The sequence below is a fragment of the Streptomyces sp. NPDC058665 genome (assembly GCF_042714995.1).
Taxonomy (GTDB): domain Bacteria; phylum Actinomycetota; class Actinomycetes; order Streptomycetales; family Streptomycetaceae; genus Streptomyces.
Genome location: NZ_JBHXRX010000003.1, coordinates 1 through 57671, shown reverse-complemented (window position 1 = coordinate 57671; position 57671 = coordinate 1). Strand labels below are relative to the sequence as shown.

The following is a 57671-nucleotide window of genomic DNA, read 5'->3' as shown; positions in this document are numbered from 1 at the left end:
ACCTCGCGCAGTACCAAGCGGTGGTCTGGCTCTCCACCACAGGCGACGTGCTCAACTCCGCGCAGCAGGCGGCCTTCGAGTCGTACGTCGCGAGCGGCGGCGGTTACGTCGGCGTGCACGCCGCTGCCGACACCGAGTACGACTGGCCCTGGTACGGCGGGCTCGTCGGCGCGTACTTCGCCTCCCACCCCGCCACCCAGCGGGCCACCGTCAAGGTCGAGGACCGCGCGTCCGTCTCCACCTCGCATCTGCCGCAGCGCTGGACCCGTACCGACGAGTGGTACAACTACCGCGCCAACCCGCGCTCGGCGGTGAAGGTGCTCGCCAGCCTGGACGAGACCTCGTACTCCGGCGGCACCATGGGCGACCATCCGATCACCTGGTGCCAGGACTACCGGGGCGGCCGTTCCTGGTACACCGGCCTCGGCCACACCGAGGAGTCGTACGCGGACCCCGCCTTCACCACCATGCTCCTCGGCGGCATCCAGACCGCCGCCCGCGCCAAGGCCGCCGACTGCCGCCCGGAGACCGGCTACACGCCGCTGTTCGACGGCAGCCAGGCGAGCCTCGACAAGTGGCGGCAGGCGGGCGCCGGCAGTTTCAGCCTCGCCGACGGCACGCTCTCATCGGTCGGCGGCATGGGCCTGCTCTGGTATCCGGTGACCCCGTTCGCCAACTACTCGCTCAAGGCCGACTGGATGATGCCGGGCGACGACAACGGCGGTGTCTTCATCGGCTTCCCCGACCCGCAGGGCGACCCCTGGAAGCCGGTCGACCTCGGCCACGAGATCCAGATCGACGCCTCCGACGGTGACCCGACCCGTACCACCGGGAGCGTCTACAGCTTCCAGGCTCCCGACACGGCGGCGCGGGCGGCGGCGCTCAACCCGCCCGGGACCTGGAACAGTTACGAGGTCGCGGTCCACGGCCGGCACGTCGAGATCTGGCTCAACGGTGTGAAGATCAACGACTACACCAGCAACCGTGACATCGCGCTGGGCCACATCGGCCTCCAGAACGACGGCGCGGGCCTGGACATCAACTACCGCGACGTCCGCATCAAGCAGGACGGCGCGCCGGCCACCGATCTCGCGCGGGGCAAACCCGTCACGGTCACCAGCGTCGAGCCCGGCAGCACCCACGTGGGCGCCAACGCGGTGGACGGTGACTCCGCCACCCGCTGGGGCAGCGCCTACTCCGACCCGCAGTCGATCACCGTCGACCTCGGCGGCGTCCACACACTCCAGCGGGTCCGGCTCAACTGGGAGACCGCCCACGCCTCCGCGTACACGGTCCAGACGTCGACGGACAACGTCACCTGGCGCACCGTCAGCACGGTCACGGCGGGCGACGGCGGTCTCGACGACATCGCCGTGAGCGGCACCGGACGGTACGTACGGGTCCACGGGACCACACGAGCGACGCAGTACGGCTACTCCCTCTGGGACCTGGCCGTGTACGGCACCACTCGGTAAGCGGTCACCACACGATCGACCCCGCCCGGACGACCTGGGGCGTGACAGCACGTCTGTCGCGCCCCGGGCCGTCGGGGCGCCCCCACACCCGCGAACGGCCCCTGGAGGTTCCGTGTTGTCGCGCGCTGTCGCCCACCTCACCGCCCTGTTAACCCTGACCGCACTTCTGCTCGCGCCCAGTGCCGTGGCGGCCGACCCGGAGGCCGGGCAGAGACCCGCCGCCGCAGGGGCCGAAGCGAGGGACCGGAAAGCCGCCGCCCCGCCGCCCACCAGCGGCTTCGAGAAGGTCAAGCTCGACGGCGGTCTCGGCATGGGCGAGCCGATCGAGCTCGCCGTACTGCCCGACGGCAAGGTCCTCTACATCAACCGCGGCACCAGCGCCGCCGGTGGCCAGGTCCGGCTCTACAACCCGGCCACCAGGTCCACGACGGTCGCGCTGACCATCCCGCTGGACGCGCGCTTCGAGGACGGGCTGATCGGCATCACCCTGCACCCGAAGTTCGCCACCACCGGCTGGGTGATGCTGTTCTACTCGCCCAAGAGCACCCCGCTGGTGAACCGGATATCCCGCTTCACCTTCAACCAGAGCACCAACACGATCGCCCCGGCCAGCGAAGACATGATCATCGAGTGGCCGACCGAGCGCGAGATGTGCTGCCACTCGGCCGGCTCCATGTCCTGGGACACGGCGGGCAACCTCTACTTCGCCGTCGGCGACAACACCAACTCCGGTGGCGACGCGCAGGGCATGGCCCCGATCGACGAACGCCCGTCCCGGCACGCCCAGTTCGACGCCCAGCGCACCTCGGGCAACGCGAACGATCTGCGCGGCAAGATCAACCGTATCCATCCGGAGGACAACGGCACGTACACCGTCCCCGACGGCAACCTCTTCACCAAGGGCACTGCGGGCACCCGCCCCGAGGTCTATGTGATGGGCGTACGAAACCCCTACCGCGTCTGGGTCGACAGACGCGCGAACAACACCCTGTACTGGGGCGAGGTCGGCCCCGACGCCGGAGCGACCATTCCCGCGCGCGGCCCGGCGGCGTACGACGAGTTCAACCGGGCCACCGGCCCCGGCAACTACGGCTGGCCCTACTGCGGCGGTCCCAACACGGCGTACAACGACTGGGACTTCGCGGCCAACCAGCCGCGCGGCTGGTTCCCCTGCGGCGGCGGCACCGGCCCCGTCAACAACTCCCCGCGCAACACCGGCATCCAGCAACTGCCGCCCACCAAGCCGTCATTGGTGTGGGAGCAGCACGGCGGCAGCAAGGAGTGGCCACAGCTCGACAACCCCGGCGGCTGCGGTTCGCCCAACCACACCGAGGTCTACCACTACGACGCGAATCTCAACTCCGACGTCAAGTGGCCGCAGTACTACGACAACAAGCTGCTGATCTCCGAGTACTGCCGTAACTGGATCAAGGAAGTGCAGTTCAGCGACGGTAACGCGTCCACCGGTACGCCGACGGCGATCGAACCGGTCCTGGACGGCATGAAGCTCGTCCACCCGATCGACATGGAGTTCGGCCCGGACGGCTCGCTGTATCTCCTCGAATACGGCAGCGGCTACTTCTCGGGCGCCGAGGACGCCGGCCTCTACAAGATCAACTACGTACAGGGCGGCCGGTCACCCCTCGCCAAGGCCTCCGTGAACAAGGACAACGGACTCGCGCCGCTGGCGGTGACCTTCTCCAGCGCGGGCAGCGGCGATCCCGACAACAACCCGCTCACCTACGCGTGGGACTTCACCGACAACGGCAGCACCGACTCCACCGCCGCCAACCCGTCCTTCACGTATCCCTCGAACGGCAGCTTCCAGGCGAGACTCACCGTCAGCGACGGCACCGGCCGCACCGGCACCGCGACGATCCCGGTCGTCGTCGGCAACGACCGCCCCACGCTGACGATTTCGCAGCCACCGGCGGGCGGCGCCTTCGAGTGGAACGAGAACGTCACCGTCACCGCGTCGGCGACCGACCCGCAGGACGGCCCGATCGACTGCTCGAAGGTGATCGTACGGATCGCCCTGGGCCACCAGGAGCACGCGCACGAGGTCGCCGAAGGCACCGGATGCTCCACGACCTTCAACACCGGGCCGATCCACTCCGGCCTCGACGCCACGCAGTTCTACGTGGTGCGGGCGAGCTACACGGACAAGGGCGCGGCCGGCACCGTGGCGCTGACCGGGGAGAAGGAGCTCAGCCTCTGGCCCAAGAAGTGGCAGGCGGAGCACTTCGCGCAGCTGTCCGGCCCCCAGGTCATCACGGCCGCAGGGGCCGAGGGCGGCAAACGCCTGGGTGATGTGCAGAACAACGAGTGGGTCAAGTACCACCCGGTGAGCCTCAAGGGCGTCACCGGCATCAGGGCCCGGGTCTCCTCCGACAAGGCGGGGAACGTGGCGACCTTCCGGTACGACTCCGTCACCGGACCGGTGGTCGGGCGGGTGACCGTGCCCAACACCGGCGGCTGGGAGACGTACACCGAGGTCAACGTGCCTGTCACGAACGCCGTGGAGCAGCCGCGTGATCTCTTCGTGGTCTTCACCGGCGGCTCCGGCGCCATTCTCGACCTCGACAGCTACACCTTCACCGGGCCCGGCATCAGCCGTCCCGGCTCCATGACCGCCCGTGGGAGTGATGCACAGTGACCACCGCGAGATCCGACCGACCGGTGAGACCGGCCGCGACGCACCCACGCGGCAGAACACCCGGGAGAACACGCGCCGCGCGTCTGCTGGGCGCGCTCCTCGTCCTCGTCTGCATGGTGAGCGGCCTCTCGGGCGTCTCACCGGCCGTCGCCGCACCCACCGACGCCGCCTTCAACTCCTCGACCGGCGCGCTGAACGTGGACTACGCGAAGTACATGTCCAAGCACGACATCGTCTACAACAGGCCGACCACCGAGCCCAAGCACGGCCTGACGGTCGGCAACGGCCGTACCGGCGCGATGGCCTGGCAGAACAACGGCTTCAACATGCAGGTGTCCGGAGTGGACACCTCGCAGCAGACCGCCTTCGGTGCCGGGCTGATCAATCTGTCCACCACCCCTGCCATGGACAGCGGTTACTCCACCTTCCAGCAGCGCCTCTCCCTCTATGACGGCACCCTCACCACCACGTACGACAACAACCGCACCGTCACGGTGATGGGCAGGCCCAACTCCGAGGTCATGGGCATCCATGTGGAGGACACCCGCTCCGGAGTCTCCGCGGTCAACCTCGATCTGAGCCTCTGGGACGTCGCCGGGCTCGGCAACAGCGGCGACGTGCCGAACATCGAGACCTGGCGCACGGTGTCCACGTACGCGGACTCCACCGGCGCCGGACTCAGCCGGGGCCAGGCGGACCCGCAGAACTTCGGCTACACCCTCGGCGCGACCGTGGAGGGCGCCGCGTACACCGCGCGCGTCGTCGACGGCCGCAAGGTGCGGCTCTCGATCACCCCGGACTCCAGCTACACCATCTGGTTCACCGCGAGCACCCGTCTCAACGCGCCGAGCCACAACTCGGTCGCCGAGGCCAAGCGCGCGCTCGCCGAGGTCAAGGCCGCCGGATACACCGCCACCAACAACAGCTACCTCAACTGGTGGCACGCGTTCTGGCAGAAGTCGTTCGTCCAGTACTCCAACGGGTCCCGCGAAGCGGACTACATGGAGAACGTCTACTACCTCTCCACCTACATGATCGCGGCGGCCGGATACGGAAACTATCCCGCCCACTTCATCAACGGCGTCTTCAGGGCCACCGGTGACGCCACGAAATGGAGCAACGCGTACTGGTACTGGAATCAACGGGACATCTACAACTCGTTCCTGGCCTCCAACCACACCGATCTCATGGCCGGGTTCAACAAGCTCTACAGCCGCAATTTCGACGCGCTGAAGGCGTACACCAGAACCCGGTACAACGTGGACGGCATCTGGGTGCCGGAGACGATGGGCTGGGACGGCAACGCGCGCGGTACGGTCAACAGCGACTTCACCAACCAGATCTGGTCGACCGGCACCGAGGCCGCGTACAACATGTACCTCCAGTACACGTACACGAACGACACCAACTACCTGCGGAACACGGCCTATCCGTTCATGCGCGAGGTCGCCAAGTTCTACCAGGCGAAGCTGTCGTTCAACAGCTCGACCGGCAAATACTACGTGGCCACGTCCCACGCGCACGAGACGTACTGGAACGTGCCGAACGCGATCACCGACCTGGCCGCCGTGCGTACCCTGTTCCCGCTCGCCATCAAGGCGAGCAACCAGCTGGGCCTGGACGCCGGCTTGCGTCCGCAGTGGCAGAACATCCTGGACAACCTGATCGCGTATCCCTCCGACACGAACGCGAACACCTATCTGCCGCACACGCCCCCGATCGCGCAGACGCGTAACAACGAGAACGTCGCGGCCGAACTGATCTGGCCCTACGACCTCACCGGGATCGGCTATCCCGACCAGCAGAAGGCGATCAACACCTGGAACGTCAGGCCTTTCCCGTACGGAAACGTATGGGCCAACGACGCGATCCAGGCCGCCCGGCTCGGGCTGGGAAATCAGACGCTCCAGGGTCTCAAGACCATGCTCCAGAAGTATCAGAACTACCCGAACGGCATGACCAGCAACACCAACGGCGTCTTCGAGTATCTCGGCGTACATCTGGCCGCGACGAACGAGTCGCTGCTCCAGTCGTACAACGACAAGATCCGGGTCTTTCCCGCCGTCCCCACCGATTCCACCTTCGTCGGCAAGTTCAGGCTGCTGGCCAAGGGCGGATTCATGGTGAGTTCGGAAAGGGAGGCCGGTGAGGTCAAGTACATAGGGCTGAAGAGCCAGTTCGGCAATGCCGCCCGCGTCGTCAATCCGTGGGGCACCCAGGAGGTCAGGGTCCGCAGGACCTCCGACAACGCCGTCGTGACGACATCCAGCAGCGCCGAGATCACCTTCAACACCGGGACGAACGAGGTGTATGTCGTCGAGCGGACCGCCAAGCCGCTCAACTCGTACAGCCAGACGCAGCTCACGGGCACCGCGAACCAGGGCATGAAGTCCCTGGCGGGCACCAGCTCCACGCTGGGGTCGAACGCCACGTCCGACCCGATGGTGAACAACACCGCGCTGACGTACGACAACAACTGGCATCTCACCAACAGCCGCGGCTACGGCGACTTCAACGACGACACCCACCACAGCACCACGGTGGACGCCGTCGCGTCATACACGTTCACCGGCACCGGGATCCAGTATCTGTCCGAACGCAACGGGGACATGGGGACGGTCGACGTCTATCTCGACAACGTCTTCCAGGCGACGGTGAATCTGAGAGCCGAAGGGGCGAGACAGGTCCAGCAGGTCGTGTGGCAGAAACAGGGGCTCACCCGTGGCTCGCACACGATCAGGATCGTGAACCGCAGTACATCGGTGGGGATGGTGGACGCGCTCCGCATCACCGCCTGACCGGCCCCGGCCCCTGTGGCCGGCCATGACCGTGGCCCCGCGCGGAGGACGCCGTGCGGGGCCACACCGTGATCTACTCGCGGCCTGCCGCCCTCCTCCGGTACCGGCGCGGCAGGGCGGGCAGCCACGGCGCGGCGCCGAGGAGCAGCAGGACCGTCAGAAGCGGGAGACGCCACCAGGGCGAGAGGTGCGCGGGCGGCGGTTCTCCCGGCTCGGCCACCCACGGCCGCGCCGTCTTGGACCACGCCACGAACGCGTCGCCGATCGGGAGCAGCCCGAAGGCGTACCGCTTGGTCCACGGCGTGCTGACCGGCATCCCCAGCAACTCCCCGTAGTTCGCGATCCCTTCGGCCAGCGACGCGTCGCCCGCCACCTGGGCCGCGCCGAGCGTGACGACCGTCGCCGACAGACTCACACCGAGCGGCAGCGGCCCGGAGTCGACATCCGCGGGGCCGTCCATGCCTTCGGGATACTCGCGCGTCGTGGGTCCGAGACCGAGCGGGGTGACGACATAACGGTCCCGGAAGAGCGTGTACTGCTCACGGGCGAAGGCCGGGTCTATCTCGACCAGGAACCGCTGGATGATGCTCTGCGAGCTGCCTCTGGCCACCTCCACAGGAGCTCCGGTGCCGGGGGAGACACGGTGCGGCAGCAGTCCTGTACGGGGGTCGAGGCGCTGCCGCACTCCGTCGAGCCACCGCTCCACGGTGCCGGCGAACCGGGCGGGCAGCAGCGTGTCGTGCAGCCGCAGCGAGGCCACGGCGACGGTCGAGTCGACCGGCCACGCCTGCCCCGGATACGCCGTCAGGTACGGCGACTCGGCGCCGTCGAACGCCGCCCCGAGGGAGGCCGAATCCGCCGCGAACCGCCGCACCCGCGCGGCGTCGCGCTCGCCGTCCGGCCGCAGCATGAGCGTGCCGCCGCGCAGCCAGTTGGTCCAGCCCCGGTAGAACACGCCGTACGACGGGGTCAGTTCGGCACTGAACGCGGCACGCCCGGCATCCGAGTCCAGTCGCCCCAGCGCCCACTCCGCCTCCCGCACCGCCTCGTCGCGCACCTCACCGGCGGGCTCCCGCATCCCCAACTCGACCCAGCTCAGGCCGTACAGCGCGTGCAGGAAGAAGTACCCCTCCGGAAACTGCTGTTGGGCCTCGTCCCCGGCGCCCTCGTTCAGTGCCCCGCGTATGAAGGCCAGTTGACCGCGTACCCCGGCGGGCTCACCGTCCACCCCACCGGTGGCTGGCACCATCAGCCGCACAGCCCCGACCAGCGCGCACCCACTGACGAGCACGGCGACGACGACGCGTATCCAACGGAGCACCTGTCGCGTGGCGACCGATCTCTGGCCTGACATCCGATGATCGTAAGCGCCGCGTGTGGGCGCCCTTTCCTGTTCACCTCGCCGATGTGTGCCGTTCCCGGTGGTGAAGGTTCGGCGGGCTGGGCTGGGAGAGATGAGAAGTCGTGTGGTGGGGTGGGCGGGGCGGCTGGTCGTTGCGGGGATCGGAATGGTGATCGCGGGGTGTCAGATGGGATCGGGAACCGACTCCGGGGCGAACGGGACGAACGGGGCCGACGGAGCGCGGACGGCGGGGGAGTGTGGTGCCGTTGATGTGTTCGTGTCCGGGGAGGGCGGCTACGACACGTTCCGGATCCCGGCCGTGGTGGCGGTGAAGGAGCCTGGTTCCGGGCGGCAGGTGCTGGTCGCGTTCGCCGAGGGGCGGCGGCTGGGGAAGGCCGACCACGGCGATGTGGACGTGGTGCGGCGGCGTTCGTACGACGGCGGATGCACCTGGTCCGAGCTGCGGCCGGTCGCGGACTCCGGGCAGGACACGCTGGGCAACCCCGTGCCCGTTGCTGTCGGCGACAGCGGGCGTCTGGTGCTGCTGACCACGCGCAACGGCGGCGACGCCACCGAGTCCGCCATCATGACGGGCCAGGCCGCCCCCGAGGACGGCCGCCGGGTGTACGTGCAGGTGAGCACGGACGCGGGCGCCGGCTGGTCCGCGCCGCGTGAGATCACCGGGCAGGTCAAGCGGGACGGCTGGCGCTGGTACGCCACCGGCCCCGGCCACGGCGTCGAGCTGACCGCCGGCCCCGGCGCGGGCCGTCTCGTCGTCGGCGCCAACCACTCCGTGGCCCCGGCGGACGGCAGTACGGACACGGGAGCCGAGCCCAGCCACTACGCCGGGCACTCCCTGCTCAGCGACGACGGCGGGGAGACCTGGCGGATCGGTTACGTCGACCCGGCGGACGAGGGCACCCTCCATGTGAACGAGACCGCTGTCGCCCAACTCCCCGACGGGACCGTCTACTTCAACGCCCGGGACCAGAAGGGCAGCGCCCCCGGCAACCGGGTCCACGCCTGGAGCCGCGACGGCGGAGCCACGCTCGACAGCCCCTTCGATGCGGCCGAAGGCATCACCGCGCCGCCCGTGCAGGGCAGCCTCCTCCAGGTCACCGGCCGGGCCGGGGCCCCGCTGCTGATGGCCTCACCCGCCGACCCCCGCGACCGGGCGTGGATGACGGTGCGTGCGAGCCACGACGGCGGCGCGACCTGGTCCACCGGATACCGGCTCTCCGACGCCAAGGCCGCCTACTCCGACCTCGTACAGCTGGACGGCGAACACGTCGGGATCCTGTACGAGACGGGGACGGCCACCGCGTACGAGGCCATCCGCTTCACCCCGCTCCCGCTCACCTCACTGACCTGACGAGGCGCGTGGGGCGTCAGCCGCGGCGGCGGACGTCGTCGAGATAGCGCAGCACCGCGGCCACCCGCCGGTCCATCTGGTCGGTGGGCGACAGGTCGAGCTTGGCGAAGATGCTGCGGATGTGTTTGTGGACGGCGCCGTCCGTGACGAAGAGCTTCCCGGCGATGGCCGAGTTGCCCAGCCCCTCGGCCATCAGGGCGAGAACGTCGCGTTCCCGGGGACTGAGCCGTTCCAGACGCGTGTCGTCGCGGCTGCGCGTGAAGAGCTGCGCGACGACGTCGGGGTCGATCGCGGTCCCGCCGTCCGCCACGCGGCGCAGCGCGTCCAGGAACTCCTCGACGCGGCCGACCCGCTCCTTCAGGAGATACCCGAGGCCGGTGACGCCGCCGCTGAGCAGATCCGTGGCGAAGCTCTGCTCGACGTACGCGGACAGGACGAGCACGGCCAGGTCGGGGCGGCGGCGCCGGGCCTCGACCGCGGCGACGATCCCCTCGTCGGTGTGTGTCGGCGGCATCCGTACGTCGAGGATCGCGACATCCGGCTTGTGCTCGTCGATGGCGTCGAGGATCCCGTCGGCGGTCCCGGCCGTGGCCACCACGTCCAGACCTTCCGCGCGCAGCAGCAGGGCGAGCCCTTCCCGCAGCAGCGGGTCGTCCTCGGCTATCACGATCCGCATGGGAGCTCCACCTCGATGGTCGTGGGGCCGCCGGGAGGGCTGGCCACGGTGAGAGTGCCGTCGTGCGCGGCGATACGGCGGCGGATGCCGATGAGGCCGGATCCGGCGTTCTCGTCAGCGCCGCCCCGGCCGTTGTCGCTGACGCTCAGGCGCAGCTTGCCGCCACCGCCGCGCACCGTGACGCCGGCCTGCTCGGCACCGCTGTGTTTGGCGATGTTGGTCAGCGCCTCAGCCACCACGAAGTAGGCGGTCGCCTCGACGGACGCCGCGCGCCGCTCGGGCGCCTCGACATCGATCCGGCAGGGGACCGGACAGGACGCGGCGAGCCCGGCGAGCGCGCCTTCGAGCCCGCGGTCGGTCAGTACGGGCGGCAGGATGCCGCGGGCGACCGAGCGCAGCTCGGCCAGCGCCTGCTCGGCGGAACTCTGGGCGCGTTCGAGGAGCTCGTCCGCGCCGGCCGGATCGCGGGCGACCATGCGCCGCGCGGCTCCGAGCAGCACGGTGACGGTGACGAGCCGGTTCTGGGTGCCGTCGTGCAACGAGCGTTCGATGCGCCGCAGTTCGGTGGCGTGTGCGTCCAGGGCGGCGGCCCGGGTGGCGGTGAGCTCCGCGATCCGCAGCGACAGGTCCGCGTCGGGTCCGGCGGACAGCAGCCGTCGGCCCGGCTGCGCCTGGAGCCTGGCCATCCCCGGTGTGAGCCCCATGATGATGGCGATCCACCCCAGTCCCAGCAGCGCGACGGCGACTACGTCGGACCAGCCGTGCGCGACCCCCAGCCCGATGGAGGTGCTGGTGGCGCCGTCGGGCATCAGCCGCCAGTAGAGGGGGAAGGTGCTGTCGCGGATCGCGCAGAGCGGCAGCAGTACGCCGATCAGCCCCAGGAACAGCCCGGCCGTGGCGTGGCGGACGAGCCAGCTCAGCTCGCGGCGGGTGGTGGGGTCCGTGAGGGCGGGACGGAGCTGGGTGGGGGCGGGGCCGGGGCCGACCAGTTCGGGGCCCCAGCGGTTCAGCCTGCCGCGTTCGCGGTTGGCGACGGAGTGCAGGAGGCGCAGCCCGAGGGGTGCCATGAGCAGTCCGACGCCGACCAGGGCGGTCACGGCGGAGACGGCCAGCCAGACGAGGGTGAAGAACGCGAGCAGGGCCGTACCGAACCCGCCCGCGAGCCTTTCGAGCGCGACGAGGGCGGCGGCGCCGGCCCGGACGACGATGTCCCGGACGCCGGTCCCGGCGTCGGCGGCCTCGGGACCGGCGGCCCCGTCGAGTGTGCTGCGTTGGGTCGGCATGCACCCCTCCTTCGGCAGCGACCATATGCGGCCCGCCGAGCCGGTCGCCAGCCGGACGGCCGATGAGTACAGCAGGCTGTACCAACGACTGGGGAGCAGGCGGGCTCGGCCGCACGGGGTGCCGATTCATAGCGTCGGTGACGACAGCGCGACACCACCGAGCGGGAAGAGGAAAACCCTCATGACCCACACCGACCCCTACCGTCCCAGCGGCTCGGCCGGGAGCCACGACGAGTCGAGTACCGAGGCCACCGGGGCCGGAGTGGTACGCACCCTGCTCTGGCTGGTGCTGGTCATCAGCGCGGTCGGCAACATGGTCGCCTCGTACAGCGGCTCCGGTACGCCGGTCCACCTCGTGTGCGGTGCCATCACCGCACTCTGCGTGACGGCGCTCGTCGCCCAGCGCCTGCGGGGCCGGCGATGAGGGCGATGAGGGCGCCCACCGGGAGGGCCGAGAAGCGCGTGGCGAACACCGGCTTCGGCCAGCCACCGGGGCAGGGGCAGGCGTATGGACGGGACCAGGGTTACGGCCAGGGCCACGCACCCGCCATCGCGCTGGTGAACCTCGGCAAGACGTACCCGGGCGGAGTGACCGCCCTGCAGGACGTGTCACTGACCGTGGAACGCGGCACGTTCCTCGCCGTGATGGGACCGTCCGGGTCCGGCAAGAGCACCCTGATGCACTGCGCCGCCGGGCTCGACGCGCCGACCGGCGGAAGCGTGCGGATCGACGGCCAGGAGATCGGCGGTCTCGACGAGAACCGCCGCACCGAACTGCGCCGCGAACGCCTCGGGTTCGTCTTCCAGTCCTACAACCTCGTCCCGTCCCTCAGCGTCGCGGACAACATCACCCTGCCCCTGCGCCTGGCGGGGCGGGCCCCGGACCGGGAGTGGCTGCACACCCTGACGGAGCGGGTGGGGCTGTCCGACCGACTGAGCCACCGGCCCGCCGAACTCTCCGGCGGACAGCAGCAACGCGCCGCGATCGTACGGGCGTTGGTCGCCAAACCGGCCGTCGTGTTCGCCGACGAGCCGACCGGTGCGCTGGATCTGCGCAGCGCCCACGGGGTGCTGAACCTGCTGCGTGAGCTCGTCGACGAGCTCGGTCAGACGGTGGTGATGGTCACGCACGACCCGGCCGCCGCCGCGCAGGCGCACGAGGCGCTGGTGATGGCGGACGGCCGTGTCGTGGACACCCTGCTCGCGCCGACCGCTCCCCAACTGGCCGCCCGGCTCGTCGCGTTGGGAGAGAACTGATCATGCTCCGTCTCGCGGTACAGATGGCCGGGCACCGGATCAGCGCTCTGCTGGCCGTGGTGTGCGCGGTGCTCGGCGGCGCGGCGCTGATCACCGGCACGGGCGTCCTGACGGAGTCGGGACTCCGTTCCCACCTGCCGCCCGGCCGGCTCGGCGGCGCCGACGTCGTGGTGTCGGCCGACCAGACCTTCCGGAGCGGCCCGGACCTGCCGCTGGCGCTGCCGGAACGCGGTACCGTACCCGCGACGCTGGTCGAGCGGCTGGCCCAACTGCCGGGTGTGACCGCCGCGGTGGGGGACATCAGCTTCCCCGTCGGGCTGCTCGACGCCCGTGGGCGGGCGGTGCCCGTCGATGACCCCAGGACGGCCGGACACAACTGGTCCTCTCTCGGGCTGCTGGCCGGCGGTCCGGACGTGGAGGGCGGGAAGCCGGCCGGTTCCGGCGAGATCGCCGTGGACAGGGACATCGCCGCCGCCGCGGGTGTGAAGCCCGGCAGTGAGGTCCGCGTGGTCGCGGCCGGCCGCGCAGCCGCCGACTACCGCGTCTCGGCGGTGATAGACGCGCCGGGCGCCGGTGTCCTCTTCGCCGACCGGACCGCCGCCCAACTGGCCGGCGACGAGGGCGGATTCCGGTCCGGGACGGTGGACCTGATCGGCCTCCGTACGGAGCCGGGCGCCACCGACACGGTCGCGGCGGCCGTACGCGCCGAACTCCGCGACGCCGCGCCGCGCCACCCCGAGCAGCGGGACGAGAAGTCCCAACTGCCCGCCCCCGAACTGGTGGTGGCCACCGGCTCCGACCGCGGTGACCTCGCGGCCCCCGACACGGTGGCCGCACGGTCCCTGCTGATCCTGCTCTCCTCGTCGCTCGCGGGCATCATCCTGCTGATCACCGGATTCGTCATGGCCGGCGCGCTGGGCGTGGCCATCGCCGGGCAGCGACGCGAACTGGCCCTGATGCGCGCCGTCGGCGCGACCCCGAAGCAGATCCGCCGCCTCGCCGCCGACCAGGCCACCGTCATCGCCGCCCTGGCGCTCGTACCCGGCATACCCCTCGGCTATCTGCTGGCCGGCCAGTTCCGGAGCATGCTCGTCGAGCGCGGCGTACTCCCGGAGGCGCTCCCGCTGACATACAGCCCGCTTCCCGCCCTGGCCACCATTCTCCTGCTGGCCCTGGCAGTTCAGGTGTCCGCCCGGGGGGCAGCCCGGCGCACGTCCCGTATGCCCGCCACCGAAGCCGTCGCCGAGTCGCGCAGCGAACCGCGTAACCCCTCACCGCTGCGGACCCGCGCCGGCCTGCTGCTCGTCGTCGCCGCGACCACCCTCTCGGTGGTGCCGCTGCTCTCACGCACCGCGCTCGGCGCGACCGCGACCTCCATCGCCGGCATCATCGCGGCGATCGGCCTCGCCATGGCCGGCCCCGCCCTGGTCCGGAGCGTCAGCGACACGCTGGCCCGGCGTCTGCCGGCCGGTGCCTCGCCCGCCACGTGGCTGGCGATGTCCAACGTCCGCGGCTACGCCATCCGTATCGCCGGCGTCGTCAGCACCCTCGCCATGGCGGTCGTCTTCACCCTGACCTACACCCTCGCCCAGACCACGGTGCTGACCGCGACCACGAACGACGTCCGCGCCGGCACCCTCGCCCAGGAACGCCTGACCGCGCCGGGCCTCGGCGGAATGCCCGAGGGCACGCTCGCCGCCGTACGGGACACATCGGGCGTACGGGAGGCGGCTCCCGTCACCACCACCACCGTCCTCTGGCCGTACGAGCAACTGGGCGACCCCGTCGTCGAGTCCGCGTCCGCGATGATCCTCGACCCCGCCGCGCCGGGCGTGCTCGACCTCGGCGTACGCTCCGGCAGCCTGGCCCGGCTCACCGGCGACACGGTCGCGGTCGGCAGTGATGTCGCCACCTCGCGCGACGCGAACGTCGGGCAGCGGATCAGTCTGATCCTCGGCGACGGCACGCGTGTCACCCCGCGAGTGGTCGCCGTCTACGACCGCGGCCTCGGTTTCGGCCCCGTCGTCGTCTCCCGCGATCTCGCGATCGACCACACCACCACCCGCCTCGACCAGAGCATCCTCATCCGCACCGACGACTCCGCGACGGCCCACGACAACCTCGCCGCCCTGGCCGCCGCCCGCCCCGGTCTCTCGCTCGAACCCGCCGACACCACCGGCGCCGGGCTGAGCGACGCGCCGCCCGAGGTCTGGGTGAACCTCGCCACCATCGCCGTACTCCTCGGCTACCTCCTCCTCTCCATCGCCAACAAGCTCACCGCCACCACGGCCCAACGCCGCACCGAGATCGCCACGTTGCGGCTCAACGGGACCACCCCGCGCCAGATCCGCGCCATGATGCGGCGCGAAGCCGCGCTGATCGCCACCGCCGCGCTCGTCGCCGGCCTGGCCGTCTCCGCGATCCCGCTCGCCCTCCTGGGCAGCGGCTTCCTCGGCCGGCCCTGGCCGGCGGGTCCGGTCTGGCTGCTTCCGGCGATCGCGCTCACGATCGTGACCATCGCCTTCCTCACGATCGAACTCCCCACCCGCCAGGCGCTCCGCACCTCACCGGCCGACGCGCTCGCCAACCGCGAGTAGCGCACCGGGACATCGGGCCGGCCGCCGGGCGGGACGCCGGGCGCCGGCCCTTGTCACCTGTTCGCGTGACATGCCTTTCTCCGGGCCGTCACGTAATCTTCGGTACCGGACCGCCCCGGGGGAATTTCGGGAGCAATTCGAGGTCCGAGACAAGCGCTGAGAGTCAACGGGGGCAGTCTGCCCATCTCTCAGACGCGGGGGCCTGCCCGTACTGGCAATGGCCCGGAATTCAGAAGGTGGAACAGAATTGATCAGAATCCGAAAAGGGCGCGCGAAGTCGATCGCCGCGGCCGGAGTCGTTCTGGCCGGCCTGCTCGGCGGTGTTCTCGTCGGCGCGCCGTCCGCGGTCGCCGAATCGGGGGACGAAGCGGGCCCTCTTGGCAGGTGCGACCGGGTCTGGGTGAAGAACGTCTACGGCTACAAGTCCAAGCACCACGGCAAGGGTCCTGTCTACAAGGACGGGCGCGGCGGGACGATAACCGTCGAGAAGATCAAGGCAGGTGAATTCGAGACCTCGGTCAGCGGCACGGTCGGGGTCACCGCGAAGGCCGCTGTCGCCGAAGCGAAGGCGGAGGTCAGCGCGGGCGCCGCCGTCAAGACCTCGTGGAACACCAAGCACAGCTACTCGCACAAGATCTCGCGTAACAAGTACGGCAACGTGCAGTACGGATCGTGGGGGCACACCGCCCGCGTGGAGAAGTACCTCACGCTCCCCAACTGCAAGAAGTCGCAGCGCAAGACCGGGACCGCGAAGATATCGAACTCCAAGCAGGGATTCCGGTACTGGGAGACCAGTTCCTGATGCGGCGGACGGTGGCGTTCTTGGCAGCCGCGGCCCTTTTTTCCACGGTCGCGGCCTGCGCCAACGGCGAGGAAACGCGGGGTGCCCCCTCCGACACCCCATCGCCCGCGGTGCCCAAGGCGCCACCGGCGCTGTCCACGCCCGACGTGGAGATGGGGTTCACGGAGATCCTGTCCGAAGGACCCACGCGTGGCAGTGATGAGTTCAGCCCGGTGCGGCTCGATAAGGGCGTCACCTGGATTTCGCTCAACTGCGTGGCCGATTCGGGATCGCCGATGGTGGACGTCGTCGTCGATACCGTGGCGACTTTCTCAACTGACTGCAAGAGCGGGGAAGTCAGCTACTACGCACATGAACTCAACCTCTCCAAGCCACGCAAGGGCCAGGTCTCGATCAAGGCGCCGGACACGGTGCGGTGGACGATGAATGTCCAGGTCCCCGAGTCCGGCGAAACGCGACCGTAGTCGGCGCCCCCCGGCCCGCCGCGGTCCGACGCAACAGCCGCCGCGCACCGGCGGTCTACACAGAAGGACCGCCGCGCACCGGCGGTCCACACAGAAGGAACAAATCTTTGCGGAAACTCAGAAGAGCGCTGGTCGCCGTCGGCGCCACGGCCGCGGTGGCCGGCGGCGCCCTTGCCGGCGCACCGGCCGCCCAGGCCGCGTCCACCTGGCAAGCCCACGACAAGAACTGCAAGACCGTCACGGGAGGCTCGGTCTGCGCGGAGGTGCAGAAGCGCGTCACCGACGCGGGCGCGGTCAACGGTTACCGCGCGAGGATGACGGTCACCCCCACCGCGGGCAACTGGATGAAGCCGACCACGTACACGTGGAGTTCGGACGGCGCCCTGAGCCAGGTCTGCGCGGGCGGCTGCTCCCAGCAGACTTCCGCGTGGACCTCCAAGTGGTCGCCGGTCAAGACCACCGCCGGGACGTACGTCGCACGGGGCGAGACCACCGGCGGCTATCTCTTCGACGCCGCCGCCTCCTGGAGCGGCTGGGCACGGGTCGCCGAGAAATGCGCCACCGACGTCGCCGGCAAGTTCTGTGTCTACCGGCATGAACGCGGCTACCGCGACACCATGCAGGAGCGCGGCAAGCTGACGGTGACTCCGGCCGCCGGCAAATGGATCGAGCCGCGCTGGGTCCGGGTCGGTACCGTCATGAACGGGACCAACACCTTCAAGACCAGCGACCTCTGCGACCCGTCCTGCACGCGTCGCACCGGCAGTTGGTCCGCCACGGTGACCCGGACCATGCCCGGTCTCGCCGGCCCTCTTGAGCTCTACGCGTCCGCCCGGGTCGCACTCCCCTCCGGAACCGTGAAGACGATCAAGGCCTCCGTCACCGGCTGACCTGACCCGTCCGAAGGCCGCTTCCCCGACCACGGGGGAGCGGCCTTCGCTTGACCACGGTGGAGGGTGCGTTGACCGCGACGGCACCCACGTGGGGAGGTCACCGTGCTCCGTGCTCAGAGCCGCGGCAGCGACGTACGGTTCCCCGTGCCCGCCCCGGTGGCGCTACCCCTCGTCCGTCCCCTTCTCGGGCCGTGTCTCGCCCACTTCCTGCGGGATGGCCCGCTGCGCGCGGATATGGAGGACATCGCCGATGAACAGGTCGTACAGCAGTACTCCGATCACTCCGCCGATCAGCGGCCCGACGAGGGGGATCCAGAAGTAATCGCTGAAGGACCCGGACAGGGTGCCGGGCATCGCCAGGTCCTGCCAGCCGGCGGCGTAGGCGAGCAGCCGGGGGCCGAAGTCGCGGGCCGGGTTGATGGCGTAGCCGGCGTTCGCTCCGTACGACATGCCGATCGCCGCGACGGCGAACCCGATGATCAACGGACCGAGATTGGCTTTCACCGCGGTGTTGCGCAGGTCGACGACGGCGACGATCAGCATCACCAGGAACATGGTGCCGACGATCTGGTCGATCAGCGGTCCCCAGATGCCGCCGTTGAAGTACGGCGCGGGGAAGGTGCCGAAGATGGAGAACGTCGCGTTCGTGTGCCCGTTGGTCTTCGGGTCCTTCGACACGAGGTCGAAGGCGTGGATCGCGTCGTGGTAGACCCAGAAGACGAGCGCGGCGCCGGCGAACGCCCCGGTGAGCTGGGACGCCCAGTACGGGAGGACCTTGGCCCAGGCGAACTTGCGCCGCACGGCGAATGCCAGGGTCACCGCCGGGTTGATGTGCGCGCCGCTGACCCCGCCGGCCACATACACACCGAAGACCACGGCCATCGCCCAGCCCCAGGTGACCAGCAGCCAGTCGCCGGAGCCCAGGAAGAACGTGGTGGGCCCTTCCGTACGGCCTGAACCGGGCAGGGCCGCGACGGTCATCGCGACGACACCGCAGCCGAAGGAGATGAGGACGAACGTCCCGAGAAACTCCGCCAGGCATTCCCCGGCGAGAGTCGCTCGCCGCCTGAATCGGGCCGGCTTGATCAGGGGCGGGATTTCTACGGCCATGGGTCCTCTTCGAATCTCGTCCGGTGCGCCGAAACGCGGCTGGGTCCCCTCCCTGCGACCGCACCTTATGTTCAGGTGGTTGGGTGACCCCGCAACGGCGCGCCCGGCCGGACCACGCGTGACGCACCGACTTCACACGTACGCCTGACGTGTCGCGGGACTGCTCGGCCTGGCGGACGAGTCGTCGGCGTCCTCGCGTCAGGCCCGGTCGGCCGTGTCCGTCGCGCGCTCCTCCGCGGGGGCCGCGGGCTTCGCCGTAGCGGCAGCTCGGGGACGGAGCCTGAGGACAACGGCGACGACGGCCAGCGTGAACAGCGCCAGGCCCGCCCAGATCACCCACTTGTGCGGCCACGGCACGAGAGCGCCGGCCTCGGGGGAGCGCCCGCCGTCCACGCCGGTGACGACGACCGCCACCAGCCCCAGGATGGTGGCCACCACCACGATCCTCCCGAGCAGTCTCGCACTCAGCGGCAGCGCGACGTCCCGACGCCGGGGGCCGCGCAGGCGCAGGCGCTCGCCGGGGCGGGCCGGTGCCATCAGACGGGCCAGGAGCAGGACGGCGATCGGGATCTGCAGAGCCCACACCACGGTGCGGAAGGGGCCGTCGAACCATGCCTGGCTGCTGTACAGCAGGGTGTGCCAGGCACTGAGGATGTAGACGACGATGACGAAGCGGTGCAGGGCCAGCCACATGCGCGAGCCGGTCCGGTGCCGCAAGTAGAAGGCGAGGCCGAGCGGAACGGCCAGATACATCGCCAGCAGGCCGATCAGGATGGCGACACGGCCGGTGCCCGTGGCGTACCCGCCGGGGACGAACACGTCGACGAACGCGGTCCACACGCTGCGTCCGAGCGACCACTGGTCCTGGTTGGTCCGGATCTGGTCGGTGAAGAAGAAGAGAGCGTGCATGAACATCAGACCGATGGTGGTCAGGCTCGTGGTGCGGTGCCACTTCTCCAGCCGCGCCGCGGGCAGCCGGCGCCAGCGGGGTCTCGGCCCCGAACGCAACAGCCCGAATATCAGCGTCCCGTAGGCCCACAGCATCGCCGACCAGCCGAACGCCTGGCACATCCAGTACATCCAGAACTCGCCCGCGTTCGCCATGTCCGGCATGAGCTTGAGGGTCGCCGATGTCCCGTTCTCCACGCGGACGTAGAGCAGCCAGTAGATCAACAGGGTGACCACCAGGGCCAGTGAGGCGTCCGGCACCGCGCCTCGCAGATCGGCACGCAGACCGGCCCAGTCGATACGGGCACGCTCCTTCCCCTGACGCGTAGAAGGCGTCACCGATCCCGAGGACTTCGCCATTGCTCAACTCCGGTTTTCCGTACGGCATGCCACGGGACACCGATGGTGAACAACCCGCGGCAATGTTGGTCTGTACCGCTCTTAGCGGTGGAGAGTAACGACGATTTCCCCAACGCGGAAGACAGCGATCCGGTGCCTCCGTATTTCACGGGCATTCAAAAAACCTCACCATCTCCGGGAACTTTTCGGGGGAGTTGAACGACCGGACTCGGCAGTCACCCCCACAACTTGGCCGGGCCCAGGAACTGAACACGGAAGCCTGCCGACTTCTGATGCGAAAGACGAATCCAGGGAGGTCGGTCATGGAACGACGTACGTTCTTGCGCGCTTCGGCTCTGTCCGCCGGTGCCGCAGCCGGAGTTGGGGCGATGAGCGAGGGCGCGTCGGCCGTTTCGGCGGCGAATCCGCTGCGGGTGCAGGTGCTGATGTTCGACGGCGTGGAGGAGCAGGACTTCATCGCCCCGGTCGAGGTGCTGGGGCTCGCCGGCCGGGCGAGCGGCGGGGCGCTGACGACGACGATGGTGACGACCGGGCGGCCGGCCACGATCGCCTGCACGTACGGCACGAAGGTCGAGGTGGACAAGGGCTGGTCTCCGCGGGAGGCGGATGTGCTCGTGGTGCCGGGCGGCGGGTACACGGCCAAGGACGGGCCCGGCGTGAACCAGGTCGTCGCGGACCGGGGATTCCTGCGCCGGCTCGCCGCCTCGGAGGCGCTGCCGGTGGGGATCTGTACCGGCGTCATGGTGCTGTCGGCCGCGGGGCTGACCAAGGGACGTAACGCCACCACCCACTCGGGGGCGAAAGCCGATCTGGCCGCCCAGGGCACGACGGTGATCAACGCGCGCGTGGTGGACGACGGCGACCTGGTCACCGGAGGCGGCATCACCTCCGGGCTGGACGTCGCGCTCTGGCTGGTGGAGCGGTTCGTGGGCGCGGAACTGGCGCAGCGGGTGGAGACGGTGCTGGAGTACGAGCGGCGCGGGACGGTGTGGCGGCGCGCCTGAGCCCCGGGACGCTGACGCGCCCGGTCGACTGACCCGTCAACTACCCGGGCGCACCACGGTCGCAACCGCTTTCACGCTGTCACTGTGACGGAAGTGAAGGACGAACGGGACGGCGTCACCCTCGTTCCAGCGGGTCCCCTCCTTCAGCGTGACCATCACGTCCAGGCCGTACGGCGACATGGTCAGCGCCGCCCCGGCGGGAACCGTCGCCGAGTCCGCCATTCCCATGGAGTCGCCGCCTCCTCCGTTGCTCCGGTGGCGGCTCGGCATGGCCTCCGAGATGGCGGGCGATGTCACGGACACGAGCGCGTCGTCCACGCCGCCCTTGTTCGTCACGGTGAAGAACGCCGCCGTCTCCGTGTTGTCGCTGTACGGAAGAAAGACATGCGGATCGGAGACCTCAAGGGCAGGCGGCCTGCCCGCCTGCTCCGCCCCGACCCACTGCGTCAGACCCGCCAGCGCCACTACGCAGGCGGTCCAGGGGATGAGCCCGGCATAGAAACCGTCGCGCAGCCGCTCGCGCGTGATGTGCCAATCCGTCGAGGTCTCCTGGGAGGGGCTGTCGGTCATCGCCGCGGTGCTCCTTGCGTCGTACACGCTCCGCCTCTCGGGGCGCGCGAGGGCCGCCAGCCGCGCAGCCGGAGGCTGTTGCCCACCACGAGCAGGGAGCTCACGGACATCGCCGCGGCGGCGACCATCGGGTTGAGCCACCCCACGGCCGCGAGCGGCACGGTGACGACGTTGTAGCCGAAGGCCCAGATCAGGTTGGTTCGGATGGTGCCGAGAGTCCGTCTGGCGAGACCGATCGCGTCGGCGACCGACTCGATGTCGCCGCGCACCAGCGTCACGTCGGCCGCTCCGATGGCGACGTCCGCGCCGCTTCCCATCGCGATGCCGAGGTCCGCGCCCGCGAGGGCGGCGGCGTCGTTCACACCGTCTCCGATCACCGCGACGCGGCGGTCCTCCTCGCGCAGCCGGCGGACGAGATCGGCCTTGCCCTCGGGGGTGCACCGGGCGTGCACCTCGGTGATGCCGAGTTCGGCGGCGACCGCCTCGGCGGTGGCCTCGCGGTCGCCCGTCGCCAGGACGGGTTCCACTCCAAGGCGCCTGAGACGGTCGACCGCGCGGTAGCTCCCGGGGCGCAGGACATCCCCCAGGACGATGAGCGCCTCGTCCACCCCGTCGACCCGGACCCGTACCGCCGTACGCGCAGCGGCTTCCGCGTCCGCCAAAGCCCCGGCCAGGGACTTCGCCAGGTCGTCCCCGGGGGAGCACACCTCGACCCGGTGGCCGTCGACAAGACCGGTGACACCGCTCCCGGCGGTCGCGGCGAACTCCGTCACCTCGGGCAACGGCACGTCGGGCCAGGCGCGTTGGGCGTACGCGGTGAGTGCCCGGCCGAGAGGGTGCTCCGAACCTCGTTCCACCGCTCCGGCCAGCCGGACCACGGTCCGCTCGCCCAGGCCGTCGGCGACCACCGTAACCTTGGTGACGCCCATATGGCCCGTGGTCAGGGTTCCCGTCTTGTCGAGAATCACCGTGTCGACATGCCGCAGGGTCTCCAGCGCCTGCGGACCGCTGACCAGTACGCCGAGTTGTGCGCCTCGGCCCGTGGCCGCCAGCAGCGCGGTGGGGGTCGCCAGGCCCAGGGCGCAGGGGCAGGCGACGACCAGGATCGCCACACAGGCCGTGACCGCGGCCTGCGGATCGGCTCCGGCACCGAGCCAGAATCCGAGCACGGTGACCGCCAGGGTCAGTACGACAGGGACGAAGCCGCCCGCCACCGAGTCGGCCAGCCGCTGGGCGCGGGCCTTTCCGGCCTGGGCCTCGGTGACCAGGTGGGTGATGCGGGCGAGTTGGGTGTCTGTTCCGACCGCCGTGGCACGGACGGTGAGCAGTCCTCCGGCATTGACCGCCGACCCCACCACCGCCTGGCCGGGGGCGACTTCGACAGGCCCGCTCTCACCGGTGACCAGGGTCAGGTCGAGCGCGGAGCTGCCGGAGACCACAACGCCGTCGGTGGCGACCCGTTCGCCCGGCCGGACGATGAACTCCTGCCCCACGCCGAGTTGTTCGATGGGGACACTGCGCTCTTCGCCGTCGACCCGCACCGTCACGTCTTTGACGCCAAGCCCGGCGAGCGCGCGCATCGCCTGCCCCGTGGCGCGCCGTGCCCGCGCCTCAAGGAAGCGTCCGGTCAGGACGAACAGCGGCACGCCGACCGCCGCTTCGAGATAGATGTGGGGAACCCCGTCGCCCGCCGACGGCAGGAACGTGAACGGCATACGCATGCCCGGATCGCCCGCGCCGCCGAAGAAGAGGGCGTAGGCGGACCAGGCGAAGGAGGCCACCACGCCGAGCGACACCAGCGTGTCCATCGTGGCCGCGGAGTGCCGTACTCCCGAGAGCGCGCGGCGGTGGAAGGGCCAGGAGCCCCATGTCGCGACCGGAGCGGCGAGCGCGAAACAGAGCCACTGCCAGTTACGGAACTGAAGGTCCGGAACCATGGACAGCACCAGGACAGGTACGGAGAGCAGTGCCGTCACCACCAGCCGCCGGCGCGCCTCGGCCGCTTCGTGCGAATCGGGCTCCTCGGCCGGCTCCGCACCCTCCTGGGGCTCGGGTGGCAAGGGGAGTTGAGCGGTGTAGCCGGCCCGCTCGACCGTCGCCACCAGGACCTCTGGAGCGATGTCAGGCGGGTGGCTGACGCGGGCGTTCCCCGTGGCCAGATTGACCGTGGCGGTGACTCCTTCGAGCTTCGCCAGCCGTTTCTCCACGCGGCCCACGCATGCCGCGCAGGTCATCCCGCCGACGACGATGTCTGTGGTGATCGCCGTGGAACTCCTGGTCTCTGTGCTCACTGTCCGCCGCCCGAATGCGTACCGCCCATGTCACCCATGTCGTCGCCCATATCGCCGGTGCCGCCGGTGTCGCCGCCCCGTGGACCGTCGAGCGGGCCCTGGGGCCCGGTGTCCGTGGAGTGCATGCCGGGAGCGACCGGGCCGACCGCCGAGCCGACCCAGTACGACACCCCGAAGACCACCGTCAGCAGGACCAGGAACCCGGTCAGTGCCGGGGGCGGCACACATCGCTTCAGCAATGCCACCACCCGCGGGACGAAGGGCCCATGCCGGTCTGCCATCACCGCTCCAGAAAAGAGATCTCCGCCGACCGCCGGACAATCGGCGGGAATTCAGGGCCATGGCGGTCGGCCCGCGCACGCTTCGGAAAACCATGCTGACATGAGGCGCACTCACGGGCCGCAGTTGTGCGGGCTTGTCATCGTGTGAGGATTCTCCCGCCGATTCCCGGGAACTCCGAGCGCCGGTCGTCCGACGCATTTCCCGCATGAGGGAAGGACGTTCCTGTCCTCCGTGAGTGATATCGCGGAACAGGCTGTTCTCGGCGTGATTGCGGTGCAACGATGACTCCGCCATGCACCTGGGTCCATGCTTCCGCGGAGTGAGGGCCGCGCTGTTCGCGGCCGTCGGTGTGCTTTTCGCTGCCCTGGGACACGTCCTCATGTCGGGAATGACAGTCCCATGGCCCGCGGTGCTCGTCGCATGCGCGATCACCTGTCTCACGGGGTGGGCTCTGACCGGCAGGGAGCGCGGATTCCCCGTGGTCCTGTCCGCGGTGGTCGCCGTCCAGGCCCTTCTGCACGCCTGGTTCGCTTTGGCCCAAGTGGCGCTGCGCCCCGCCGGGACGGGCGGTGGCTCGATCATGGAGCAGTGGGTCCGGCACGTGCTGTGCCAGGCACCCGCCGCGACCATGGCCGACCACACCCACCAAGCGATGCCCGGGATGCCGCCCATGCCCGACACCATGGCCATGGGCACCGGACAGAGCGGCACGACATCGTTGGGGATGCTCTCCGCGCATCTGCTCGCCGCCGTGCTGTGCGGCCTCTGGCTCGCGTTCGGAGAGCGGGCCGCCTTCCAGTGCCTGCGGGCCTGTGCCGGCTGGGTCGTCGCCCCCCTGCGACTGCCCGGCGCCCTGCCGGTACCTTCCGTCCTGCCGCGGGTACGAGCCGATTCCGCGCGCACCGTCCGCGGATCGCGGCAGCTGCTGCTCGCCGACGCCATCACCACACGAGGTCCGCCCACGGGAACCGCTGTCCTCTGACAGCCCGATTCCCGTGACCACGACGGTTCTCACCGGCGCGGCCACGGTGCCCGGCCCTGCCTGAACGGGGCCGTACCAGTGGGCCGGAGCCGCCTGCGAGCGGTGTCCGGACCGACCCGGATTCCGAAGAAGGACACCAGGCGATGACGCATGCCCTGCCCCGAACCGACCTGAGATACAGCGACGTACGAACCCCTGGCCTCCCGACCACGAACGAGGCGACCATCACGGACTGGGCCCTCGCCGCGGGTGAAGGTGACGCCGACGCCGTGGAACGGTTCGTCGGCGCCCTGCACCGCGACATCTGGCGGTACCTGGCGTACCTGAGCGGCGACCCGCAATCCGCCGACGACCTGACCCAGGAGACCTTCTTGAGAGCGCTGGGCAGCCTGCCTCGGTTCGAGGGCCGTTCATCGGCCCGCACCTGGCTGCTGTCGATCGCCCGGCGGTCCTTCATCGACAGCCTCCGTCACGCAGCCGTGCGGCCGGTCGTCTCCGACACCGTCGACTGGTGCGTCGCGGCGGAGAAGACCAGACCTCAGGGCATCCCCGGCTTCGAGGAAGGAATCGCGCTGACGGAGTTGCTGGCGTCCATCCCGGCGGAGCGGTACGACGCCTTCGTACTCACCCAACTGCTGGGCCTGCCCTACGAGGAAGCCGCGCGGGCCATCGGCTGCCCGGTGGGCACGGTCCGCTCCCGGGTGTCCCGCGCCCGTGGCCACCTGATCGGCATGCTCATCGACGCGGAGCGCGCGGCGGCCGGAGCGACGGACCCGGCCCACCGGCCGCCCACAGCGAACCTCACAGGCGCGGCGGCCTGATGCGCCGGACAGCGACGAGGACGAGTGCGCTTGCCTTTCCGCGTCACACTGCCGCTGGCCGAAAGTCGCTCTCGAACGTGAGGAGTTCCGCGTGACAGCCGAGATAGAGAACGCCTTCGCGGAAATCAGGAGAAGGTCCGGACCGGCCTCCATCGCGCGCGTGGAGCGGATGATGGAGACCGGGAACCAGCCACGCCATCCGCTGCAACGCGGCGCCAAATGGATAATGCCCGGCCTTTCGCAGAGGCCCTGGCACGATCCCTACGAATACGCCGAACTGGCGCCCGTCGTCGAGACCCTGGAGTCCAGCCACCCATCGATCAAGGACGAGCTGAGCGAGGCGTGGGCAACCCGGCAGGGCGCCTTCTCGGACTACGAGCACTATCTGACCCGGCAGAAGGACTGGCAGGCACTGTATCTGTTCCGGCGGGGAAGGCTGGTCGATGAATCGGCCTCCCTCGCGCCTACCGCTTTCCGGGTCATCGAGGAGATGGCGGTCGAACCGGAGAAGATCTGCCCGCTCCTCGAATGCCATTTCTCAACCCTGTTGCCCGGAGCGGCCATTGATCCGCACTGCGACCTGTGGAACTTCAGCATCAATCTCCATCTCGCCGTCGACATCCCTGACGGCTGCGGCATCACGGTCGCCGGTGAGCATCGTTCCTGGCAGGAGGGCAAGTGCCTGCTTTTCGACTACTCCTTCGAGCACGAGGCGTACAACTCGGGGACCCGTCCGCGCACCTGCCTGCTCGTCGATCTCTGGCATCCGGACACCACGCTTCCTGAACGCGAGGCGCTGGTCGTTCTGTTCACCGAGATCCGGCGGCTGATGGGCGACGACTGAACACCCGATACCCGACCCCCGACACCCGTCACCTTCGCATGGCCCGTTCCGGCTGCTCACGTCCGGAGCGGGCCATCGCCATATACGGAGCAGGGGTATATTGATTCCCCGCTCCTGATCTGCGGCCGCACACTTTCACGCTGTCCGGGAACTGGATGTGTTTTCCGGGCGACTTCCTCTGGATAGGCTACGGTGGGCGAGTTGGAGCGAAGCTCCCCGGATTCCTTCCGGCCGGCCGTCACTTGGCCGTGAGACCAGAATTCTCAAGCCGGAACAGGCCAGTTTGACAGCGCATCAAGAGGCGCTCCATGGCTGAAAATAAACTCTCTCCCGGGCCTTGCTGACACGTTCTTCAACGGCGTTCTTCACGACCGTTGGAACTCCCAGCGCCCTCCTCTCCGAATGCAGGATGACGAACAGGATTCAAGACCATTTTGAGACGGTCCTGATTCGAGCCTTGAGCGCTTGTCCGGCGGGGGAGTGTGAACCACCATCCGATGAGCCACCAGGGCCCCGGCCAGGGGTATCCGCCTGGTCCGCGATTCCGCCGAGTACCGGGAGGGCCGTCGCAGGATGTCCATAACGAAGCCGCCCGACGCCGTGACCGGCGCCCGCCTGGGGGCACCTCTTCTGGCGCTCGCCGCCGCGCAGTTGGTCATCGCACTCGACTTCAGCATCGTGTACGTGGCGCTTCCCGGTATCCGGAGCGCACTGGGCTTCTCCGCGCAGGATCTCCAATGGGTCGTCAGCGCGTACGTGGTGGCCACCGGCGGCCTGCTTCTGCTGGGCGGTCGCGCCACCGACCTGTTGGGCCGCCGTCGGATGTTCGTCCTGGCCGCACTCCTCTACGCGGCCTCGTCCCTGGTCGGTGGTCTGTCCGAGTCCGCCGGAACCCTCGTGGCGGTGCGCGCCGTCCAGGGCCTGGGCGGGGCCCTGCTCTTTCCCGCGACGCTCTCACTGATCAACACGGTCTATGCCGAGGGGCCGGCCCGTAACCGCGCGCTCGCGGTGTGGGGGGCGGCCGGCGCGGGAGGGCTCTGCTTCGGATCGCTGCTCGGCGGGGCGCTTGTGCAGTTGTTCGGCTGGCAGGCGGTGTTCTTCGTCAACGTTCCACTGGCCGGTGCCATCGCCCTGGCGGGGCATCTGCTCTTCCCCGCGGACACCCGGCGCCCTGCGCGGGGCGGGTTCGACATCCTGGGAGCCCTGACAGCCACAGCCGGAATCACCCTTCTCGTATTCGTCCTCGTACGGGCTCCCGAGACGGGCTGGAGGACGCGCGAGACCGCCCTTCTGGCGCTGACCGCTCTGGCCCTGACCGCGATCTTCGTGGTGGTGGAGTCACGGTCCCGGGCCCCGCTCGTCCCGCCCCGTCTGTTCGCCCGTCGCGGGCTCGTCGGGGCGATGGCCCTGACCGCGCTCTACGGCGCGACCTTCAGCTCGACGCCGTACTTCCTCACGCTGTACTTCCAGACGCTGCACCGATACACCGCCTTCGGCACAGGTCTCGCCTTCCTGGTGCCCGCCGTGATCGTGGCCATCGGCGCGCGGCTGGGCGCCAAGGCGGTGTCGCGCTTCGGACTGCACCGCACACTGCTGGGCGGAATGCTGGCGGGTGCGGCGGGTGCCCTCACCCTGGGTCCTGCCCTGGCCGACTCGGGTTCGTATCCACCACTGCTGCCGGGGCTTCTCCTGCTGAGCCTGGGCCAGGGCATCGGATGGACCGCCATGTGGATCGCCGCCGCCGCCGGCGTCGCCCCGGACGACCAGGGAATCGCCTCCGGCCTCGCCTCCACGACGCTTCAGGTCGGCGGCGCGCTGGGCCTGGCGATCCTGGTCGCGTCGGCCAACTCCATCACGGGTTCAGCGGGTGCCGGGCCGCTCGACGGAATCCGTACCGCCGTGCACCTGATCGCGGCAGGGCTCTGCTGCGGGGCGCTGATGGTCCTCGCCCAGCGGCGGACACACATTCCACCGACCGGGCCGGCCAGGTGAGCGCCGGTCCCCGCCCGTGAACTCTTCGCCCATCACTCACCCCTTCAGCACACCGAGGAGGACCACTGTGTACGGACGCCGTGCCGGAACTCCGGCCGTCGCCCCCGTCCTGACCGGACTCGCCGGCTGGCTCCCCTCCGCCGTGGTCACGAACGACGACCTCGCCGCGAGGTTCGCCACCACCGACGCGTGGATTCGCTCCCGCACCGGCATCGCCCGGCGACATGTCGCGAAGCCCGGCGAGGCGACCTCCGATCTCGCGGTGGAGGCGGGACGCCGTGCCCTGGTCTCCGCCGGCACGGGCAGCGCGGACACGGTCATCGTCGCCACGACCACCCCGGACCGCTCCTGCCCGGCGACGGCTCCCGTCGTCGCCGGTCGACTGGGACTCGTCGAGGCGGCGGCGTTCGACGTCGGCGCTGTCTGCACCGGGTTCGTGTACGGACTGGCCACCGCCGCGGGGCTCATCGCGGCCGGAGTCGCGGAACGTGTCCTGCTCATCGGGGCCGACACCTATTCGACGATCGTGGACCCCCAGGACCGGACCAACGCGGTGATCTTCGGGGACGGTGCCGGTGCCGTCGTCCTGCGTGCGGGAGATCCCGACGAACCCGGCGCGGTCGGCCACTTCGACCTGGGGAGCGACGGCACACAGGAGGAGCTGATCATGGTCGCGGCCGGGGGCTCACGGCAGCCGTACACGACCGAAACGTCGCGCCAGGACCTTCGCTTCTCCATGCGTGGCAAGGAGGTCTACCGCGAGGCCGTCAGCCACCTGACCGCCTCGGCGCGCGACACCCTCCGGCACGCCGGCCTCAAGGCCGACGAGATCGACCACTTCGTGCCTCATCAGGCGAACCTGCGCATCCTCCGCTCGGTGTCCGAAGAACTCGGGCTCCCGCCGGAACGGCTGCGGAGCAACATCGAGTCCGTCGGGAACACCGGAGCCGCCTCCGTTCCCCTGGCGCTCGCCGACGCGGCCGCCCGCCGCATCGTCCAGCCGGGTGAACGTGTCCTCCTCAGCGCCTTCGGCGGGGGCCTCACCTGGGGATCCTGCCTGGTCGACTGGCCCGAACTCCCGCCCACACCACACCCGTACGAAGGAGGAGAAGAACCCACTCCATGAGTACCACCTACGACCAGTTGGTCGCGATCATCGCGAGACTGCACGACGCCCCGCACGACCGGATCCATCCCGGCGCGACCTTCGCCGAACTGGATGTCGACTCCCTGACGCTGGTCGAGATCAGCATGCGGGTCGAACGTGACCTCGGAGTGACGGTGGAGGACAGCGAACTCCGCCCGGACCTCACCCTCGACGCCACCGCGAAGCTGATCGACACGAAAAGGGACCAGTAAGTCACCGCACCGTCGATATGAACCACGAAGGGCAACGACGATGAAGATCTCGGCACACTCGGACGGCGCTTTCGGGGTCACGGTCGAGGGGTTCGACCACGACACCGCCCGGTCCGCGGACATCGACACCCTCAAAGAAGCGGTCTACCGCCACAAGATGGTGGTCCTCAAGGGACAGGAACTCTCCCCGCCACGGTTCCTGGAACTCGGCAGACGGCTCGGCCGTCCGGAGAAGTACTACGAACCGATGTACCGGCACCCGGAGATCGAGGAGATATTCGTGTCCTCCAACGTCCCCGAGGACGGAAAGCAGATCGGGGTGCCGAAGACCGGGAAATTCTGGCACGCCGACTATCAGTTCATGCCGGATCCTTTCGGTATCACGCTGATCTACCCGCAGGTGATACCGGAGAAGAACCGGGGCACGTACTTCATCGACATGGGAAAGGCGTACGAGAGACTTCCCGGGCACCTCAAGTCCGCGGTTCGGAACACGTACTGCCGGCACACCGTGCGCAAGTACTTCAAGATCCGTCCGCACGACGTGTACCGCCCCCTCTCCGAAATCATCGACGAGGTCGAACGGAAGACACCTCCTGTCGTCCGCCCGACCACGTTCACCCACCCCATGACCGGCGAAACCGTCCTGTACCTCAGTGAGGGGTTCACCGTCGGGATCGAGGACGAGGACGGGAAACCGGTCGAGGGGGATCTGCTGCACCAGCTCTTCGAAGCCACCGGCCAGCTCGACGACACCTTCGGCCACCAGAACATCCACCTCCAGAGCTTCGAACAGGGGGACCTGCTCATCTGGGACAACCGCAGTCTCGTTCACCGGGCCCGCCACACCGTCACCCCCGAGCCGACGGTGTCCTACCGGGTCACGGTGCACGACGAGCGGAAGCTGTACGAGACGACGGCCGCGGCATGACGAGCGTTCCGTCCGCCCTTCGGACCGCACGGCCGGCGCGGTCGTACGAGACGGACCACGCCCTGCTCGCGCGAGTCCTGCTGCCCTACAAGGAGAACTGCGCGTACGTCCGTTCCGCCGAAGTCACCACGGAGTCCGGACGCGTGGCGGCACACTGCGAATTCGCGATACCGGAATCCTGCTACATCAAGGACACCGGGCACCTGAACTCCGTTGAAGTCAACATCTGTTACAACCAGATGATGTATTACCTCGTGGCGAAGTCCGTCCAGGAAAGGCTCCTTGAACCATTCTCCTCCTGGACGCTGGAGGACTACTGGAAGCGCCAGCTGCCGGACATTCTCATCGCCCGCTTCTCCAGCAACTTCCGCAGGCCCGTCAACCCGCGTTCCTTCTCGGGTGAGATGGAGTTCACAGCCGTGTCGCCGAGGCGGCCGGCGGGCGGCAGCCCCCTGCTGGTGGCGGAGACCGCCTTTCGGTACCGGGACGGCGACGGGGGCCGATGCGACGGCGAGGCCGTCCTCGCGTTCGTCAATCTTCCCTAGTTTTCGCCGCATTCGGCGACGCACCGCAACATACCAAGAACAGAGGGAGCGGATTCACGTCATGACACTCGTGGATACAGCGCGTTTCCACGCCGAGCACCGTCCCGACGCACTCGCGATCCTCTGCGAAGGACGCGGCGTCACCTACGGACAACTGGACCTCGAAAGCGACCGCGTCGCGCGCGCCCTTGACGGCGCCGGGCTCCGGCCCGGCGCCAGGGTCGCTTACCTGGGCAAGGAATCCGAGCGCTACTACGAGATCCTCTTCGGCTGCGCCAAGAGCGGCACCGTCCTGGTCCCCGTCAACTGGCGCCTCACCGCTCCCGAGATCAGCCACATCCTCCAGGACTCCGCCAGTGAACTGCTCTTCCTGGAAGACGAGTTCACCCCGGTCGCCGAACGCCTCGGCACCCCGCCGCCCAAGACGGTCGTCCGCCTCGGGAACGCCGGCGCGGGAGACCCCTTCGAGCTCTGGGAGACGGGGCGGCCCGCTGCGGAGCGGACACCGGCCCCGCCGATCGGCCCTGACACGCCGGTCGCCCAGCTCTACACGAGCGGGACCACGGGGCTGCCGAAGGGGGTCGTGCTCGCCCACCGCAGCTTCTCCGCGATCCGCGACGCGATGGCGGACGCCGGGCTGGACTGGATCGACTGGCGGCCCGGTGACATCGCGCTGGTCGGCATCCCCGGCTTCCACGTCGGCGGCCTCTGGTGGGCGGCACAGAACTTCCACGCCGGGACGACCGTCGTGGTGATGCGCGCCTTCGCCGCCCGGGACGCCGCGGCTCTCATCCGGGATCTGGGTGTGACCACCGCCTGCGTCGTCCCCGCCATGCTTCGGCTGCTGCTGGCCGAACCGGGCGTCACCCCGGGCGACTTCTCGACTCTGCGAAAGATCGTGTACGGCGGCTCACCCATCTCCGAGGCCCTTCTGGAGGAGAGCCTGGCCATGTTCGGCTGCCAGTTCGCGCAGATCTACGGCCTCACGGAGACCGGGAACACCGCCGTGTGTCTGCCGCCGGCCGACCACATCCCCGGGCATCCCCGCATGCGGGCCGCGGGCCGCCCGTACCCCGGTGTCCGAGGCAAGGTCGTCGACGAGCGGGGGCGAGAACTGCCCGCGGGCACGGTGGGCGAGATCTGTCTGGCCACCCCGGCGCGGATGGTGGAGTACTGGGGACTGCCGGAGCAGACCGGCGAGACCCTGATCGACGGCTGGATCCACACGGGTGACGCCGGCTACATCGACACCGACGGCTATGTCTTCATCCGTGACCGCATCAAGGACGCGGTCATCGTCGCGGGCGAGAACGCCTACCCCGCGGAGATCGAGAACGCCCTCGAACACCACCCCGGGGTGGCCGAGGCCGTCGTCGTCGGCGCTCCCGACGAACGCTGGGGCGAAAGCGTCCACGCCTTCATCGTCGCCGCCCCCGGGCAGCAACCCGCGTTCGGGGAGCTTCATCGCTTCCTCATGGACCGGCTCGCGAGCTTCAAGCTGCCCGCCCGGTACGAGTTCATCGATCAGGTACCGCGCAATCCCAGCGGCAAGATCCTGCGCCGCGCACTCCGGGACCGCTTCTGGGGCGACTCCGAGCGCAAGGTCAACTGACCTCGCCCGGCGCCCCGTTGTCGCCCCCTTGCCGACCCGTTGTCGACCCGGCACCGCGTATGTGTCACGCACCCCCGCGAGGAGATTCCTGTGCCCGAACCACTGACTCCCGCCTCGTTCCGTACCGATCTGGCCGAGTTCCTGCACCTCAGCCCGGCGGACGTGGACCTGGACGAGAACCCCCTCCAGGCAGGCCTGGACTCGCTGCGTATCGTCACGCTCGCGGAACGATGGCGGGCCGCCGGCGCCGACATCGGTTTCGTGGAGCTCGCCGAGCGCACCTCCTTCGCCCAGTGGTGGCAACTGCTCTCCGAACGGCTGGCGGGAGCTCCCCGTGCGGACGCCTGACACACGCGTGGACGACGCCCGCTTGCTGGCGGCGCAGGAAGGCATCTGGACCGGCCACCACCTCGACCTCGACAGCCCGGCCTACAACACCGCCGAGTACGTCGAGATCCACGGACCGGTCGACACCGGGGTCTTCGGCGAGGCACTGCGCCGGGTCGTCTCCGAGACCCAGGCCCTCAACGTCCGATTCGACACGGTGGACGGACAGCCCCGCCAGATCACCCGGTCCGTCGCGGGCTGGCGACCGCACATCGCTGATCTGACGGACCGGAGCAGCCCGTCGGAGGCAGCCCTGGCGTGGATGCGGCGGGACCTGGCCCGGCCGGTCGACCTGCGCCGCGATCTCGTATTCGGGCATGCCCTGTTCCATATCGGGCCGGATCATTTCCTCTGGTACCACCGGGTGCACCACATCGCGCTGGACGGGTTCGGACTCGCTCTGGTGGCCCGCCGTGTCGCGGCTGTCTACAGCGCACTGGCCGGTGGCGAACGGATCGGTGACAGCGGCTTCGGGACCCTCGCGTCCGTCCGGTCGGAGGAGCGCGCCTACCGCGAGTCCGAACGGTTCGCCCAGGACCGGGCCTACTGGACAGGGCGATTCGCGGACCGGCCTTCCGTGGCCGCTCTCGCCGAACGCCCCGCCCTGCCCGCCCGTACCTTCCTGCGGCGCGTCACCGATCTCGGAACCGAACAGTCGGCCGCGCTGCGGGCGGTGGCCCAGCGGTTGTCGGTCACCTGGTCCGACCTCGTCCTGTCGGTCACCGCCGCCTACCTCCGGCGGGCGACGGACGAGGACGAGATCGTGCTGAGCCTGCCTGTCATGGGCCGACTCGGCTCCGTCTCCCTGCGTGTCCCCTGCATGGTGCGCAACATCCTGCCGTTGCGCGTCACCGTGCGTGAAGAAGACAGCTTGCGGGACCTGGCGACCCGGGTCTCCGGCGAGCTGAGATCCGGTCTGCCCCACCAGCGCTACCGCTACGAGCAGATGCGACGCGACCTCCAACTCGTCGGCGGCGGACGGCGGTTGTCGGGGCTGGGCGTCAACATCATGCCCTTCGAGTACGACCTGCGGTTCGCCGGACACCGCAGCACCGTCCACAACCTGTCGGCGGGACCGGTCGACGACATGGCGATCAATGTGTACGACCGGGCCGAAGGCGCGGGACTGCGGATCGCCATGGACGCGAACCCCGAGCTGTACGCCGAAGCGGAACTGACACGGCATCAGCAGGGCTTTCTCTCGCTGCTGCGCACGGCGGTGGCGGAACCCGACAGCGCCCTGGGGGCGCCGGCACGCTCGCGTAGGGTTACGGTGCTGGACGGCGGCCCCCTGTCCGGCCCCGCGCGTCCGGTTCTGAAACGCATCGCGGACCACGCGGCGCGGCGCGGAGGCGCCCCCGCGGTCGAACATGACGGCTCACTCCTCACGTACGCCGAACTCTTCGGCTCCGCGCGGAGACTCGCGCGACGTCTCACCGCGCGGGGTGCCGGTCCCGGCACCGTCGTCGCCGTCGCGCTCCCACGCGGGATCGACCTGGTCTCCACCGTTCTCGGCGTTCTCCTCTGCGGCGCCGCCTACTGCCCGCTGGACCCGCGGGCGCCGGCGTCCCGCACCGAGGCGATGCTGGCCGATACCGAGCCGTCGGTCACCGTGACCACCGGCGCACACGCCATGGCCGTCCCCCATGGCGAACTTCTGCTCCTCGACCGGGACGAGGACCCCCGACCGACCATCGCGGACGAACCGGCAGGACCCGCTCCCTTCGCGGGCAGCCCGGGGCCGGAGGCTCTCGCGTACGTGATGTACACGTCCGGTTCCACCGGCCGGCCGAAGGGCGTCGACATCAGCCACGGTGCCCTGGCGCACTTCGTCGCCGGCGCCTCGGACCGCTACGGCTTGCGGTCCGAGGACCGCGTTCTTCAGTTCGCGCCACCGCACTTCGACACCAGTGTGGAGGAAATCTTCCTCACGCTCTGTGCCGGAGCCACGCTGGTGGTCCGCACGGACGACATGACCGAGTCCGTCCCCCGTCTCATGGACGCCTGCGCGACGCTCCGGATCAGCTTCCTTGACCTGCCCACGGCCTACTGGCACGAACTCGCCCATGCCCTCTCGACCGGCTCCACGGTGCTTCCCGACGCGATACACACGGTGGTGATCGGCGGTGAGGCGGCACTGCCCGAACGCGTCGACCGCTGGCGCCGGACCGTCCGACCGTCGGTCCGACTGCTCAACACCTATGGCCCGACCGAAGCCACGGTTGTCGCCACAGTGGCCGAACTGCACGACGAGGCACTCCCCGCACTCCCTCCCGGTGACGTCCCGATCGGTGTTCCACTGCCCGGTACCCGCGCCGCCGTCGTCGGCGACGAGCTCTACCTGCTCGGCGACGCTCTCGCACTCGGCTATCACGGCCGGCGGACCCCGGACGGAGAACGATTCGCCCCACTCGGTCAACTGACCGGCGCGCCGCGCGCCTACCGCACCGGCGACCTCGTCCGGCTCGGCGACGACGGACAACTGCGGTTCACCGGCCGGGCCGACGGCGAGTTCAAGATCAGCGGACACCGTGTGCACCCCGCCGAGATCGAGACGGCGCTGCTCGGCGACCCGCGCGTGAGGGAGGCGGCGGTCGTCGGAAACGTCCTGCCGGACGGGACCCGCCGCCTCGCCGCGTACGTCGTCGCGGAACCCGGCGGCCGGGCGGAGAGCCACGACCGGTCAGCGGCGAGGATCAGAGAACGGCTGAGAGCGACCCTCCCGGCGGCGGTGATCCCCGCCCTCATCGAGTTCGTCGCCCGGCTGCCCCGCACCAGCTCAGGAAAGATCGACAGGAACGCGCTGGGCGCGGAGGCCCGCGAGAAGAGGGCGACCGTCCCGCCGAAGTCCGGCAGCCACCTCGAACAAGCCATCCGGACAGCGTGGGGAACGACGCTCGGGACGGACGCCGTCTCGCCCCATGACGACTTCTTCGACCTCGGTGGGCAGTCACTTCAGGCGATCCAGGTCGCCAACCGGCTCGGCATCGAGCTGGCCAGGGAGATACGCGTCGCGTGGCTCTTCGAGTACCCGACCGCGGCGGAACTGGCGGCCTTCCTGACGCGGCGCCAACAGGCCCCCGCCGCAGGGCCGTTCGCCGCCTTGTCATCCTCCGCCTCGTCGCTGTCCGCCTTGTCGTCCGCCGCCTCGCCGCTGTCCGAGACCGCACGCGACGACGCCGTACTCGATCAGGACATCCGGCCGCGGGCAACCACCCCCGGCGCGCCGTCCTCCCCACGGCGGATACTGCTCACCGGTGCCACCGGCTTCGTCGGCGCGCACCTCCTGGCCGAACTGCTCGCACGTACCGACGCCGAGATCATCTGTCCCGTACGCGCACCGAGCCCTCGCCGGGGATCGGCCCGCATCCTCCAAGCCCTACGCGAGCTGCGGATCGCCCCGCCCGGGGACCGGGCCCGGATCACCGCGATCCCCGCCGATCTCGCCCGCCCTCGACTCGGCCTGGGAAGCGCCGGGTTCGCGAGCCTCACCGACCGTTGTGACGCGATCTTCCACAACGCCGCGACAGTCAGCGTTATGCGCGAATACACCAGTCTGCGCGGGGTCAATGTCGAGTCCACCCGGCAACTGCTGCGTATGGCCGCCGAGAGAGGGACGCCCTTCCACCTCATATCGACGCTGTCGACCGCGCCGCCCCGGAGTTCGGCGTCCGAAGTGCCCGAAGAGTTCTTTGCGCCGCACAACGGACTCGCCTACGGATACCAGCAGTCGAAATGGGTCGCCGAACGCCTGGCGGAACAGGCAGCGGAACGAGGGCTGCCCGTCTCCGTACACCGCCTCGGCCGGGTCACCGGAGCACCGGAAACCGGCGTGGTGAACGAACGGGACTTCCTCTGGAGTGTGTTGAGAGCCGGCATTCCCGCCGGGATGCTGCCCGACCTGTTCGAGAGCGAGATCTGGACCCCGGCGGACTATGTGGCGAAGGCCGTCGTCGCGATCTCCCTGGGCACGCCGGCACCGGGCGGCGAGGTCTACCACCACGCCCCGGCTCCGGCTCAGGTGCGGCTCTCCGACGTGTACGCGTGGGTCGGGGAGTTCGGCTACGACGTCAAGCGGATGCCGCTGGTCCAATGGCGCGCTCAACTTCCCCGGGCGGCCGACGTGGCGGCGACGACTCTCGCCTTCTTCGACTCCTGGGGGACCACGGGCGACCAGGAACCGGAACTCGCAATGGGCGCGATCCGCTCGGACAACGCGAACAGGAAACTGCGGGGCACCGGCATCATCTGCCCGCCGATCAGCCAGGACCTCATGTTCCGCTATCTCGCCCGCTGTGTGACCACAGGAGCCCTGCCCGCGCCGCGAGGGGGCGGTGGTCCGCCGGCCTCCCGCGACGAGCAGGGCGACTGAGGGAACTGGGGCGGCTTCCGCCCCGACTACTCGGACAGAAAATCTGACCAAGCAGCACCAAGGAGCCAGTATGTCCAGGAAACGGCCGGTCGCCATCGCGGTCACCGCGCTCTGTCTGCTCGCGGCCGGATGTGCCGACTCCTCGACGGAGACGGCGGGCGACAGGTTGCCCAAGTCCGGGTCGGGGGCGGGGCCGGGGTCAGGGGCCGGGTCGGGCTATCCGGTGACCGTCGAGAACTGCGGTGAGAAGCAGACCTTCACGAAGGCGCCCGAGCGTGTTGTCGTCATGAACGGCGCGTCCGTCGCCGAGGTCTCCTCGCTCCTCGCCCTCGGCCTCGGCGACCGGATCGTCGCCAACCAGCAGTCGTACGGGAGGTCCGAGGTCAAGGGGCGGGCCGAGGCCATCAAGGCCCTGCCGACAGGCGACGTCAAGCCGAACGAGGCCTACGACATCCCCCGCGAGGCGATGCTCGGGCTGCGCCCCGATCTGGTCCTGTCCATCACCTCGTACGGGTTCGACGCGAAGAACGGGTTCGCCACCCGCGACGACCTCAGCTCGGTGAGCGCGAACAGCTATATCTCGCCCCAGGGTTGCGCCGACGACCCCTCCAGGATGAGCGTCGCCGACAGCCACACACTGCTGCGCGACCTCGGCAGGATCTTCGGCGTGAGCGACCGGGCGGAGAAGCTGATCGCCGAGTCCCAGAAACACATCGACACGATCTCCGCCAAGGTCGATGGCGAGAAGAAGCCGAACGTCATGGTGCTCTTCTCGAACATGGTCATGGGCGGGAACGACTTCAGCTCGATCGTCGCCAACGGCATCATCAACGACATCCTCACCAAGGCCGGCGGCTCCAACGCCTTCGCGAACTCCTCCAGGAACACCTTCGCCGACCTGAGCAAGGAGAAGGTGGCCGCCACCTCCGTCGACGCGCTCGTCGTCGTGAGCTACAACGACCCCGATCCCGAGGCGTACGCCGAGAAACTGCTCAAGGAGTTCCCCCAGTGGCCGGCCGCCAAGAACAGCACGTACACCGTCCTGTCGGACTCGATCTACCTCGGGCCGAGCAACGACGTGGCGGTCGACAAGCTGGCAAGGACACTTCACCCCGGCGCGTTCTGAACCGGCTTCCCCTGCCGCTGCTCCTGACGGTGCTCCTGGCCCTGCTCGTCCTGGTGATGGTGGTGGGCGTCAGCATCGGGGCGGTCACCATCCCGGTCGGAGAGGTGTGGCGCATCATCCTCCGCCACCTGACGGGTGGCGGTGCGACGGGCGATCCCGCCACGGACCAGATCGTGTGGAACTTCCGCACGCCCCGCGTCGTTCTGGCCGCGCTGGTCGGCACCGGGCTCGCGATCGCCGGCGTGATCCTCCAGGCGGTGGTGGCCAATCCGCTCGCCGACCCCACCGTCCTGGGTTTCTCCTACGGAGCGTCACTCGGCGCCGTCATCGCCATCACCGCGGCCGGCGGCGCGACACTGGGCGGGCTCGGCGTCTCCTCCGCGGCCTTCGCCGGCGCGCTGGCCGCCGGGGCACTGGTCTTCGTCCTGGGGCAGAAGAGAGGACGCATGGCACCAACCCGGCTGGTGCTGTCGGGAGTCGCCGTCGGATACCTCTTTCTCGCGGCCACGAGTTTCCTTCAACTGCGGGCGACGCCGACCGAGTTGCGCACCGTCATGTTCTGGATGCTCGGAAGCGTCTCGGGAGCCAGATGGGATCAACTGCCCGTGGTCGCCACAGTCGTCCTCGCCAGCGCCCTCGTGCTTTCGCTGTTCGGCCGCCTGCTCAACGCCCTGCTGGCCGGGGACGAGTCAGCGACAGCGCTCGGCGTCGACGTCCACCGGCTGCGGGGCATCCTGCTGGTGATGTCCGCCCTGGTCACGGGCACGGTGATCGCCGTCGCGGGAGGGATCGGCTTCGTCGGCCTGATGATCCCTCACCTCGTACGGCTCGCCACCGGAGCCGACCACCGCAGACTGCTTCCCCTGACCGCGGTGGTCGGCGCCATATACCTGGTCCTCGTCGACCTGCTGTCCCGCACGCTCAACCGCCCCAACGAACTTCCGCTGGGCATCCTCACCGCCCTGCTGGGCGCTCCGTTCTTCCTGTGGCTGCTGCGCCGCAACAAAGGACTGGACACCGTATGAGACTCACCGTCGAACAGCTCCACATCACCCTCGACCGGCAGCTGATCCTGCGTGATGTGGCCCTGGAGGTGCCCCCCGGCGCCGTCGTCGGCCTCGTCGGCCCGAACGGCAGCGGCAAGTCCACGCTCCTGCGCGCCGTCTACCGCTCCCTGCGCCCCAGGACGGGCGTTGTCCGCGTCGGCGGCGACGACGTCTGGACGCTCTCCTCCCGGGACGCCGCACGCCGGACCGCCGCCGTACTGCAGGACGGCGGCAGCGTGTCGGGACTGAGCGTCACCGAGATCGTCACCCTCGGCCGCACCCCCCATCACGGCCTCCTCGGCCGGGACAGCGCCGACGACCACCGGGCTGTGGACGACTCCCTCCGGAAATGCGGCGCGGAGGCCCTCGCCGACCGTGACTTCGCCTCCCTGTCCGGCGGCGAACGCCAACGCGTCCTCCTCGCCCGCGCCCTGGCCCAACGCCCCGACGTCCTGGTTCTCGACGAACTCACCAACCACCTGGACATCCGGGCCCGCTTCGAACTCCTCGACCTGATCCGCTCCACGGGAACCACAACGCTCGCGGTCCTGCACGACCTGGACCTCGCGGCCCGGCTCTGCGACCGGATCATCGTGCTCGACGAGGGATCCGTGGTGGCGGCGGGGAAGGTCCTCGACGTCCTGACCTCCGAAATCCTGGCCACCGTCTTCGGCGTGTCCGCCGACGCGGCCCGTCACCCGGACGGAGTGGTACGCATCACTTACGCGGCCGACCCACTCAACACGAAGCGTCCCACGCGAACGCCGGCCCGATAACCACGTCTCTTCCGAGCCGCGCTCAGGACAAACCAACGAGGGCCGCTGCCCCGGCTAACGGGGTGGCGGCCCTCACGGTCGACTCCGGCCTTGTCCTCGCGGTACGGCTCCAGAAGGTCACGTAGTGCGGACCGTACGAGCGGCACGCTCTCTTCGGTCAGGTCGATGTGTCCGGTCACGGCCAGCGTCGTCACGCCGTACTCCTCAGCTCGACAGCAGGTCGCGGATACTATCCCGCGGCTCACATACTGACCGCGACGCCTGGTGGCCCACGGAGTACGGGTAGAGCTGCCCGAGCTGCGCACGGACCCGGTCGGACTGGGTGAGCCTTGCGGCGGCGACCGCGCGGTGGGTCTCCTCCGTGCCGCCGCCGACGTCACCGAGGAGGAAACGGCACTCGGCGAGGCCGATCCGGTCGAGCGCATGGGAGCGGCCTGCTTCCGAACCGCGCGAAGAGAGCACCGCACGGATCTCTCCGGCCTCCCGTTCCGGGTGCTGCCCGGGATCCAGCCAGCGGTGACGGACGCGTCAGCCCGCGACTGCCTTCACCGCGTCCAGCGCCGCAGGCCACGGATACGGCTTCTTCTCGCCGGGCTGGTGAGGTTCGAACCCTCCGGGGCCGTACAACACTCGTACCCCGGCGCCGCGGAGTGTCTCCAGCGACCGGTGGAACGCGGGGTGCTGTACATACGCCGCGTTGACGCACGGCATCGTCACCAGCGGAATACCTTTCCCGATACCCTCGGCGACCACTCCGACGACAAAACTCGACGTGATGCCCAGCGCCCACGAGTTGATCGTGTTGAACGTGGCCGGCGCGACGAGGATCGCATCCGCCTTCGGCCAGACGTCCGGCTGCCCCGGCAGCTTGTACTCGGACCGGACCGGGCCGCCCGTCCGCTCCTCCAGCGCGGGCAACTGATCACCGAGCCAACGGGCGGCCGTCGGTGTCAACCCGAGACGCACATCCCAACCGCGCTCCTGCGCGTTAGTCACCACGTGTGCGATGTCGAACACCGGGGGCGCCGCGCTGCCGAACAAGTACAAGGTCCTCGTCATGCCGTCCAGTCGACCACATGCGAAAGCCGGGAACCGGTCGGCTCAGGGGCCAGCGCGAGTACCGTTTCAGATGACGAGTCAGAACGGAGACCCGTATGCGCAAGGACGAGCACACAGGCACCCGCATCGCCGACCAGAGGAAACTCGCCGGGCTGACACAACGCGGCCTCGCCGGGCGCATTCCCTACTCATACAGCCTGCTCCATCAGGTCGAAGCGGGACACAAGAACGCAAGCCCAGACCTCGTGTCGGCCGTCCCCAGGGCACTTCGTATCGACGTCACCGCCCTGACAGGACAGCCCTACGTGACGGAACTCCAGCAGGACCGGCTCGCCGAACTCATTCGCCCCATCCGCGAATCCCTCGACCTCTACGACCTCGGCGACGACCCCGACCTCCGCCCTCGAAGCGTTCCGGAGTTGATCACCGCCACGGACGACCTCTGCCGACAGGTCCGCGCCACCCAGCTCAACAAGGCAGCCACCGCACTGCCCGCAGTCATCGCGGAACTCACAACCGTGGCGCACCGGAACCCCACCACGGAACTGTGGCGCTCCCTCGCGTCCACCTACCGCACCGCCCACGACATCACGGTCAAGCTCGGCTACTTCGACCTGTCGAGCATCGCCCTCGCCCGAATGGACTGGGCAGCGCAGCGCGCCTCCGATCCCCTTCTCGCCGCCGTGCGCCAGTACATGAGGGCCTTGGTCTACTTCCGCGAGGGCGAACACACCATCGGACTCAGGCTCATTGCGGCCGGCCAGAGTCTCATCAGGGACGCCGACGAGACCGTGGAGTCTCTTGCCGTGGCCGGGCAGCTTCATCTCGGAGCCACCGTGATCGCCGCACGGGCCCAGGACAAGGCGACGGTCAAGACGCACTTGGCGGAAGCCCGGCAGCTGGCTGGCCACACGGGCGAGGCGGGTCATGTTCACTGGCTCAGCTTCGGCCCGACCAATGTGCAACTGCACGAAGTGTCGGCGGATGTAGAGCTGCGCCACTACGGCAAAGCGGTCACCGACGCGGGAGCTGTGACGATGCCGAATTCGTGGCCCCTGTCCCGCCGCGCTCACTTCTACGTCGACAAGGCACGCGCGGAAATGGAGATCGGGCGAACCGAGTCCGCGCTGGAAGACCTGGTGACGGCGCGGAAAATGGCCCCGCAGCAGACCCGCTATCACCCTGGCGCGCGCGAGACCATCAAGGGCCTGGTGCACAAGCGCCGCACAACCCCGGACACGTTGGACAGCATGGCCGCGTGGATCGGCCTCTGACAGGTGTCACGCCCGCCCCGGCAGGTGTCACCGAAGAGTGACACTTAGCCCCTTCCCCGCGCCCCACGCTGGTGACACCTCATCACCGACGAGCCGGGGAGCACGCCATGGACGAGACCACTTTCCGGCGACGCAGAGTACGTCCCCGCTCGACATCTCCACGATGACCAACACGGCAGCCGCCCTGCTCGACGACGTCGCCGAGCCTCCCGTCGGCGAAGCACTGGTCCTGCTCGCTCTCCAACTTCGCGGGCACCTCAACCTGCTCATCCCGGAGTTGGAACAGCGATGTGACGTAGCCACGCCACGGGATGTGGCATGCGCTCAAGCAGGAATAGGCGAAGCGCGACGTCGTCTGGCGTCCGACCCCAGCTCGCTCGGCCCGGTACGGCACGCAACACTCCTCGCCCGCTCCGTCATAGCGCTGTGCCACCACTTTCAGCGCCTGGCGATACCCGGATGAAGATCATGCCTTCCTACATCGGCGCCGAGGTCTGCAAGGTGCCGGGCTGAGGCCAGCAAAAAACCAACGGTACAACCCCTTTGCCCCGAACGGCCAACAGCGGAATTGAGCGACCGCGCGGCAGGCGACAGGGCGTCAGAAGCTTGCGAAGTCCCATGTCCCGGTCAGGGCTTGGCCTTCCACGACCTCAGAGGAATTCCTATGCATCCGACGCCTCTGGCACAGCGCGCTACCGCTCTCCTCTCTCGGTGTTTACCGGCCCGTCTCGACACGATCCCGGTGGGTGGCGGGACGGCGACTTGGAGGCGGCCGATGAGAAGTGTGCACGCTGCGATGTCGTTTGACGCCGATCCGAGGCGTGTGGAGGCCGCGCGTCGGGTGACGGCCGCCGTGCTGGGGAGGGCCGGCGTGAGGGATCGCGATGTGGTCGGGACGGTGCAGCTGCTGGTCAGCGAGATCGTCACCAACGCGATCGTCCACGGCGAAGCCAACTCGGTCTCTTTCCAGATCACTTGTGACCCCACTGGTGAGGTATTGATCGAGGTGGACGACCACTCGGCCGGTGCTCCGGAAGTACGGAAGGCGGATCCGGACGACGAAGGCGGACGCGGCATGCAACTCGTCTCCTTCTTCGCCCGTGACTGGGGTCGCAAAGGCACCCGCACCTGGTGCACATTCACCGCTGCGAGCGGCTGATGCACTCCACCTCCACGGCCCTCGCCGAGACCGGCCTGGTCCGCATCACCCCCGGTTGAGGGGTGGTCTCCACCCCTCAACTCCGAGGGTCTCGCCCGCATCGCCAGCTTGCTCCGTCAGGTGAAGTCGTTGGAGGCGATCGTGGACCACGTTGGTGACGTTCTGGGTGACCAAGATCCCTGCGAGAGCAAGTTCGGTGAGAGCGCCGAGCGCTTGTGCGGCGATCTCCTGCGACTCGTGGCTATCGCCAACGCCGCTGGGGGCGGGGACGCACAGGTGTTCAGTCTCCTTCAGCGCGCGCCGCGCTGCGCTCCGAGGCCCTGCTTGATGAAGGAGGTCACATGACGGCCACCACCGCTGGTCCCGGGGGCGCGCGCCGGCCCGCCCAACACCCAAAGCCCCCCAAAGGCCGCGTCCCGACTCCAACGATAGCCACGCGAAGGAAGAGCTTCCGTCAGGACAGCCAAGACCGAGGACCTACCGGGATACGGCGGGCGCCACCGGGTCTCGCCACGACCTGGACAGCACCGCAACTCCCATTTCCTTCTGAGCCTGTTGGCCCGAAACGCCGACCAGGCGCATTCGACGCCCGCTCACGTACTTCCCGGAGACGCCATGCGTACCACGATCGCTGACGCAGACACCGACAACACGACTCTGGTCCAGGAGACCACCGACGCTCTCCGCGCCGCATTCCGTCAGCACGGCCTTGCCGTTCCCGGTCTGTCTGCAGTCGGGGGCACGGTGGAGCTGGGCGAGGTCACTGTCGCCACCGCAGACCGGCTCGCCTGTCTCCTGGGTGCACCGGTGCAGAGGGTCGAGCGGAACCGGGAGGAATGGCCCGAGGCACGGCAGGTCATGCGCAGACTCGGTGCGGCCTTCACAGCAGCGACCGGCGGCGGCTTCCTCGATCTGTACTTCCACCACGACTGTGTCCGCTGCGACAGCGACGCCGCCCTGGCACTCAGCCGCATCAACGCGCAGGCCGCGCGAGGTCTCCTGGTCGCTCTCCGATCGGGAGCATGACCACCCCCGCACGGTGTGCCCCGCCGCTTCACGGCCAGTCCCAGCGGATCACCGGTGCGATTCCCGGCTGTGTATCTGAAGGAGGAACCTGTGTTAACTCCGCCTGTTTATCCGGACTTTGAGCACGCGTATCTCGATATGCTCGGTCATCTGGTGGATCGGTTCGAGTACCAGAACGCGCCACGTGGGAACGCCGCCCGTGAGCGCATCGGGCTCAGTTTTCAGATCGCCGATCCGCGTGCGCGTCTTCCGTATCTGGCCGAGCGGAAGGTCAACCCGGTCTGGCACTTCGCCGAGGCGCTCTGGTATCTCGCCGGTCGCAATGACGTGGAGATGCTGGCGTACTACGCGCCGCATGTGCGGCAGTTCTCGCGTGACGGGCGGAAAATGGGCGGCTCGGCGTACGGCTCGCGCATGTTCAACCCGCCTACGGTCGGCGGCACGTCACCGTTCGACCGGGTCCTGGAGCTGCTGCGTACGGAGCGGGACAGCAAGCGGGGCTTGCTGCCGATCTTCACCGCCGACGAGCTGACCGTGGCGGACAACCTGGACATGTCCTGCGTGGTCGCCCTGCACCTCCTGGTACGGGAGGGCCGGGTCCACATGGTCTGCTACATGCGGGCCAACGACTGCGACCGTGGGCTGCTGTCCGACTCGTTCTCCTTCACGATGATCCAGGAGTTCGCCGCCGTACAGCTCGGTCTCGAATTGGGCACCTACACCCATCACATCGGGTCGGCTCACGTCGGCGAGCGGGACGTCCGGCGCATCAGGCGAGTCCTGGCCGAGGCCGAACTCCGCGCGCCACAGGCGCGGTTCCCGTTCCCGAGGATGCCTGCCGACACGTCCTTCTCAACCATCTCCGACCTGCTCGTACACGAGGAGAGACTGCGCACCAACCAGGTCCGGTTGAAGCCGGGGGAGATCGCGGCGCTCGGCTTCGACCCGTACTGGCAGCAGGTGCTGCTGCTGTTCGAGGTGCACCGACAGATCCGCCACTGCCCGGAGGACCCGGTCGAGGAGAGCGTGCTGGACGCCCTCGATCCGGGACTTCGCTGGCTGGTGGCCCACCGCTGGCCCAAGCGCATGCCCGATACGGGAACGCAGTCATGACGACGCCCGGGAGGCCGTCGTGGAGCGGCGGTGTGGTCGATGGCGTCGACTGGGACCGGTGGACGGTGATTCTCTGCAAGCCGGACTGCGTGGCAACCGGTCTCACCGACCGGGTCCTTGGGCGGATCGCTGCCTGCGGTGTCACCGTCCTCGGCCGACTCGACCTGACCGCGAGGGCGTGGCAGGCCCACGTGCACTACTGGGATCTGCTGGTGGACGCCGACTGGTTCACCGGCCGCGACATTCCCACCGCGCTCGATGCCCTGTACGCGGACAAGCCGGTGACCGTCGCCCTCGCCCACGGCGATGCCGGTATCCACGGCAGAGTGCGGGACCTGCTCGGTCACTTCGACCCCACGCAGGCCGCCAAGGGCACCATCCGCAGGGACCTCGGCCACGACAGCCTGGAGGCGGCGCTCGCCGGCGGCCGGCTGGTGAACAACCTCGTGCACACCTCGGACGACCCCGACGCCGCGCGCCGGGACTTCGGCACCTGGTACGGCGCCCGCCGCCGCAGGCTGCTCACCCCACCGCCGCAGCACCCGCCGCACCAGCGTGCGGCAACCGAGCACCCGCTCCGCCACACCCCCGACCGGAGATCCGCATGAACACACCCGTTGCCCCGTTACGCCGCGCTCTGCCCATCCTGTCCTCGGACCAGATCGGCGGGCTCAAGCCGGAACTCGCCGATGTGATCGAGTACCGCAAGTCGGGGCTGTCCTTGAACTGGATCGTCGGCTGCCCGCTGGAATGCGGATACTGCGTCCGGCACCTCTTCGACAACTTCGACATGAAGGCCCCCCGCCGCCTCATGAGCGACGAGGAAGCCGTCACCCGCCTCGTCGGGCACCCGTACTTCCGCGCGCACAAGACGCCCGTCCAGCTCCTGAACCGGGCGACGGACCCCATGCTCCCCGTCGTCAAGCCGCACGTGTTCAGCGTGCTGCGGGCACTGGACGAGCGGGGCCTGACCAACCACGTACTGATCATCACCCGGTGGCGGGTGACGCCCGAGGACTGCGCCGTCCTCAACAGCTTCACCCACCTGCGCCTGACCGTCCTCGTCACGCACTCCAACATCGCCGACCCGGCGATCGAGCCCGTCGACTCGGCCATTGCCGCGCGCAGCCTGCGCACCCTGTACGAGCACGCCGAGCGCTACCGCACCGTCCTGTACTGGCGTCCGATCGTGCCCGGCCTCAACGACTCCGCCGCCGACATCGAACGGGCACGTGAACTGTCCCGGCACGCGCACGCGACCGTCTTCACCGGACTGTTCTTCCGCGACCAGATCGCCTCCTACTACCAGGAGCACGGACTGCCGATCCCCTACGACGAGACGGCGCGGCGGAAGATCATGCCCGAGGAGGCCGAGCAGCGGATCCTCGACGCCTTCCAACAGGACGGCACGTGGGGGGCGTTGTTCCGAAAGACGAGCTGCGGGGTCGCGTACGCGCACGGAGAGGCCGACTACAACGGCCACTTCGGCATCCGGGAACTGTGCGACATCTGCCCCGAAACCCAGATCGCACGGTGCCAAGCTGCGTGGGTCAAGCCTGATCCGGTCACCGTCACGGCCGAAGCCCAAGCACTGGGCGCAACCGGCGCGGTGGAGGTCAACGACCGTGCCATCGTCGTGGAGGGACTGGACGAGCCGCCGCGCTACTTCCTCCAGCACGGCTTCGGCTACCAGTGCCACGACCGCACCAAACCCCATCACCACCGCCGGCACGGCCGGGCCCCCATCGGCTGGACGGCGGAGAACGGACCCACCCCCACATGAACTTCTCCTCCTGGCCCCCGCTGCTCATGGTCGACGTCGAAGGCAACGGCGCCAACCCGCCCGACCTCGTCGAAGTCGCCGCACTTCCCGTACACGAGGGACAACCGGACACCAGCACAGCAGGGGCATGGCTGACCAAACCCCGGAACCCCGTCACCCCGTTCGCCGCCCGCGTCCACGGCCTGACCAACGAACGCCTGGAAAACGAGCCGGGCTGGAAGGAGATCGCCGACCAAGTCCACACACTCCTGGGCACCTCGTGGATCTGCGCCCACAACGCCCACGTCGACCACCGAGTGCTCACCGCACACCTCCCGACGTGGCAGCCGGCCGGAGTCCTCGACACCCTCCGCCTCGCCAAGGCCACCCACCCCGGCCTGCCCAAGTACACCCTCGACGCCCTGATCGAACACCTACGGCCGGACCTGACCGCCGCCCCCGCACACCGCCACCGCGCCACCTACGACGCCTACGCCACCGCCCAGCTCCTGATCACCATGGCCAACCACTACGACACCTGGGACCAGCTCGTCGCCGCGGCCGTACCGCCCGGCCTGCCCGGAGCCCCCGAACCAGACAAGGACCCCACCCTGTGGTGACCACCCCTCAGCCCCTCCGCATCGGCATCATGGGCACCCACTCCACCGGCAAGACCACCCTCCTCAAACGCATCGAGATGGAACTGCGCGCCCACGGAATCCCCGTAGCCCGCACCGGCCGACTCGGAAAGCGAGCCGCCCTAACCGGCCTGCCGAAGATGCAGCACCACACCGCCACCTCCACCGAGTGGATCATCACCCAAGGCATCGTCGACGAAATCGCCGCAACCCGCCCAGCCCCCGAACCCATCCAAGTCATCCTCGCCGACCGCGCACCCTTCGACGCCCTCGCCTACTTCCACGCCGCCCAACAATGGCGACACGAAACCCCCGACCCCCTGGAACAAGAACGCCTACACCTCCTCGCCTCAACCCAGACCCCGAAATACCACCTGCTCCTCGCCACAGTCCTCGACCCGGCACTACCCGTCGAGCACAAACACGACTACGACACCCGCTACCACACACTGGTCGACCACCACACCCACACCCTCCTCACCGAACACGCAATCCCATACCAGCGCGTCACCAGCGACCCCGACAGCCAAGCCCACGCCGCAGAACGGGCACTCCAGCTCTGCCTCAACCAGACCACACCATGAGCAGCACGCCGCAAGGGAGGCACCATCACCATCGCCAGCAAGACCATCTCCCGCTCGGACTCGGCACCATGCGCCTGGCTGGGCCCGGTACCTGGGGCGACTCCGGCGACCGCGACCAAGCCCTCAGCCTGCGTCGAGCCAGAGCTATGGATCATTCGTGGACGAGTTCCCTCTGGCCAGCTACAGCTTTGCGAACAGGCAGACAGGCAAGCGGCAGGCCCTCCCGAGTCGTGTGCCCAGGTCCGAACCCTGCCAGCGGCACTCGCCTAGAGGTGGCCTGCTGACCAGGATGAGTACCAGTAGAAGAGAGCGGGAAACAGTCTTGCTGAGTCCCGCTCTTTCTCGATCCTTTGAGCTGGTCGCGATAGATCTCCGCTACAGGTAGCCGCCGCCTCATCAAGTTCAAGAGGGCGCGTCGCCCAGCCATTCCAAGGGGAGCTGATAGGTATTCCTCAGCCGTGTGAAGTGATAGAACGTACCCTGCGGCTCCCGCCTAGCATTCAACAGGATCTGTGTTTCTAGCTCTTTGCGGCCTTTGGTCCACGTGTCCGGGGGCAGCCAGCAATGTTGCCGCCCCATCGTCGAGATGTAATCCGGCTCCAGACGTCCTCCGAGGGCGGAGTGTAAAGAGTGGGGCCGTTGCTGTCGGCGACAGCTGAAGGAGCCAACCTCGTGTCCAGAACTCGACTGGCATACCTACGTACTGACCCTCCTCTGTCGGCTGTGTGTACTTCCCCCCACCGCCAGCGGCACCCAGCAGCGTGGGCCGCTCGACAAACCCTCAGTAGTTCGGATTTCGTATCCTCCGCACAGGCCCAGCAAGGCAGATGCAGGGCCCCGACCGGTTTTCGGTCGGGGCCTTCGCCGTGTACCAATCGTCGTTCAACGGAATGAGGTGCAATGCCGCCCGTGGTGGGGTGAAGAGCACGCCGCCGTCCGGCGGGTCACGAGGCAGTAAGGTGGGTGAGTGGGGTCGGTGAGATTTCTGTTTCCACGTTTGACGAGGTTGGGGAAGCAGCGAGGAGGGCCTTGGCCCGGCGTTCCAAGGACTCGATCCGGGGGACGACCGAAGTGACCATGCGCACCGTGACGGCCACATCGCGGCCAGGGGCACGGAGCAAGCGCGAATAGCCCACGACCGTCTTCATCACCGTTCCGAACTCGGCGATGTGGGTGGCTCCCTCCCTGGTGTTTTCCGCCATTTCGATGATCTGTTGGAGGAAATGGACGCTGTCCTCGTCACGTTCCTCTGGGGTAAGAGACTCGACGATGTCGAACAGCGCGTGCATGCCAGTTTCGATGACCGACATGCGCTCGGAGAAGGCCTCGCTGCTCGACCGGAGATTGCTGGCCGGCTCCGCGACGGCTTTCGAGAATCTTCCGACGACCGCGAGCCGGGCACTCGCCGGGGCTTGGGCCTCGGCGGCTTCATTCATCTCAGGCGTGTATTCCTCCGCCACCGACGCCATCCTCACGAGTGCCTCTCCCATGGCTTCGATGTCCTGAACGACAGACTCCATCTGTTCCTCGGCATGTGCCAGCCGGTCGACGACGCCTGGCGCGTCGTCTTCGTCCCCTTCGTCTCCGCCGACTGCCGCTTCCTGCCGGGAGGGCGTCACACCGACGTGGGTGACGGATCGGAATCCTCGGGCGAGGCCCTCGCTGAGGACGCGGCTGAGCTGATCGCGTGCCTCGTGCAGGCTGGACTCGGTTCGCCGGAACCGGATAGTCCTCAACTGGGCGATGTCGAAGGGCAGTTTGCCGCTCTCGCCAATGAGGATCACCGGCTTTCCCGTGCCATTGCGGTAACCCAACTCGTACATCACGTTGGGGTTGCCGGCGCTGACATCGGCGATCACGATGTCGTCCGTCTGGAGCCGCTGGTGGATCTGGTCGGTGATCTCACCGGTGTCCGCAATGGCGTCGGCACGCAGCGGGAGCAGTCCATGCTCGTGGCAAGCTGCACGGACGACTTCGTCGTAGACACGCAGCGACTCTTCGTACAGGTCGCGCTTCGCGGTGCCGCGCTCCGCGTACTTGTCACCGATAGGGCCGATCACGAAGCAACTGGGCACGTTGCCTCGCTGCGGGTCGTCCGAGGCTGCGTCGGTCGCTGTGCTCACTGGCCGTCCTCCTGCTCGTAAAGGGCGTGATTCGTCAGAGCAGTCGACTCGGCACCGGTCTCGATGTCTGACGCGTAGACGGGCAGGTTCTCCACGCCCAGGGCCTGCATGAGCGAGGCGGTCGGAATGCGGTACTGGTGCCCGAGACGCACCACCCGGCAGGGGAAACGGCCCAGGTGGATCAGCCGGTACGCGGTGGCCGGACACACAGCGAAGGCCCTGGCGGCGGTCTTCAAATCGACGCTCAGCGGAAGGTCGAACGCTTCTGCAAAGGTGAGGGTACGGGCAGTGCTACGGCTCATCTCGGGCTCCTGTCGGGTGGAGGGCCAGGGTGCCGATACGGCGCCCTGGGCGGGGACGGCGGGCGCGGTGGACGATGTCCCGCAGGCCCATGCCTTCGGCCAGTGCACCGAGGCGTTCTCCCTCGATCCGCTCTTTGGACGCCGAGAAGCGGATCGGAGCGGCGAGTCCTTCGGCACGGTCGGGAGGCGTGATGTGCACGACCCAGGGGGACGCCAAGGCATCCCAGGACAGCAGCACGTTGTGTTGCGGCAGCGCTGCGGGGTCGGGGACACAGCGTTCAGGCAGGGTCCTGCGAGCGAAACCCCACGCTCGGCTTGCAGCCGCCCGCATCAAGGCCTCACCGGCACCGGCGACCAGCGGATCCACTGTGTGGACGCCTTCCAGCAAGCCGACTACGGATTCGGCCTCTAGGTCGAACCGGTCGGCAGGAAGACGCGAAGAGATGCGGCTCACGGTACGGCGAAGCCTCGGGACAGCGAACCAGACGAGCAGGAAGGCCGAGGAGCCGCCGAAGCCCGGATCCGTGGCCGCCTCGCCCATGATGTCGCCCCAGATTCTCTGGGCCTCCGCCTCGCGGCGCGACGGCCCATGAACCAGTGCTCTGGCTTCCAGCAGTGTGCGGGCCGTGGTCGGGGCGCCTTTGCGGGCGCCGTGGGGGCCCATGTGGGTCTCTACATGGACATCGATGTTGTCGAACAGGCTGTTGTACTTCAGCAGGGTCATGCGCTTCTCCTCTGTCGTTCAGGGGCCGACGCGCCGGAGGAGCAGCGGCAGCCTGACGAGGGCGCGCCCTCATCAGGCTGAAGGAGGACCGCAAGATGGTCGACCGTCGTGTGCGAGCGCTCGGCAAGTACGACGAGTCGGTCAATGAGGTTCTCCAGTTGCGCCAGGACCTTGAGCAGGGGGGAGTCCTGGCGCGGGGACGTGGCAGTGGATGAGCCCCGGAGTGTCGCGGGCGTGGGGAGCGATGTGTAGATCGTGATTTGCTGGGCCGTCGCTCCGTAGAGAGCGGTGCCCCAACCCACATGCTGCCCGCGCGGGACAGGTGGGTTGTTGTCCCCGTCCGGAAGATCGGGGAGGTTCGAGGCAGTGCTCACGGGCGGTCCGGGCCCTGTCGGGGCACCGCGTGATGGTGAAAGTCGCCCATGTTGCAGTCCATGACGGCGACGCCGAACTCCACGTGCTGGAGTCGTGTTTCACCCGACCGCGGCACGGTAGGAACGGATTCGGCGGCCTTCTCCGTCGGCTCCAGCTCGGGAGCGGGCTGCGCATCGGAGCGGGACAGCAGTTCACCGGACGGTGACGGTACATAGATCCAGGCGGTCTGCGCGAAGTTCTTCCCTTCGGTCTCGGCCAGAACCTCGGCGAAACGGGTGGGCGGAAGGGCGCAGTAATCGCCGACGACCACTGTGCGGTAGACGGTGTCCGAGACGATCAGGACGAGGGGCGTGGCGTGTGCGTCCGCGCGGGCCAGCCAGTTGCGCGCGGGCACGGAGTCTAGGAGGCGATGGGTCTCACTGCGAGGTGCGGCGTTGCCATCACCCGGCAGGCCTGGGCTGCGGGGCACCGAGCCGATGTGGATGCTCATTCGCAATCTGATGTGGGGTCCGGGCCCTGCGTTGTTTTCCAGCAGGAGCGTGTTCAACACGTCCGCCAACGGGCTGATGGCAAATGGAACCAGGGACGGGTCAAATCCGAAAGCGAGGCCGTCTCCAGAATGGCTCTCGAATTCGCGACGCATTTCTTTCAGTCCGGCCAGTTCGAGTCCACCGTGAACGATTTCCGTGAGGGCCCTGCTGAGTCGAGCGTGCTGGATGGACGGCAGTCGGGTCGAATCCTTCACGTCCACGGCCAAGAGACCGAAGTACGGCGGCAACGGGTGGCTTTCAGGCATGGCTGACCGGAATGGTTCGGGCATGACGGAAGTTCCCTCCAGGATGCGTCTGCGTGGTGCGAGGAAGTCCCACGATCGGCGATCGACGGCCCCGGTGTGCGGCAGAATTTCCGCTGGGCCCCGGACACCGGCCCGTCTCTCACTCTTCGCTGCGAGCCAGTTCCTTCAGCACGGCTTCGTCTGTGATGTCGACGACGGGCCATCGCACCGACAGCACACGGCGTCGCTCCAGTTCGGCGAAAGCGTCGCGTAGCGTCCGGGACGTGACACCCAGGGCGTGCGCCAGCACCTTCTGTGGAATTCCCGCCACCAGGGGGGCGCCGGCGGTGCGGACCAGGTCGAGCAGTAGTCGGCTCAGCCCGCGTATCACACCGAAGCTCCGCAGGCCCGCTCGTACATTGGAAGTCCGGTGCAGGTCCTGTGCGTGCAGGATCATGCCGACCTGGATTTCCTTGTGTGCCGTGACCGCGGCGAGAAACAGATCGCTCGGGACGGCACGCACGATAGTGCGGCAGACTGCGGTGACATTTGCATTGCGTGGCTCGCCGGAGAGGGCCGAAGTTTCCCCCAAAAGCTGGCCCCGCCCACGGAGTTCGAGGAAGGTGCTCGAACCGTCTGCATGCGGATCGGTTACCAGCGCCCACCCTTCGAGCACGCGCAGAACGCTTTCACTCGGACTTCCCTTCAGAAGCATCGGCTGTCTTGCCAGGTAGGGACGGGTCGTCCCGTGGGCGAATACCTTCTCCCAGTGGCGATCAACATCCATTGGTTTCCCCTCCGAAGGTCTGCTTCTCCCGACGGAACCAAAACGGTCGCCCGTCGTTCGGAAAATGATGGAGTCCCCGCCGCCCCTCACAACAGGGGGCACGGGCGCGGGTATCCGCGCTCTCGCACACCACATCGTTTTCGAGTGCTTCCGCGAGCCCTCGGAGTTCCGTTGCGGCCGGGAGCGTCATCCGGCTGCCCGGGGCAGGTGTCAGCCCTGCCCTTACCCTTTTCACTGAGCACAAGGGGAGCCGGGGGCCTCTGACTTGCGAAAGGCGCCCCGGTCGATTTTGGTTGGGCGGGGAGTTCGGGCCTCCAGCGTTTGTGTGTGTGTTGGGGGGACAAAGCCTCTTCGGCTGGCAGCTGAAGGCGGGCCACACCGCCTCAAAAACCAGCCCAGCGGCCGGAGCAGCGGTATCCGCAAGAGAGCAGCCCGGTCCGGTTGTTGGGAAACAACGAAGGCTGCTGCCGCGCAAGAATCCTGGCAAATCAGCGAGGGCCGCTACCCCGGCTATGGGGTAGCGGCCCTCGCAGTAGTTCTGACGTCAGGTCAGGGAATCTGTCCGGCGGTGCTCACTCGGTGCACAAGGGGGTGGAAAGCAAGCGGTGGCAGTGAGAACTGGTGAGAGGTGTTCTCGCAGGTCAGCGCTTCTTTGTGAGCCCTCCGCCCAAATGGCCGGACTCTGCGGTTTAGATGTCGAAGTACAGCTCGAACTCGTGCGGGTGCGGGCGGAGTTGGATCGGGGCGATTTCGTTGGTGCGCTTGTAGTCGATCCACGTCTCGATCAGGTCCGACGTGAACACGCCGCCCGCCTGGAGGTACTCGTTGTCCGCCTCCAGGGCGTCGAGGACCGCCGGGAGGGAGGTGGGGACCTGGGCCACGTCCGCGTGCTCCTCCGGGGCCAGTTCGTAGAGGTCCTTGTCGATCGGCTCGGCCGGCTCGATCTTGTTCTTGATGCCGTCCAGGCCCGCGAGGAGCAGGGCCGAGAAGGCCAGGTATGGGTTGGACGACGGGTCCGGGGCGCGGAATTCGACGCGCTTGGCCTTCGGGTTGGAGCCCGTGATCGGGATACGCATCGCCGCCGAGCGGTTGCGCTGCGAGTAGACCAGGTTGACCGGGGCCTCGAAGCCGGGGACCAGGCGGTGGTACGAGTTCACCGTCGGGTTCGTGAACGCCAGCAGCGAGGGGGCGTGCCTGAGGATGCCGCCGATGTAGTAGCGGGCGGTGTCCGACAGGCCCGCGTAACCCTGCTCGTCGTAGAACAGCGGGTCGCCGCCGGCCCACAGGGACTGGTGGACGTGCATGCCGGAGCCGTTGTCGCCGAAGATCGGCTTGGGCATGAAGGTCGCGGTCTTGTTGTTGCGCCAGGCGACGTTCTTCACGATGTACTTGAAGAGCATCAGGTCGTCGGCCGCGGCGAGCAGCGTGTTGAACTTGTAGTTGATCTCGGCCTGGCCGGCGGTGCCGACCTCGTGGTGCTGGCGCTCGACGTCGATGCCGACGCCGTCCAGCTCCAGGGAGATCTCCGCGCGCAGGTCGGCGAAGTGGTCGACCGGCGGGGTCGGGAAGTAGCCGCCCTTGTAACGGACCTTGTAGCCGCGGTTGTCCTCGGTCGAGCCCGTGTTCCAGGCGCCGGCCTCGGAGTCGATGTGGTAGAAGCTCTCGTTCGACGTCGTGTTGAAGCGCACGTTGTCGAAGACGTAGAACTCGGCCTCCGGGCCGAAGTACGCGGTGTCCGCGATGCCGGTGGAGGCGAGGTACGTCTCCGCCTTCTTGGCGATGTTGCGCGGGTCGCGGCTGTACTGCTCACCCGTGATCGGGTCGTGGATGAAGAAGTTGATGTTCACCGTCTTGTCGCGACGGAAGGGGTCCACCCGAGCGGTCGACAGGTCCGCGCGAAGCGCCATGTCCGACTCGTGGATCGCCTGGAAACCGCGGATCGACGAACCGTCGAAAGCAAGCTCGTCATCCGGGTCGAACGCCTTCGCCGGGATCGTGAAGTGCTGCATCACGCCAGGCAGGTCGCAGAACCGGACGTCTACGAACTTCACGTCCTCGTCAGCGATGAACTTCCTGGCGTCGTCGGCGTTCTGGAACATCCAGCTCCTCCTCCTCCCGTCCCCGGGGAGGGGCGGGGGTTTATCGCTACTGGTCGTGCGGCCAGTGCGGTGGCACACGCAGGACCCGACCATAGGTATGCGGGATTTCTCAAGCATGACCCATTTGTTTCGCCGAAGTTAACCGGCCAGGGTGTGCCGCGTTCCACAGACCGGCCACGGCGGCCTGAAACAGCCCTGCCCTCGGCGGAGCGCGGCGGGCCGTCCACGCCCGCACCTCTTGTCTCTCTTGTACCCCGGGACCTGGTGTGCGTACCCCCGAGCAGTACCGTGGTCGGGTGGACAACAGGCAAGCAATCGGATCGTGGCTCTCCGGGCCCCGCGCGACGGCCGAGGAGATGGGCACGGACTTCGGGTACCGGGGCGAGCGCCTCGGGCTGCCGAAGGAAGGGCCCGGTTCCGCCGCCCCCGCCGGGCGGCGTTTCGGCGCGCTCTTCCTCGACTGGGCGCTGTGCATGCTGATCGCGTACGGGCTCTTCGCTCAGAACGCCCAGTCCGCCTCCAACTACGCCCTCGGCGTTCTCCTCGTACTGAACATCCTCACGGTCGGCACCGTCGGCTGCACCCCCGGCAAGCGCCTCTTCGGGCTGCGGGTCATCTCCGAGAACCGCGAGCGGCTCGGCTTCGGATGGGCCGTGGTCCGCAGCGCGCTGCTCTGCCTCGCCCTGCCCGCCCTCATCTGGGACCGCGACGGGCGCGGGCTGCACGACCGGCTCGGGCGAGCCGTCCAGGTCAGGATCTAGCAGAAGAAGCCCCCGGGGGCACCAGGACATAGGAGAGGGGGGGGGCGGGGCCCGACCAGCCGTGGCACCCCCGCCGCACGCAGAAACCCACGCACTATGCGCACCCCCACAACCCACCCACGCCACGCACGCCTCCC

The 57671-nt window shown here is 68.7% G+C and carries 51 protein-coding genes (1 of these 51 running past the window's edge); 35 read left to right on the top strand and 16 right to left on the bottom strand.

Going from position 1 to position 57671, the window contains the following annotated elements; all coding sequences use genetic code 11:
• From ACFWV8_RS02650 to ACFWV8_RS02640, 3 genes are all read left to right on the top strand, one after another.
• Positions 1-1475: the 3' portion of a ThuA domain-containing protein gene (locus ACFWV8_RS02650; RefSeq protein ID WP_384197313.1), read on the top strand. The gene continues 295 nt to the left of window position 1, outside the view; only the last 1475 of its 1770 coding nucleotides appear in the window; the start codon falls outside the window, past its left edge; its stop codon occupies positions 1473-1475.
• A 112-nt stretch (positions 1476-1587) separates the two neighbouring features.
• Complete coding sequence (locus ACFWV8_RS02645; RefSeq protein ID WP_384197311.1) at positions 1588-4131, top strand: PQQ-dependent sugar dehydrogenase; 2544 nt, start codon at positions 1588-1590, stop codon at positions 4129-4131.
• A 113-nt stretch (positions 4132-4244) separates the two neighbouring features.
• A complete protein-coding gene (locus ACFWV8_RS02640) occupies positions 4245-6929 on the top strand; it encodes a glycoside hydrolase family 95-like protein (protein ID WP_384197309.1) in 2685 nt (894 codons plus the stop codon).
• A gap of 73 nt (positions 6930-7002) precedes the next feature.
• Here ACFWV8_RS02640 and ACFWV8_RS02635 read toward each other — a convergent pair whose 3' ends face one another.
• Positions 7003-8283, bottom strand: a complete 1281-nt coding sequence (locus ACFWV8_RS02635) for a hypothetical protein (protein WP_384197307.1) — start codon at positions 8281-8283, stop codon at positions 7003-7005.
• A 259-nt stretch (positions 8284-8542) separates the two neighbouring features.
• Here ACFWV8_RS02635 and ACFWV8_RS02630 point away from each other — a divergent pair, with 259 nt between their 5' ends.
• Positions 8543-9643 (top strand): exo-alpha-sialidase, encoded by a 1101-nt coding sequence (locus ACFWV8_RS02630; protein WP_384197305.1) that lies wholly within the window; start codon positions 8543-8545, stop codon positions 9641-9643.
• 16 nt (positions 9644-9659) lie between these two features.
• Here ACFWV8_RS02630 and ACFWV8_RS02625 read toward each other — a convergent pair whose 3' ends face one another.
• The gene (locus ACFWV8_RS02625) at positions 9660-10319 is read right to left on the bottom strand and encodes a response regulator (RefSeq protein WP_384197303.1); all 660 of its coding nucleotides are present in this window, start codon (positions 10317-10319) and stop codon (positions 9660-9662) included.
• Positions 10307-11602 carry a sensor histidine kinase gene (locus ACFWV8_RS02620; RefSeq protein WP_384197302.1) on the bottom strand — a complete coding sequence of 432 codons (1296 nt, stop codon included), beginning with the start codon at positions 11600-11602 and terminating at the stop codon, positions 10307-10309. The genes ACFWV8_RS02625 and ACFWV8_RS02620 overlap by 13 nt, the downstream gene beginning before the upstream one ends.
• Before the next feature lie 181 nt (positions 11603-11783).
• Here ACFWV8_RS02620 and ACFWV8_RS02615 point away from each other — a divergent pair, with 181 nt between their 5' ends.
• From ACFWV8_RS02615 to ACFWV8_RS02590, 6 genes are all read left to right on the top strand, one after another.
• Positions 11784-12026 (top strand): hypothetical protein, encoded by a 243-nt coding sequence (locus ACFWV8_RS02615; RefSeq protein WP_384197301.1) that lies wholly within the window; start codon positions 11784-11786, stop codon positions 12024-12026.
• Between the two features lie 5 nt (positions 12027-12031).
• Positions 12032-12859, top strand: coding sequence for an ABC transporter ATP-binding protein (locus ACFWV8_RS02610; RefSeq protein ID WP_384197299.1), 828 nt, complete (start codon positions 12032-12034; stop codon positions 12857-12859).
• A 2-nt stretch (positions 12860-12861) separates the two neighbouring features.
• Positions 12862-15456 (top strand): FtsX-like permease family protein, encoded by a 2595-nt coding sequence (locus ACFWV8_RS02605; protein ID WP_384197297.1) that lies wholly within the window; start codon positions 12862-12864, stop codon positions 15454-15456.
• Positions 15457-15703: 247 nt separating this feature from the next.
• Positions 15704-16258 carry a hypothetical protein gene (locus ACFWV8_RS02600; protein WP_384197295.1) on the top strand — a complete coding sequence of 185 codons (555 nt, stop codon included), beginning with the start codon at positions 15704-15706 and terminating at the stop codon, positions 16256-16258.
• A 20-nt stretch (positions 16259-16278) separates the two neighbouring features.
• On the top strand, positions 16279-16722 hold the full coding sequence (locus ACFWV8_RS02595) for a hypothetical protein (RefSeq protein ID WP_384197294.1): 444 nt from the start codon (positions 16279-16281) through the stop codon (positions 16720-16722).
• A gap of 107 nt (positions 16723-16829) precedes the next feature.
• On the top strand, positions 16830-17612 hold the full coding sequence (locus ACFWV8_RS02590) for a hypothetical protein (protein WP_384197292.1): 783 nt from the start codon (positions 16830-16832) through the stop codon (positions 17610-17612).
• A gap of 165 nt (positions 17613-17777) precedes the next feature.
• On the opposite strand, the gene ACFWV8_RS02585 is transcribed toward ACFWV8_RS02590, so the two are convergent.
• Positions 17778-18725, bottom strand: a complete 948-nt coding sequence (locus ACFWV8_RS02585) for an MIP/aquaporin family protein (protein WP_384197290.1) — start codon at positions 18723-18725, stop codon at positions 17778-17780.
• 198 nt (positions 18726-18923) lie between these two features.
• Positions 18924-20033 carry a ferric reductase-like transmembrane domain-containing protein gene (locus ACFWV8_RS02580; protein ID WP_384197289.1) on the bottom strand — a complete coding sequence of 370 codons (1110 nt, stop codon included), beginning with the start codon at positions 20031-20033 and terminating at the stop codon, positions 18924-18926.
• 302 nt (positions 20034-20335) lie between these two features.
• Here ACFWV8_RS02580 and ACFWV8_RS02575 point away from each other — a divergent pair, with 302 nt between their 5' ends.
• On the top strand, positions 20336-21037 hold the full coding sequence (locus ACFWV8_RS02575; RefSeq protein ID WP_384197287.1) for a DJ-1/PfpI family protein: 702 nt from the start codon (positions 20336-20338) through the stop codon (positions 21035-21037).
• A 36-nt stretch (positions 21038-21073) separates the two neighbouring features.
• Here ACFWV8_RS02575 and ACFWV8_RS02570 read toward each other — a convergent pair whose 3' ends face one another.
• From ACFWV8_RS02570 to ACFWV8_RS02560, 3 genes are read right to left on the bottom strand one after another with little or no spacing between them, the layout of a single operon-like run.
• Positions 21074-21607: a copper chaperone PCu(A)C gene (locus tag ACFWV8_RS02570; RefSeq protein WP_384197285.1), complete on the bottom strand. Its 534-nt coding sequence runs from the start codon at positions 21605-21607 to the stop codon at positions 21074-21076.
• The gene (locus ACFWV8_RS02565; RefSeq protein WP_384197504.1) at positions 21604-23841 is read right to left on the bottom strand and encodes a heavy metal translocating P-type ATPase; all 2238 of its coding nucleotides are present in this window, start codon (positions 23839-23841) and stop codon (positions 21604-21606) included. Before ACFWV8_RS02565 ends, ACFWV8_RS02570 begins: the two co-directional genes overlap by 4 nt.
• 53 nt (positions 23842-23894) lie before the next feature.
• Positions 23895-24179: a hypothetical protein gene (locus ACFWV8_RS02560; RefSeq protein ID WP_384197283.1), complete on the bottom strand. Its 285-nt coding sequence runs from the start codon at positions 24177-24179 to the stop codon at positions 23895-23897.
• 389 nt (positions 24180-24568) lie between these two features.
• Between ACFWV8_RS02560 and ACFWV8_RS02555 the strand changes: the two genes are divergently transcribed.
• From ACFWV8_RS02555 to ACFWV8_RS02490, 14 genes are all read left to right on the top strand, one after another.
• Positions 24569-25162, top strand: a complete 594-nt coding sequence (locus tag ACFWV8_RS02555) for a hypothetical protein (protein ID WP_384197281.1) — start codon at positions 24569-24571, stop codon at positions 25160-25162.
• A gap of 143 nt (positions 25163-25305) precedes the next feature.
• On the top strand, positions 25306-25983 hold the full coding sequence (locus ACFWV8_RS02550; protein ID WP_384197279.1) for a sigma-70 family RNA polymerase sigma factor: 678 nt from the start codon (positions 25306-25308) through the stop codon (positions 25981-25983).
• A gap of 91 nt (positions 25984-26074) precedes the next feature.
• Complete coding sequence (locus ACFWV8_RS02545; RefSeq protein WP_384197277.1) at positions 26075-26827, top strand: aspartyl/asparaginyl beta-hydroxylase domain-containing protein; 753 nt, start codon at positions 26075-26077, stop codon at positions 26825-26827.
• A gap of 573 nt (positions 26828-27400) precedes the next feature.
• On the top strand, positions 27401-28819 hold the full coding sequence (locus tag ACFWV8_RS02540; RefSeq protein ID WP_384197275.1) for an MFS transporter: 1419 nt from the start codon (positions 27401-27403) through the stop codon (positions 28817-28819).
• Positions 28820-28886: 67 nt separating this feature from the next.
• Positions 28887-29945 carry a beta-ketoacyl-ACP synthase III gene (locus ACFWV8_RS02535; RefSeq protein ID WP_384197274.1) on the top strand — a complete coding sequence of 353 codons (1059 nt, stop codon included), beginning with the start codon at positions 28887-28889 and terminating at the stop codon, positions 29943-29945.
• The gene (locus tag ACFWV8_RS02530; RefSeq protein ID WP_384197272.1) at positions 29942-30178 is read left to right on the top strand and encodes an acyl carrier protein; all 237 of its coding nucleotides are present in this window, start codon (positions 29942-29944) and stop codon (positions 30176-30178) included. Before ACFWV8_RS02535 ends, ACFWV8_RS02530 begins: the two co-directional genes overlap by 4 nt.
• A gap of 40 nt (positions 30179-30218) precedes the next feature.
• The gene (locus tag ACFWV8_RS02525) at positions 30219-31109 is read left to right on the top strand and encodes a TauD/TfdA dioxygenase family protein (protein WP_384197270.1); all 891 of its coding nucleotides are present in this window, start codon (positions 30219-30221) and stop codon (positions 31107-31109) included.
• The gene (locus tag ACFWV8_RS02520; protein WP_384197268.1) at positions 31106-31654 is read left to right on the top strand and encodes an FcoT family thioesterase; all 549 of its coding nucleotides are present in this window, start codon (positions 31106-31108) and stop codon (positions 31652-31654) included. Before ACFWV8_RS02525 ends, ACFWV8_RS02520 begins: the two co-directional genes overlap by 4 nt.
• 61 nt (positions 31655-31715) lie before the next feature.
• On the top strand, positions 31716-33266 hold the full coding sequence (locus ACFWV8_RS02515; RefSeq protein ID WP_384197267.1) for a long-chain-fatty-acid--CoA ligase: 1551 nt from the start codon (positions 31716-31718) through the stop codon (positions 33264-33266).
• A gap of 90 nt (positions 33267-33356) precedes the next feature.
• Entirely contained in the window at positions 33357-33614 is a 258-nt protein-coding gene (locus ACFWV8_RS02510; protein ID WP_384197265.1) for a phosphopantetheine-binding protein, read from the top strand.
• Complete coding sequence (locus ACFWV8_RS02505) at positions 33601-38025, top strand: amino acid adenylation domain-containing protein (RefSeq protein ID WP_384197263.1); 4425 nt, start codon at positions 33601-33603, stop codon at positions 38023-38025. The genes ACFWV8_RS02510 and ACFWV8_RS02505 overlap by 14 nt, the downstream gene beginning before the upstream one ends.
• A 70-nt stretch (positions 38026-38095) precedes the next feature.
• Positions 38096-39151 (top strand): ABC transporter substrate-binding protein, encoded by a 1056-nt coding sequence (locus ACFWV8_RS02500; protein ID WP_384197262.1) that lies wholly within the window; start codon positions 38096-38098, stop codon positions 39149-39151.
• Between the two features lie 56 nt (positions 39152-39207).
• On the top strand, positions 39208-40176 hold the full coding sequence (locus ACFWV8_RS02495) for a FecCD family ABC transporter permease (RefSeq protein WP_384197502.1): 969 nt from the start codon (positions 39208-39210) through the stop codon (positions 40174-40176).
• On the top strand, positions 40173-40973 hold the full coding sequence (locus ACFWV8_RS02490) for an ABC transporter ATP-binding protein (protein ID WP_384197260.1): 801 nt from the start codon (positions 40173-40175) through the stop codon (positions 40971-40973). Before ACFWV8_RS02495 ends, ACFWV8_RS02490 begins: the two co-directional genes overlap by 4 nt.
• Positions 40974-41177: 204 nt before the next feature.
• Here the strand turns inward: ACFWV8_RS02490 and ACFWV8_RS02485 are convergent, their stop codons facing one another.
• Positions 41178-41435 (bottom strand): hypothetical protein, encoded by a 258-nt coding sequence (locus tag ACFWV8_RS02485; RefSeq protein ID WP_384197258.1) that lies wholly within the window; start codon positions 41433-41435, stop codon positions 41178-41180.
• A 66-nt stretch (positions 41436-41501) separates the two neighbouring features.
• Entirely contained in the window at positions 41502-42032 is a 531-nt protein-coding gene (locus tag ACFWV8_RS02480; protein ID WP_384197256.1) for a flavoprotein, read from the bottom strand.
• A gap of 95 nt (positions 42033-42127) precedes the next feature.
• Here ACFWV8_RS02480 and ACFWV8_RS02475 point away from each other — a divergent pair, with 95 nt between their 5' ends.
• The 9 genes from ACFWV8_RS02475 to ACFWV8_RS02435 all read left to right on the top strand — a co-directional run bounded on the left by ACFWV8_RS02475 (position 42128) and on the right by ACFWV8_RS02435 (position 49588).
• Positions 42128-43306 carry a helix-turn-helix domain-containing protein gene (locus ACFWV8_RS02475; RefSeq protein ID WP_384197254.1) on the top strand — a complete coding sequence of 393 codons (1179 nt, stop codon included), beginning with the start codon at positions 42128-42130 and terminating at the stop codon, positions 43304-43306.
• 163 nt (positions 43307-43469) lie between these two features.
• Positions 43470-43769 (top strand): DUF6415 family natural product biosynthesis protein, encoded by a 300-nt coding sequence (locus ACFWV8_RS02470; RefSeq protein WP_384197252.1) that lies wholly within the window; start codon positions 43470-43472, stop codon positions 43767-43769.
• Positions 43770-44102: 333 nt separating this feature from the next.
• Positions 44103-44465 carry an ATP-binding protein gene (locus ACFWV8_RS02465; protein WP_384197251.1) on the top strand — a complete coding sequence of 121 codons (363 nt, stop codon included), beginning with the start codon at positions 44103-44105 and terminating at the stop codon, positions 44463-44465.
• A gap of 615 nt (positions 44466-45080) precedes the next feature.
• Entirely contained in the window at positions 45081-45491 is a 411-nt protein-coding gene (locus ACFWV8_RS02460) for a hypothetical protein (RefSeq protein ID WP_384197249.1), read from the top strand.
• Positions 45492-45629: 138 nt separating this feature from the next.
• Complete coding sequence (locus ACFWV8_RS02455; protein ID WP_384197248.1) at positions 45630-46604, top strand: thymidylate synthase; 975 nt, start codon at positions 45630-45632, stop codon at positions 46602-46604.
• Positions 46601-47212, top strand: a complete 612-nt coding sequence (locus tag ACFWV8_RS02450; protein WP_384197246.1) for a nucleoside-diphosphate kinase — start codon at positions 46601-46603, stop codon at positions 47210-47212. Before ACFWV8_RS02455 ends, ACFWV8_RS02450 begins: the two co-directional genes overlap by 4 nt.
• The gene (locus ACFWV8_RS02445) at positions 47209-48387 is read left to right on the top strand and encodes a radical SAM protein (RefSeq protein ID WP_384197244.1); all 1179 of its coding nucleotides are present in this window, start codon (positions 47209-47211) and stop codon (positions 48385-48387) included. The genes ACFWV8_RS02450 and ACFWV8_RS02445 overlap by 4 nt, the downstream gene beginning before the upstream one ends.
• A complete protein-coding gene (locus tag ACFWV8_RS02440) occupies positions 48384-48986 on the top strand; it encodes an exonuclease domain-containing protein (protein ID WP_384197242.1) in 603 nt (200 codons plus the stop codon). Before ACFWV8_RS02445 ends, ACFWV8_RS02440 begins: the two co-directional genes overlap by 4 nt.
• Entirely contained in the window at positions 48983-49588 is a 606-nt protein-coding gene (locus ACFWV8_RS02435; protein WP_384197240.1) for an AAA family ATPase, read from the top strand. The genes ACFWV8_RS02440 and ACFWV8_RS02435 overlap by 4 nt, the downstream gene beginning before the upstream one ends.
• Before the next feature lie 944 nt (positions 49589-50532).
• Here the strand turns inward: ACFWV8_RS02435 and ACFWV8_RS02430 are convergent.
• From ACFWV8_RS02430 to glnA, 6 genes are all read right to left on the bottom strand, one after another.
• Positions 50533-51711: a hypothetical protein gene (locus ACFWV8_RS02430; RefSeq protein ID WP_384197239.1), complete on the bottom strand. Its 1179-nt coding sequence runs from the start codon at positions 51709-51711 to the stop codon at positions 50533-50535.
• The gene (locus tag ACFWV8_RS02425; protein WP_384197237.1) at positions 51708-52013 is read right to left on the bottom strand and encodes a helix-turn-helix domain-containing protein; all 306 of its coding nucleotides are present in this window, start codon (positions 52011-52013) and stop codon (positions 51708-51710) included. The genes ACFWV8_RS02430 and ACFWV8_RS02425 overlap by 4 nt, the downstream gene beginning before the upstream one ends.
• Positions 52003-52737 carry a hypothetical protein gene (locus ACFWV8_RS02420; RefSeq protein ID WP_384197235.1) on the bottom strand — a complete coding sequence of 245 codons (735 nt, stop codon included), beginning with the start codon at positions 52735-52737 and terminating at the stop codon, positions 52003-52005. The genes ACFWV8_RS02425 and ACFWV8_RS02420 overlap by 11 nt, the downstream gene beginning before the upstream one ends.
• Positions 52738-53107: 370 nt before the next feature.
• Positions 53108-53932, bottom strand: coding sequence for a hypothetical protein (locus ACFWV8_RS02415; protein ID WP_384197233.1), 825 nt, complete (start codon positions 53930-53932; stop codon positions 53108-53110).
• 115 nt (positions 53933-54047) lie between these two features.
• On the bottom strand, positions 54048-54674 hold the full coding sequence (locus ACFWV8_RS02410; RefSeq protein WP_384197231.1) for a Crp/Fnr family transcriptional regulator: 627 nt from the start codon (positions 54672-54674) through the stop codon (positions 54048-54050).
• Positions 54675-55363: 689 nt separating this feature from the next.
• Positions 55364-56773, bottom strand: coding sequence for a type I glutamate--ammonia ligase (gene glnA / locus ACFWV8_RS02405; protein WP_384197229.1), 1410 nt, complete (start codon positions 56771-56773; stop codon positions 55364-55366).
• A 296-nt stretch (positions 56774-57069) separates the two neighbouring features.
• Between glnA and ACFWV8_RS02400 the strand changes: the two genes are divergently transcribed.
• Entirely contained in the window at positions 57070-57534 is a 465-nt protein-coding gene (locus tag ACFWV8_RS02400; protein WP_329388682.1) for an RDD family protein, read from the top strand.
• Positions 57535-57671 lie beyond the last annotated feature (137 nt).

Bases quoted from the DNA above. Each gene is read 5' to 3' on its own strand.
- ACFWV8_RS02470 (WP_384197252.1), top strand. From the start codon at position 43,470: ATGACCAACACGGCAGCCGCCCTGCTCGACGACGTCGCCGAGCCTCCC.
- ACFWV8_RS02625 (WP_384197303.1), bottom strand. From the start codon at position 10,319: ATGCGGATCGTGATAGCCGAGGACGACCCGCTGCTGCGGGAAGGGCTC.
- ACFWV8_RS02605 (WP_384197297.1), top strand. From the start codon at position 12,862: ATGCTCCGTCTCGCGGTACAGATGGCCGGGCACCGGATCAGCGCTCTG.
- ACFWV8_RS02425 (WP_384197237.1), bottom strand. From the start codon at position 52,013: ATGAGCCGTAGCACTGCCCGTACCCTCACCTTTGCAGAAGCGTTCGAC.
- ACFWV8_RS02620 (WP_384197302.1), bottom strand. From the start codon at position 11,602: ATGCCGACCCAACGCAGCACACTCGACGGGGCCGCCGGTCCCGAGGCC.
- ACFWV8_RS02555 (WP_384197281.1), top strand. From the start codon at position 24,569: ATGACAGTCCCATGGCCCGCGGTGCTCGTCGCATGCGCGATCACCTGT.
- ACFWV8_RS02640 (WP_384197309.1), top strand. From the start codon at position 4,245: ATGGTGAGCGGCCTCTCGGGCGTCTCACCGGCCGTCGCCGCACCCACC.
- ACFWV8_RS02550 (WP_384197279.1), top strand. From the start codon at position 25,306: ATGACGCATGCCCTGCCCCGAACCGACCTGAGATACAGCGACGTACGA.
- glnA (WP_384197229.1), bottom strand. From the start codon at position 56,773: ATGTTCCAGAACGCCGACGACGCCAGGAAGTTCATCGCTGACGAGGAC.
- ACFWV8_RS02610 (WP_384197299.1), top strand. From the start codon at position 12,032: ATGAGGGCGCCCACCGGGAGGGCCGAGAAGCGCGTGGCGAACACCGGC.
- ACFWV8_RS02580 (WP_384197289.1), bottom strand. From the start codon at position 20,033: ATGGCGAAGTCCTCGGGATCGGTGACGCCTTCTACGCGTCAGGGGAAG.
- ACFWV8_RS02560 (WP_384197283.1), bottom strand. From the start codon at position 24,179: ATGGCAGACCGGCATGGGCCCTTCGTCCCGCGGGTGGTGGCATTGCTG.
- ACFWV8_RS02415 (WP_384197233.1), bottom strand. From the start codon at position 53,932: ATGCCCGAACCATTCCGGTCAGCCATGCCTGAAAGCCACCCGTTGCCG.
- ACFWV8_RS02490 (WP_384197260.1), top strand. From the start codon at position 40,173: ATGAGACTCACCGTCGAACAGCTCCACATCACCCTCGACCGGCAGCTG.
- ACFWV8_RS02465 (WP_384197251.1), top strand. From the start codon at position 44,103: ATGTCGTTTGACGCCGATCCGAGGCGTGTGGAGGCCGCGCGTCGGGTG.
- ACFWV8_RS02575 (WP_384197287.1), top strand. From the start codon at position 20,336: ATGGAACGACGTACGTTCTTGCGCGCTTCGGCTCTGTCCGCCGGTGCC.
- ACFWV8_RS02445 (WP_384197244.1), top strand. From the start codon at position 47,209: ATGAACACACCCGTTGCCCCGTTACGCCGCGCTCTGCCCATCCTGTCC.
- ACFWV8_RS02530 (WP_384197272.1), top strand. From the start codon at position 29,942: ATGAGTACCACCTACGACCAGTTGGTCGCGATCATCGCGAGACTGCAC.
- ACFWV8_RS02410 (WP_384197231.1), bottom strand. From the start codon at position 54,674: ATGGATGTTGATCGCCACTGGGAGAAGGTATTCGCCCACGGGACGACC.
- ACFWV8_RS02565 (WP_384197504.1), bottom strand. From the start codon at position 23,841: ATGACCTGCGCGGCATGCGTGGGCCGCGTGGAGAAACGGCTGGCGAAG.
- ACFWV8_RS02570 (WP_384197285.1), bottom strand. From the start codon at position 21,607: ATGACCGACAGCCCCTCCCAGGAGACCTCGACGGATTGGCACATCACG.
- ACFWV8_RS02460 (WP_384197249.1), top strand. From the start codon at position 45,081: ATGCGTACCACGATCGCTGACGCAGACACCGACAACACGACTCTGGTC.
- ACFWV8_RS02420 (WP_384197235.1), bottom strand. From the start codon at position 52,737: ATGACCCTGCTGAAGTACAACAGCCTGTTCGACAACATCGATGTCCAT.
- ACFWV8_RS02515 (WP_384197267.1), top strand. From the start codon at position 31,716: ATGACACTCGTGGATACAGCGCGTTTCCACGCCGAGCACCGTCCCGAC.
- ACFWV8_RS02615 (WP_384197301.1), top strand. From the start codon at position 11,784: ATGACCCACACCGACCCCTACCGTCCCAGCGGCTCGGCCGGGAGCCAC.
- ACFWV8_RS02455 (WP_384197248.1), top strand. From the start codon at position 45,630: ATGCTCGGTCATCTGGTGGATCGGTTCGAGTACCAGAACGCGCCACGT.
- ACFWV8_RS02495 (WP_384197502.1), top strand. From the start codon at position 39,208: ATGGTGGTGGGCGTCAGCATCGGGGCGGTCACCATCCCGGTCGGAGAG.
- ACFWV8_RS02480 (WP_384197256.1), bottom strand. From the start codon at position 42,032: ATGACGAGGACCTTGTACTTGTTCGGCAGCGCGGCGCCCCCGGTGTTC.
- ACFWV8_RS02540 (WP_384197275.1), top strand. From the start codon at position 27,401: ATGTCCATAACGAAGCCGCCCGACGCCGTGACCGGCGCCCGCCTGGGG.
- ACFWV8_RS02635 (WP_384197307.1), bottom strand. From the start codon at position 8,283: ATGTCAGGCCAGAGATCGGTCGCCACGCGACAGGTGCTCCGTTGGATA.
- ACFWV8_RS02520 (WP_384197268.1), top strand. From the start codon at position 31,106: ATGACGAGCGTTCCGTCCGCCCTTCGGACCGCACGGCCGGCGCGGTCG.
- ACFWV8_RS02525 (WP_384197270.1), top strand. From the start codon at position 30,219: ATGAAGATCTCGGCACACTCGGACGGCGCTTTCGGGGTCACGGTCGAG.
- ACFWV8_RS02475 (WP_384197254.1), top strand. From the start codon at position 42,128: ATGCGCAAGGACGAGCACACAGGCACCCGCATCGCCGACCAGAGGAAA.
- ACFWV8_RS02450 (WP_384197246.1), top strand. From the start codon at position 46,601: ATGACGACGCCCGGGAGGCCGTCGTGGAGCGGCGGTGTGGTCGATGGC.
- ACFWV8_RS02440 (WP_384197242.1), top strand. From the start codon at position 48,384: ATGAACTTCTCCTCCTGGCCCCCGCTGCTCATGGTCGACGTCGAAGGC.
- ACFWV8_RS02500 (WP_384197262.1), top strand. From the start codon at position 38,096: ATGTCCAGGAAACGGCCGGTCGCCATCGCGGTCACCGCGCTCTGTCTG.
- ACFWV8_RS02585 (WP_384197290.1), bottom strand. From the start codon at position 18,725: ATGGCCGTAGAAATCCCGCCCCTGATCAAGCCGGCCCGATTCAGGCGG.